The following is a 57,671-nucleotide window of genomic DNA, read 5'->3' on the forward strand; positions in this document are numbered from 1 at the left end:
ATGCCCGGCATCTTCTCGCGCCCGCTGCGCGGCGGCACGCTGAAGTACCTGTGCCTGAGCCTGCTCGATGCGCGCAACCTCGAAACGGCGCTGCATCGCTTCGGGCAATTCTTCCATATCCTGCTCGACGATTTCTTCGTCGAATCGAAGCGCGACGGTCTCGTCGCGCAGGTGCTGCTGCGCCCGAACGACGCCATCGGCCCGATCGGCGCGCTCGGCCAGGAACTGATGCTCAAGCTCGTGCATGGCGTGTGCTCCTGGCTGATCGGGCAGAAGATCCCGCTGCTGCGGATCGAGTTCGCGTGCCCGCGGCCGCGCCATGCGGTCGATCACCTGTACTTCTTCACCGGTTCCGTGCAATTCGATTGCGAGCGCACGCTGATGCGTTTCAGCGCGGACTACCTCGATGCGCCGATCCGGCAGAGCAAGCGCAACCTGCGCAAGTTCCTTGCGCGCGCACCGGGCGACTGGATCTTCGAATCGTTCAGCGAACAGCGGGTGTGCCATCGCGTGCGGCAGTACCTGTCGGAAGCGTTGCCCGACCTGCCGGCGATCGACCAGGCGGCCGAGCACCTGCATTGCTCGGTGCGCACGCTGAGCCGCCACCTGGCTGCCGAAGGGACGACGTTCCAGGTGCTCAAGGACGAACTGCGGCGCGACATCGCGATCCAGCGGCTGACCGACACGCCCGACACGATCGCGGCGATCGGCGCCGACATCGGCTTCGACGATCCGAGCGCGTTCCATCGCGCGTTCCGGCACTGGACCGGGAGCACGCCGGGCACTTACCGGCGGCGCGCGTAACGCGTCGGGCGTCGGGCGTCGCTTCAAGGTAGCCGCTTCCCATAATCGGCTACCTTCTCGCGTTCCCATGGATGGCTCCCATGCGCGACGTGACCGGACTCGCGTGTTCATCGACGGGTGCGCGGCGCGCGCAGCAGTTTGACCAGATCGACGACCGACGGGACCAGTCCGGCCAACAGCAACGCGGCAAGTACCAGGTAGTCCGGTGTCTCGCGAATCACGGCTGCGAGCGCGCCGTTCGTCGCGGGAAACCAGACCGCATGAATCAGGCAGTACGCGACGAACGCTGCATCGGCGATCGTCAGCCCGACAGCAACCGTCAGGAGGCCGAAGATCCGCGCCACACGCCGCCGCGATCCATGACGCGCGTTCACTGCGTGCTGCGCAGCCGGTAGCCGACGCCGCGCATCACCTCCGGCATCCCCGACGCGCCCGCGCATTCGAGCTTCTTGCGCAGCCGGCTGATATGGCTGTCGACGGTACGCTCCAGCGCATCGACGTCGGCGAGGCAGGCGTCGATCAGTTCGCTGCGCGTGAACACGCGGTTCGGCGAGCCGGCCAGGTGCGCGAGCAGCCGGAATTCGGTCAGCGTCAGCGACACGCCGGTTTCTCCGGCGTCCGTGCGGACCGTGGTCAGGTAGCTTTGCGTGTCGATTTCAAGGTTGCCGACCTTGATGAAGCGTCCCGACGCGGCTGTTTCGACGCGACGCAGGATCGCACGGATGCGCGCGACCACCTCGGCCGGATTGAACGGCTTCGTGATGTAGTCGTCGGCGCCGAAGCGCAGCCCCTGCAAGCGATCGATCTCGCGGTCGAGCGCCGTGATGATGACGATCGGCGTGTCGCCGCGGCGTCGCAGTTCGACCAGGACTTCCCAGCCGTCCTTCTGCGGCATCCTGACGTCGAGCAGGATCAGGTCGGGCTTCAACACGGGCTGCACGTCGAGCACGGCCTGGCCGTGGCCGACGCGGTAGGTGCGAAAGCCGTCGTGGGCGAGGTAGGCGTCGAGTATGTCGGCGATCTCCGGATCGTCTTCGGCAATGAGTATCAGAGGGTTCATCGGGTTCACTGGAAGTGAGCGTGACCGGTAGGCGGGCCGGCGGCGCGGCACGTGCGCCGCCGGACTTCACCGTGCTTTCAGTCGTCGCGAACGGATCGGCGACGGCTCATGGCTCAGTGGTTCGCCACGTTGTTGGCGGGCGGCACGTCGGTGTCGATCAGCCCGCCGCCGAGCGCCTTGTAGAGCGCGACCGCGTTGTTCAGTTCGGCGTTGCGCAGATCCAGCAACGCCTGGCGCGCGGCATACAGCTGCCGCTGCGAGTCGAGCAGCTCCAGCCGATCCTCGATGCCGGCGCGATAGCGCAGGTTCACGAGATCGGTGCGGCGCTCGGCGCTCTTGACGACCTTCGTCTGCGCGTCGATCTGGCGGCTGAAGGTCTCGCGCCCGGCGAGGCCGTCGGCCACTTCGCGGAACGCGGTCTGGATCGCGCGTTCGTACTCGACGACCGCGCTGGACTTGCGCACTTCCGCGAGATTCAGCTCGGAACGCAGCCGGCCGCCCTGGAAAATCGGCAGCGTGACCTGCGGCGCGAAGCTCCACACGCGCTGGCCGCCGTCGAACAGGCTGCCCAGCCCCGGGCTGAGGAAGCCGATCGACGAGGTCAGCGACAGGCGCGGGAAGAACGCCGCGCGCGCCGCGCCGATATCGGCGTTGGCGGCGACGAGGTTCTGCTCGGCCTGCTGGATGTCCGGCCGGCGGTACAGCAACTCCGACGGCAGCCCGGCCGGCAGTTGCGTCATCACCGGCTGGCGTTCCAGCGACAGCGGGTCGGGCAGGGTCTTCGGCAGGTCGGTGCCCACCAGCAGCCGCAGCGCGTTGTTCGCCTGCTCGACGGCGCGCGAACGCGCCTCGAGATCGGCGCTGGCGCTCGCGACCTGGCCTTCGGCCTGCGCGATGTCCACGCCGCTGGCCTGATCCGCGAGCTTGAGCCGGCGTGCGAGATCGAGCGACTGGCGCCAGTCGCCCAGCGTGCGTTCGGACAGCGCGCGCTGTTCCTGCGCGAGGCGCTCGGCGAAATACGCGTTGGCCACGGAGCCGACGAGCGCGATCTGCACGGCGCGACGGCCGTGATCGGTCGCGAGGTAGCGCGCGAACGCCGCATCGGACAGCGACTTCACGCGGCCGAACAGGTCGATCTCGAACGCGCTGACGCCGACGTTCACGCCGTACTGGTTCTGCGTGTTTTCGAGCAGCGGCGGGTTCGATTGCGAATCGGCCGCCGTGCGCTGGCGCGTGAAGCTCGCGCCGGCGCCGATCGACGGCAGGCGCGCGGAACGCTGGATGCCGTACTGCGCTTCCGCGGCCTGGACGTTCAGCGCGGCCAGGCGCAGGTCGCGGTTGTTCTCGAGCGCGAGCTCGATCAGGCGCTGCAGGCGACGGTCGCCGAACATCGTGCGCCAGCCGAGATCGGCCGCGTTCGCGTGCTGGTCGGCCGCGGCAGCCGTCGTATAGGCGGTCGGCACCGGCATCTCGGGCCTGACCAGCTTCGGCGCCATCGAGCACGCCGACAGCGCGAGAGCGGCGGATACCGCAGCGGAAAGAATGAGTAATCGCATGGCATCAACCTTCATGTTCGTGGGTCACGGCGGCGGGCTGCTTGCCGGATGCGCGCCATGCCGAGAGGCGTTCCTGGATGCTCATCACGAACACATGGAAAACCGGAACGAAGAAAATGGCCAGCACGGTGGCGGTCACCATGCCGCCGAACACGCCGGTGCCGATCGCGTGCTGCGTTTCGGCGCTCGCGCCGGTCGCGATCATCAGCGGTACGACGCCGAGGCCGAACGCGAGCGAGGTCATCAGGATCGGGCGCAGGCGCAGCTTCGATGCCTGCACGGCCGACTCGATCAGCCCCATGCCTTCCTCGCGCAACTGCTTCGCGACCTCCACGATCAGGATCGCGTTCTTCGCCGACAGGCCGATCACGGTGATCATCCCGACCTTGAAGAACACGTCGTTCGGCAGCCCGCGGAGCATCACGGCGCCGAGTGCGCCGATCAGGCCGAGCGGCACCACCAGCATCACCGACAACGGAATCGCCCAGCTCTCGTAGAGCGCCGCGAGCACCAGGAACACGACGACCATCGACAGTGCCATCAGCATCGGCGCCTGCGAAGCCGACTCGCGCTCCTGCAGCGACTGGCCGGTCCACGCCACCGTGAAGCCCGGCGGCAACTGCGCGGCCAGACGTTCCATCTCGGCCATTGCCGCGCCGCTGGAGTAGCCGGGGGCCGAGCCGCCGGAGATCCGTGCGGACGGATAACCCTGGTAGCGCACCATCTGCAGCGGGGTTTCCGACCAGACCGGACGCACCACTTCGGACAGCGGCACCATGCCGCCGGTCGCGTTGCGCACGTAGAGCTTCATCACGTTCTCGATCTGCATGCGCGCCGGCGCGTCGGCCTGGATGATCACCTGCTGCATGCGGCCCGCGTTCGGGAAGTCGTTCACGTAGGTCGAGCCCATCGCGGCCGACAGCGTGTCGCTGATGGTCGTGAACGACACGCCGAGCGCTTCGGCCTTGTCGCGGTCGATGTCCAGCTTCACGCTCGTGCCGGCCGGCAGGCTGTCCGGATAGACGCCGGTCACCACCTTGCTTTGCGCGGCCAGTTCGAGCAGCCTGGTTTCGGCCGCCTTGAGCGCCGCGTAGCCCTGGTTCGCGCGATCCTGCAGGCGCATCGTGAAGCCCGAGCTGGTGCCCAGCCCGTCGATCGCGGGCGGCAACAGGCTCATGACCGTGCCTTCCGTCACGCCGCCCATCGCGGCCTGCGCGCGCATCGCTTCGTCCATCGCGGTTGCGTCTCCGCGCTTGTCCCAGTCCTTGAGCACCGCGTAGTTCAGTGCCGCGTTGGAGCCGAGGCCGGAGAAGCCGTAGCCGATGATCGAGATGCTCGATTCGATGCCCGGACGCGATGCGAGATGCTTCTCGAGCGTCTTGACCACGTCGCCGGTGCGCTCGACGGTCGAATCCGCCGGGAGCAGGAAGCCGGTCATGAAGTAGCCCTGGTCTTCCTCGGGCAGGAACGACGACGGCAGCATGCGGAAGCCGAATACCAGCGCGGCGGAAATCGCGACGAACAGCAGCATCATGCGGCCCGTGCGGCCGACCAGCCGGCCGACGCGCGTCTCGTACCATTGCGTGAGGCGGTCGAAGCGGCGGTTGAACCAGCCGAAGAAGCCGCGCTTCTCGTGGTGGCCATGCTCGACCGGCTTGAGCATCGTCGCGCACAGGGCCGGCGTCAGCGTCAGCGCGAGCAGGGCCGAGAACATGATCGACACGGCCATCGACATCGTGAACTGCTGATAGATCACCCCAACCGAACCGCTCGACAACGCCATCGGCAGGAACACGGCCGTCAGCACCAGCGTGATCCCGATGATCGCGCCGGTGATTTCCTTCATGGCCTTGATCGTCGCGTCCTTCGGCGACAGGCCTTCTTCCACCATCAGGCGTTCGACGTTCTCCACGACGACGATCGCATCGTCGACGATGATGCCGATCGCGAGCACCATGCCGAACATCGTCAGCACGTTGATCGAGAAGCCTGTCATCAGCATGACCGTGAAGGTGCCGAGCATCGCCACCGGCGCGACGATCGCCGGGATCAGCGTGTAGCGCACGTTCTGCAGGAACAGGTACATCACCAGGAACACGAGCACCATCGCTTCGATCAGCGTGTGAATCACCTTCTCGATCGAGATCTTCACGAACGGCGCGGTATCGAACGGGATCGAGTAGGTCATGCCGGCCGGCATCGTCTTGGCGATCATGTCGAGCTGCTCGCGCACGGCCTCGGCGGTCTTCACCGCATTGGCGCCCGGCGCCAGCTGCACGCCGGCGAAGGTGGCGGGCTTGCCGTTCTCGCTGTTGACGAAGGTGAACGCCTGCGGGCCGAGTTCGACCCGCGCGACATCGCCGAGCACGACCTTCGAGCCGTTCGCATTCGCGCGCAGCACGATCTTCGCGAACTGCTCCGGCGTCGTGAGCTGGCCTTGCGCGGTGAGCGGCACCGTGACGCGCTGGCCCGGCAGCGCGGGCGCCGCACCGAGGCTGCCCGGGGCGATCTGCACGTTCTGCTGGCTGACGGCCGTCGTCAGGTCGTTCATCGACAGGCCGTAGGTGATCAGCTTCTGCGGATCGACCCAGATGCGCATCGCCTGTTCGGCGCCGAACAGCTGCACCTTGCCGACGCCTTCGACACGTCGCAGGTCCTCGACGATGTTGCGCGCCATATAGTCGGCCAGCGCGTTTTCGTCGTAGCGGCCGCTGTCCGACTTCAGGCCGACGAACAACAGGAAGCCCGTGGAGGCGGATTCCACGATCACGCCGTTTTGCCGCACGACGGGCGGCAGGCGCGGCTCGACCGACTTGAGCTTGTTCTGCACCTCGACCTGCGCCATCGCCGAATCGGTGCCGGGCTTGAAGGTCGCGGTGATCTTCGCCTGGCCGGAGGTATCCGACGCCGATTCGAAGTACAGCAGGTTCCGCACGCCGGACAGCTCGCGCTCGATGAGGCTCAGCACGCTGTCGTTCATCGTCTGCGGCGTGGCGCCCGGGTAGGTGGCGGTAATGGTGACGGTCGGCGGCGCGACCGACGGATAGCGCGCAACCGGCAGTTCGGGGATGGCGATCAGGCCCAGCAGGATGATGAAGAGGGCGATCACCCACGCGAAGACCGGGCGCCGGATGAAGAATTGGGACATGACTGGAGGCTCCCCGTGACTCAGTGCGACGAAGCGGTCTTGACCGCTTCAGGCGCCTTCCATGCGGTCGCCGTCACGGCCGCGCCGTCGCTCAGGCGCTCCATGCCTTCGACGACGACCTTCTGGCCCGCCTGCAGCCCCGATTTGATGCGGTAGCTGCGGTTCGTCAGCTCGCCCAATTCGACGGCCTTCAGGTGCGCCTGGCTCTTCGCGTCGAGCACCCACACCTGCGGCTTGCCGCCCGCGCGGACGATGGCCTGCTGCGGCACGGTCAGCGCGTTGTCGAAATGCCCGCGCGGGATGCGGGCACGCACGTACATGCCCGGCAGCAGCTCGCGCTTCGGGTTGTCGACCAGCACGCGCAGCAGCACGTCGCCGGTGCCCGGGTCGACGTTGACGCCGGAGAACAGCATGCGGCCGCGCGCGTCGTAGCGCGAATCGTCGTCGCGCAGCACGTCGACCGGCAGCCCGTTGCCGGCGGTGTCCGGCTGGGCCGCGAGCGCGCCGCGCAGCGATTCGAGCGATGCGGCCGGCTGGCGCACGTCCACGTAGACCTGGTCGATCTGCTGGATGCGCGCCATCGGCTGGCTGTCGCTGCTCGCGACCAGCGCACCCTCGGTCACGAGGGCCTGGTCGATGCGGCCCGTGATCGGCGCCTCGACGGTCGCGAACTTCAGGTCGAGCTGGCGGCGGGCGAGCGTCGCACGGGCCTGCGCGACGTCGGCGGCGGCCTGATCGCGTTGCGATACCGAATCGTCGTACACCTGGCGGCTGATCGCGTCGGCCTCGACCAGCGGTTTAAGACGGGTGGTCTGCACCTTGGCCCGCTCGAGCGCGGCTTCCGCGCGTTGCAGGGCCGCCGCGGCCGTGTCCATGTCGGCCTTGAACGGCGCCGGGTTGATCTGGAACAGCGGCTGGCCGGCGCGCACTTCCGTGCCCTGCTCGAACAGCCGCCGCTGCACGATGCCGCTGACCTGCGGCCGGATCTCGGCGATCCGGACGGCCGCGACGCGGCCCGGCAGGTCTTCGGTCAGGTCGAGGGGGGCGCCGGCCAGCGTCATCGCCGCAACCGGGGTGGCCGGCGCGGCGGCCTGCTGTTCGGCGGGCCCGCAGCCCGCCAGCATCGCCGCCACCAGCGCGCACACGGCGCCGTAGCAGGCTCGTTTCTGAATTTTCATGTGGACTCCATGAGACGCAGGCACCCAACGGCCCGCATTGTCGGATCGCAGTGTGCGTGCGCCCGATGGAGTTTTTTGTGCGGAAAGATGGAGGTTTGATGGAGGGGAAGGCCATGCGGGAGGAAGGCGGAAGCGGCGGGGCCGCTACCTTGCTTTGAAGCCGCCGGCTCCCATAACCGGCAACCTTCGTGCGCTCCCATGAACGACACCCGTCGGCGATGCCGACGGCGACCGTCGTGCAGACGTGCGACGCGAGGGCTTCGAAGCCGGCCGGTCAGGCCGCGACCGAGGCGGCCGCCGCGCGCACCTTTGCCGCGCGCAGATGCCGATCGCGATCGGCCAGCCAGTCCTTCCGCTCGCCGCGCCAGCCCACCGCATGGATGCGATCCATCTGGCGAGCGGCCAGGGTTGCCGCGCAGGCCAGGCCGGAGAGCGGGATATCGAGCAGGCGCCAGTGGCCGGCATGCGGCGTATCGACCTCGCGGAATGCCCCCGCGAGCGGCGCCAGCGCATCGAGCGTGGCGCCGTGTCCGGTCCCGCACGCATTCGAGATGCTGTCCAGCCGAAGCTGGTCGCGCGATGCCGGATCGGCGAGCGCGCCGGTCTGCGCCTTGCCCAGCCCGATCGGGCCACGGGCGATCGCGATGACGATCCAGATCCCGGCATGGCCGACCACGACGTCGAGCCCGTCCAGCCCGTCGCAGCCCGCGACCGCGATATGGTCGGCATCGCGGTCGACCAGCGTCAGCTCGTCGGCCGCGCGGCCGGCCAGCGTCCCCAGGATCGCGCGCAGCGCCGACCGCCCGATCGCGAAGCGTCGGCCGTGCGCGCGATTCGGATGCGACCGGGCACGCCGCAGTTCGGTCTTCGACAGGTAGAGATGGCCTCGCTCGCTGGTGACGAGCTGCCATTCGCCGCGCAGTCGCCACAACAGGATTTCGCCGGGATCGGGGAGCCGCGACGGACATGACGCAAGCGTGTGCGAGCCGGTGATCGTCAGGGTGGGATAGCGCATGCCGGCCCTCGTGTCGGTGGTGAATTCAACGTGGCGTGGCGCACCGGCCGCATCATGCCCGTTGTCCGGCCTGCCGTGCTTCGTTCTCCGAAGGCTGCTGCGTGAGTTGCGTGGCGAGCGAGACGGCTTGCTCGAACGACGCCACCGCATGATGCGGAATCCCGAATGCCTTGACGGCGACTTCGCCCTGAGCGGCGACTTCCGCGCGCCGGTCGGGATCGGGTTCGACGCTGATGAGCGCCTTGCAGACGGCGCCCAGCGCCGCCTTGTTCTGCTTGAGCCAGACCGCGCGATGCTTGCGGTCGTCGTGGCTCTCGTCGGTATCGAGCTCGTCGTAGACGATCACGAACGGCTCGCCGTGGCGCATCAGCGTGTCGATCTCGCCTTCCCAGCGGGGCGCGTAGCCCGGCGTCGCGTGTTCGGCGCGAAACACGCAGACCGGAAAGCGATGGATGTCGTGTAACGCGAAATCATTCGGATTGAGAGCGGGCATCGGGATTTCTCCGGTGGATGGGCGACGCCGAAGCGTCGGGGCGCCGGGTGGCGGCGTTCAATTCGCGTTCGCTGGCGGCGCGCCGGCCTGCGCGACCGGCGGCGCGTCGCGCCAGCCGACGCCGAGCGACTTGTAGAGTGCGATCGCGCCTTGCACCTGCGCGAGCCGGCTGAGTGCGAGCGCATCGCGTGCGCGGTACGTCGCGCGCTGCGCCGTCAGCACCGACAGGTATTCGCCGAGGCCGTTGCGGTATAGCCGCGTCGCGCGCGACTGCGCATCCTGGCTGCTGTCGACCGCCGCGGCGAGCATGGCCTGCCGGTCGCGCGCGGCGCCGATCGCCACCAGCGCGTCCTCGACATCGCGAAACGCGCCGCGGATGCGCTGCTCGTATGCCAGCCGGGCGGCCTCGGCCGCCGCGCGCGCGGCGTCGACGCCGGCTTTCGCGCGGCCGCCGTCGTACAGCGTCTGCGTGCCGTCGAGTGCGACCGACCAGGCGACGCTCGCGCCCGAAAACAGGTCCTGCACGAGGCTCGCCGTCGTGCCGAGGCTCAGCGGGATCGCGAAATGCGGAAACTGCTCGGCGCGTGCGACGCCGATCTGCGCGGTCGCGGCGGCAAGCCGCCGTTCGGCGGCGCGAATGTCGGGGCGTTCGCGGATCACGTCCGACGGCAACGTGACGGGCAGTGCGGGCGCGACCGGCAGGGTCGCGCCGGGCGCGCTCAGCGTGTCGCGCAGCGTTTCCGGAAAACCGCCGACGAGCACGCCGATCGCGTGGGCGAGCCGCGCGACGTCCTGATGCAGCGGCGGCAAGGTCGCCTGCGCGAGCTGCAGCTCGGCACGCGCCTGCGCGACCGCGAACGACGTACCGAGGCCGCGCCGGTTCGACTGCTCGGTCAGCCGCCGCGTGGCGTCGAGGCTCGCGACGTTGTCCGTCGCGATCCGCAGCCGCTCCTGGGTCGCGCGCAGCGCCGCGTAATCCGACGCGAGCTCGGCCAGCAGGCTCACGAGGATCGCGTGGCGATCGTCGTCGAGCGCATCGATCCGCGCGTCGGCCGATTCGACCGCGCGTCGCGTGCCGCCGAACAGGTCGAGTTCCCACGACGCATCGAAGCCGAGCCGGTAGGTGCGCGACTGGCCGATCCCGGGCGGCCAGTCGAGCGCCCGTGACGAGCGTAACGCGTCGGCATTGCCGCCCGCGGTGACGGTCGGGCCGAGGCGGCTCGCGATCTGGTCGCGTTCGGCGCGCGCCTGCAGCAGCCGCTGGCGCGCGATCGCGAGATCCTGGTTGTGCGCGGTCGCCTGGTCGACCAGCGCATCGAGCCGTGCGTCGCCGAACGTGCGCCACCAGTTCTGCAACTGCGCGGGATCGGTGGTGACCGTGTCACGCGGCGCGCTCCAGCCGGGCGGGTGCGCGGGCTGCGGCGCCACGTAATCGGGGCCGACGGTCGTGCAGGCGGCCAGCGCGCACGTGCAGGCCGCGATGAAGGTACGCGCGCAGCGTGTCGCACGCAGCGCAGGGAGCGGGAATCGCATCGTCGCCATCTTCACATCCACGCGTGCAGCCACGACGCGAGCCGGCCGCGCGGCGTGCGCTCGCGTCCGCGTTCGCCGACTTCGACGCTGCACGTCATGCCTGCCGCCAGCAGCACGCCGGCCGGCACCCGGTCAATCTCGATGCGCACCGGAATGCGCTGCGCGAGCCGCACCCAGCTGAAGGTCGGATTGACCGCCGGCAGGCCGAGTTCGTCGAGCGTGCCGTTCTCGTCCGCGATGCCGCGGCCGATGCTCGTCACGTGCCCGCTCAGCAGCGGATCGAAGCCCATCAGCCGGATCGTTGCGGGCGCACCCGTCGCGATGCGGCGCAGCTTGGTTTCCTCGAAATAGCCGGTGATCCAGAAGCTGTGCGCGTCGAGCACCGAGATGCCGGGTTTGCCCTCGACCGCGTAGTCGCCGTGACGCAGGCGCAGCTGCGTCACGTAACCGTCGACCGGCGAGCGCAGCGTCGTGCGTTCGAGGTCGAGCCGGGCGACGTCGAGCGCCGCCAGCGCCTTGCGGTGCTCGGCCTGCGCGATCGCCACCGCGCGGCTCGAGCGCTGGATGTCCTCGCGCGGCACGAGATCGTCGAGGCCGGTGCGCCGCTGCGCTTCGTCGCGCTTCTGGCGCATCGCCTCGGCGGTCGCGGCGACTTGCGCTTCGGCCTGCTCCACCGCCAGCGCGAAGCGCTGCGGATCGATCCGGTACAGCACGTCGCCTTTCGCGACACGCTGGTTGTCGACCACGGCGACTTCGACGACGGTGCCCGACACTTCGGGCGCGATCCGCACGACGTGCGCGCTGACGCGCGCGTCGCGCGTCCACGGCGCGAGCACGTACGCATGCCAGAGCGCGGCGACGAGCACGATCGCGACGGCCACCGTGGCGAGCGTCAGCAGGGAGCGGAGGAGGGGTTTGAGCGACATGACGCGAGACGTTCCGACGAGGGGCTAGAAGTAGAGGATCAGCGTGGCGACCAGCACGAGCGAAATCGCGAACTCGAACAGCGCCGGATGCCACACGCGGCGCAGCACGCCGAGCCGGGCGAGCAGCGCGCGCACGACCATGTAAAGCGGCACGGTCGCGCACGCATAGACGAAGAAGGGCGGCAGGTAGATGCCGGCCAGCGGGAATTCACTGAGCATCGCGGGCGCGCTCCGGAACGGCGGTGAAATAGGCGGCGTACGTGTGCAGCAGCACGTGGACGTCGGCGAAGGCGGCCATCAGCCACTTCAGTTCGGCGTTGCCGGGCTGTGCGGCGGCGAGGCCGGCGAGGGCGTGCGCGGCGCGCCGTGCATGCCGGGCCGCGCGCGTGGGGGCGGCGGCATGCCGCGCCAGGCCGGCGAGCCCGGCGCGCACGCGGCGTCGCGCGGCGTCGGGCAGCCCGTCACGCGCGGCGCCGCGGCGGATGCGCAGCAGTTCCTTGCCGACGTGCAGCGCCGCGAGCGCCTCGATGCTCGCCTGCGTCATCGCGGCCGGCTGGCTCGCGAGCAGCGCGCCGAGCTGCGCGATGCGGTGCTGCTGGCGCTGCTGCCAGCCCGCCGCCGTGACGCGCTTGCCGGCTATGAGCGCGAGCGTGTCGTCGCGGATCGTGCGGCGCAGCCGCGTGGCGTCGGTGGCCAGGTTGCGCGGCAGGATCAGCCGGAACGTGAGCAGCGTGAGGAAGGTGGCGAGCACCCACGCGACCGACTGGTTCAGGAACAGCGCGACGTCGGGGCGGAACGGATTGGTCGCGCCGGTCAGCGTGTTGAACGCGACCAGATACGCGAGCCCCGCCAGCGAGGTCTTCGGCACGCTCGTCGCGTAGATGCCGGGCATCCAGAACAGCGCGAGTGCCGCGACGAGCAGCGGAAAGCCTTCGATGCGCGGCAGGATGCCGAACGCGCACACGAACGCGGCCGGCACGGCCAGCACCGTGCCCTTGACGAACGCCTGCGCGCCGGCGGCCGGGTTGCCGGCGGTCGCGAGCAGCGCGCAGTACGGCGCGACGACGAGCAGCATCATGTCGCCCTGGTTCCAGCCGGTCGCGAGCCAGAACGCGCCGGAGAGCGCGATCGCGCAGGCCGAGCGCACGCCGTTGCGCAGCGCGGCGCCCGTATCGCGGTGAAAGTGCACCCGGGCGGGCCGGTCGCCCGGCCGCGGGCGCTGCAATTCGACGAGCCCGTCGAGCGCCGCGCGGTAGTCGTCGATCTGTTCGATCAGCCGCTCGCCGGCAATCAGCCACGCCGCCTCGTCGCGCGGATCGCCGAGCGCGATGCCGTCGAGCGCGTCGCGCAAGCGTTCGCGCGCGTCGCCCAGCAGCGCAAGCGCGTGCGCCGCGCCGCCGGGGCCGGCGCCCAATGCATCGGCGGCGGCCTGCCACGCGGCCGCGAGGCGCGGCTGCAGCGACGCGACCGCTTGCGCGCCGGGACTGTCGGCCGGCAGCGGCGGCGTGCCGCCCGCGAGCGCGCCGAACAGCGACGCCATCCCGTGCCGCACGGCAGCCGCGCGCTGCGCGAGATCTTCCGATTCGGCCTTGCCGAGCGCGAGCAGATCGTCGATGCCGTAGATGCCGGCGAACAGCGCGTGCCGCTTGTCGTCGGCGGGCGCCGCCGCGAGGCCGTTGCGCTGCGCGGCGATGGCCCGTGCGACGTCGGCCGTGACGCGCGTCACCAGCGCTTCGAGTTTGGCGTGCACGTCGCGCGTGCCGAGCAGCATCGACACGAGGCTCAGGCACAGCACGCCGATCGCGACCGTCGAGCCGCGCCCGATCACGTGCTCGAAGGTCAGCTCGGGATGCTGCATCGCGCCGTAGGTCGCGAGGCCGATCGTGTAGCCGGCCACCACGGTGCCCGACGCGCGGAAGTGCCGCAGCAGCGTCATGCCTGCAACGCAGAGGCCGAGCCAGAACGCGAAGCCGAGGATGAACAGCAGCGGCTGCTGCGCGAAGCAGCCCATCAGCACGAACGCGACGACCATCCCCGCGATGGTGCCGACCACGCGCCACACGCCCTTGCCGATCACGGCGCCCTGCACGGGGTTGATCACGAGCAGCACCGTCGACGCCGCCGAGTACGGGGTTTCCAGTTCGAGCAGGTACGCGACGCCGAGCGCGAGCGCGGCGGCAATGACCGAGCGCGCGACATACGCGCCGCGCGGCGTGAAGATGTCGATGCGCGCGATCAGCGCCGCGGCCGCGCGATTCAGGCGGCGGGGCGGCGCCGCGACGGCGCGCGTCTGATCGGCTGCATCATGCACTGCGCTTGCTCCATGAGAAAGGACGAAGCCAGTCTACGGTCGAGCCATGCATGCGGAACAGTGACGTCTTTGCACTCGACGAGTGCGTGCGACGCATGCGTCATGCGTGCGCCGGGTGCAGCGCCGGCTGGCCCGTGCACAGCCCGCGCACGACACGTCGCAACCACTGGTGCGCGGGGTCGCTCTGGAAGCGCGGATGCCACGCCTGCGTGATCAGCACGGTTTCGAGCGGCACCGGCAGTTCGAACGCGCGCACGCCGAGCCCGGCCTGCACCGCGCGGCGCGCGAGATGTTCGGGCAGCGGCAGGATCAGGTCCGACGCCTGCAGCGCGAAGATCGCCGCATATGGCGTCGGCACGACGAGCAGCACGTGCCGCGCGAGCCCGCGCGCGGCGAGCGCGTCGTCGATCGGCCCCGCCGACTTGCCGCGCCGCGAGACGCCGATATGCGGCCAGCGCGCGAAGCGCTCGGGCGTGATGTCGTCGTCGAAGATCGGGTGGTCGTCGCGCGCGAGGCCGACGAAGGTCGTCGTGAACAGCGGCTGCACGCGAATTTCCGGCCCCAGGCGGCGCGATGCGCTGATGAACAGGTCGATGCGGCCGCTGCGCAAGGCATCGTCGTCGATGTCGTCTTCCTCGGGCGTGAAGCGCAGCATCGCGCGCGGCATCCCGCGCGCCATCTCCTCGAGCAGGCGGCTGCTGTGCAGGCCGACGAAGATGTCGTTCGCGCGCACGTTGAACTGCTTGTCGAGCGTGCCGAGATCGATTTCCGCGGACGGGGCGAGCAACTGCGACGCGCGCTCCACGGTTTCGCGCACGACGCCGCGCAGCTCGAGCGCGCGCGGCGTCGGCACCATCTTGCGGCCGGCTTGCACGAAGATCGGGTCGCCGACCGTTTCGCGGATGCGCGCGAGCGTGCGGCTCATCGCGGGCGGGCTGAGGTTCATGCGGCGTGCGGCGCCGACGACGCTCCCCTCTTCGAGCAGCGCGTCGAGCGAAATCAGCAGGTTCAGGTCGGGTGCCATCGGCTTCTCCGTGTCGTCGCGTGCATGCGGCGCAATGGTAATGCGGGATAGGCGCGCGCAGCGTGACTGCAGCGCACGCAACGATTGCGCGTGGCATCACGCGTGACGCACGCATCGGGGTGTCACTGGCCGGCGCCGGCATCGGGCGACAGCGAGCGGACGGCGGCGAATGCGCCGTTCACGTACATCAGCGGGTTCACGTCGTCGGACATCGCGACGCGCGTGACCCGTCCGACCAGGATCGAATGCGAGCCGACCTCGACCTGTTCGAGCGTGTCGCAGAAGAACGACGTCTGCGCGTTCTCGAGGTAGGGCAGGCCGGTCGCCGCGTCGGTGCGCCACGCATCGTGCGCGAAACGCGCCTCGGAGCCCGTCGTGCTGCACGCGAGCGCGAGCGGCACGTGGCAGCTTCGCAGCGCGTTCACGCAGAAGCGCCGGTGGCCGGTGATCGACGCGTGAATGCTGGCGCGCCGGTTGATGCACACCAGCACGGTCGGCGGATCGAGCGCGACCGACGTGAACGAGCTGGCGGTCAGCGCGCACGGTGCGGCCGCGGCGCCGTCGCCGCCGGTCGTGACGATCGTGACGGTGGCGGCTACGCCGCGCATCGCCTGTTTCAGTTGCTGCGCAATGTCCACGGTGTTCATCATGATGCGGTCCTGTCACGAGGGCCCCGGCGCCGCGCGGCGCGCGCCACGCGGCGCCGGGGCGGGCGTCAAAGCTGGTACGCGTCGGCCCAGGTCCAGTGGTAGGACTTGAAGTCGGCGCGGCGCGACTTGAGCTCGGCGTCGCGCGCCTGTTGCTCGGGGCCGTCGGGCAGGTGGAACACGCCGCCGTTGCCGGCCGACGCAAGCTGGATCCGCGCGCTGCGGTCGATCCGCAAGCGCTGGTACTCGACCAGCGCGGCGCCGAGCGCGTCCTTCGACGCGAGCCCCGTCACGCACCGGCCGAGCACGACCGCGTCCTCGAGCGCCTGCGCGGCGCCCTGCGACTGGTACGGCAGCATCGGATGGCACGCATCGCCGAGCAGGCACACGCTGTCCCACACCCAGCGCTTGAGCGGCTGGCGGTCGTGCAGCGACCAGCGGCTCAGGTCCGACGCGCAGCGGATCAGCCCGACGAGGCGCGGATCCCAGCCGTCGAGCTCGGCCTCGAGCGTCGCGCGGTCGCCCTTGCTGCTCCACGATTCGCGCGTGCTGCCGTCGCCCGGCACGATCACGACGAGGTTCAGCAGCTGGCGGTCGCGCACCCAGTAATGGATCGCGTGCCGGCCGGGCCCGAGCCAGATCGTCACCTGCGGTTCCTTGACGATCTCGAACACGGGCGAGCGCGGATCGATCGCATCGACGTCGATCAGCGCGCGATACGCGTCGTCGCCGCTGTAGTGCGGCGCGTCGTCGCCGAGCAGCGCGTGGCGCAGCGTCGAATGAATGCCGTCGGCCGCGACGACGAGATCCGCGCGCCAGCGCGTGCCCGCCGCATCGACGAGCGTCGCGCCGTCCGGCCCGCACGCGACGAGCCCGCGCACCGCGACGCCGCCGAGCACGGCGACGGGCGGGCCGGCTGTATACGGGTCGCGCACGGCGTCGAGCAGCGCGGCATGCAGGTCGGCGCGATGCGTGTTCCAGTACGGCGCGTTGAAGGCGGCCTCGACGTCGTCGCCGAGCGGGAAGGCGCCGAGCAGGCTGCCGTCCTGCCAGCGGCGGCGGATCGTCGCGGTCGGGGCGACGGCGGCCAGCCGCTGCCGGTCGAGCACGCCGAGCGCGCGCAGCGCGCGCGTGGCGTTCGGCACGACCTGCAGCCCCGCGCCGACTTCCCGGAACGCCCGGCTCTGCTCGAGGACGGTGACCCGATGGCCGGCGCGGCGCAGCGCGAGCGCGGCGGCCAGGCCGCCGATGCCGGCGCCGACGACGATCGTGTCGAGTGACAGGGAGGGTGTCATGGGCGAGTTCGCTGTGGGTCCGGAAGGGATCGGCATGGCGTCACAGTCCCGGCAGCACGTCGCGGGCGAACACCTCCAGGTTGTTGCTCATCAGCTCGTACGGCTGCGCGCCATAGTCGATGTGCCACAGGATCGCGTCGAGCCCGAGATCGGCTTCCAGCGCGCGAATGCGCTGGCGCACGGTGTCGGGCGCGCCGAGCACGGCGGTCGCGTCGAGGTCGGCCGTGTCCATCCCGCCCATCTTGTTCTTCATCGCCTCGTTGTAGCCCTGGTAAGCCGACGACTGCACCTGGTCCCACGATTTCGCGGCTTCCGCGAAATAGCGCCAGTGATGGCGCAGGCGCGGCTCCGCGAGCGCCAGCGCGTGCGCGTCCGACGTGCCGATCATCAGCGGGATGCTGATCGCGACCTGCGGCCGGCGGCCGGTGTGGCCGTGATGGCGCTCGAACGTCTCGCGATAGAGCGCCACCATCTCCTGTGTCTTCGCGAGCGCGGCCTTGCGCGGCGGCGCGGCCATCAGCAGGTTGAAGCCGCGTTCGCCGATCCACTCGAAGCTGGACGGCGTGAGCAGCGCGGCGACCCAGACCGGCGGGCGCGGCTGCTGCGTCGGGCGCGGCAGCGATTGCGCGTCGCGATAGCGGAAAAACGGCGTGTCCTCGCTGACCGATTCCTCGGCGAGCAGGCGCACCGTCGCGTCGATCGTCTGCTGGAAACGCGCCTTGCTCGAATCGAGATCGATGCCGAACGCATCGAATTCGTACGGCAGGAACGCGCGCGCGAAGCCCAGCTCGAGCCGCCCGTTCGAGATCGCGTCGAGCTGCGCGGCCTCGGCCGCGAGCTGGATCGGATGATGGAACGACGCCTGGATGCCGCCCGTCATCAGGCGGATCGACTTCGTCTGTGCGGCCGCGGCCGCGAGGAACATCAGCGGCGACGGGCTGTAGCCGCCGTACGGCTTCAGGTAGTGCTCGGTCATCTTCACGTACGCGTAGCCGAGCCGGTCGGCCAGCGCGCTGAGCTTCAGCGCGTGCGCGTAGTAGTCGGCCGCCGGGCGGTCGGCCGGGCCGGTATCGGGCAAAAAGGACACGCCGAACTTCATAGACACCTCACAGGTTGATGTGCTGCCGTTGTCTGCAAAGGGGACCCGATGCCGCGTCGAATGCGTCCCCCGGTCGGGAAGCGGGATCGCTCGCAATGTACTTGCAAGGATGATCCAATCATAGGATGATTGGGTCTATGCAAGTCTTACACGATGCAAGATTTGCTGCAAGCGTTGCTCGGTTGTTGCTCCAGTTCCGCCCGCAAGCGGGCACTCCGGGGGCAGGCTGAAGTGCACGGGCCGGCCTCTCCATTTCCGGCGAGGAATCAAGGATGGACGCTCTTCTATCGGTTTCTGGCAAGGCGCTCAGGATGCGGCGGGTGGTGCGCGCCGCGTCGGGCAAGTGTCTGATGGTGCCGCTCGACCATTCGCTCGCGGACGGGCCCATCGCCCATCCGCAGCAGTTGCGGCAACTGGTTGGCGACATCGCCGCGCACGGCGGCGACGCGATCGTCGTGCATCGCGGCCGCGCGCGCTTCCTGTCGCCCGACGTGCTGAGCGATCTCGCGCTCGTCGTGCACCTGAACGGCTGCACGCGCTACGCGGAGGATGCGAACGCGAAGACGCTGTTCGCGAGCGTCGAGGATGCGCTGGCGAGCGGCGCGGACGCGGTCAGCGTGCACGTGAATCTCGGCTCGAAAACGGAAAGCCAGCAACTGCTCGACCTGAGCCGCATCGCGACCGAGTGCGCGCGCTGGTCGCTGCCGCTGCTCGCGATGATCTATCCGCGCGGCCCGGGCCTCGGCGATCGTCCGCAGACCGAACTGATTGCCCACGCGGCGAACGTCGCGGCGGATCTCGGCGCCGACATCGTCAAGCTGCCGTACAGCGGCGACGCCGCGAGCATGGCCGACATCATCGCCGGCTCGTCGCTGCCGGTGCTGGTCGCGGGCGGCGCGAAGCTGCCGGAAGACGAGTTCGTCGCGTTCACGTCGCGCGTGATGCACGCGGGGGCGCTCGGCATTGCGGCCGGTCGCAACGTGTTCGCCGCGCCGAAAGCCGCACCGCTGATCCGCCGCCTGTCCGATGCCGTGCACGGCGTCGACCGGCGCGCCGCGCACCTGGCCGCCTGAGCCGGTGCGCCGGGCCGTCGCGCCCGGTTTTTTCCGAATATCGAGGGTTTCCATGCATCGCTATCCGTGGATCGACCTGCGCGCATTCGGCGCGCAGGCAGGCGCCGTCGCGGCCGACGCAGCGAGGGCCGGCGCGTGCCGCTTCGTGGTGGCCGAGACCGGGCGCGACACGTGCGCGCCCGGCGCGGCCGCGCAACTGGCCGTCTCGACGGCGGGCGTCGCGACGCTGGTCGACGACGCGCATGCGCCGCTCGCGGGCGTTCGCGTGAGGATCGACGGCGCGGCCGATTTCGACGCCGCGCGCGCCGCGATCGCGCGGCACGCGCTCGTGCTGCTCGACTACGCGCTCGCGACGACGGTGCCGCTCGAGCGCCTGCTCGCGGGTGTCCGCGATGCCGCGTGCCGCATCGTCGTGTCGCTGGCCGATCCGCACGGCGCGGCCTACCTCGCGCGCAAGCATGCGCAGTCGCCGGTCGACATCGCGTTCGCACCGCGCGATGCGGCCGCATTGCGCGGCGTGCTGGCTGCCTGCGGCGAGCTGCGCCCGCGCGAGCCGCTGAAGCTGAAAACGTTCGAGGTGCAGCGCGTCGAGCCGCTCGGCGCCGGGCTGCATGCGGTGATCGACGGCTGTTCGCAGCTGGACGGCGAAGAGTGCGTGCTGGCCGGCGCGAGCGCGACCAGCATGCTGCTCGTCGTCGCGGCCGGCGCCGCGCACCCGCCTGGCCAGCCGCTCACGTTCGGCATCGACGCGGGCTCGGCCGAATCGTTCGTGTTCTGCGGCGGCGACCGCGCGCGCCAGCTTTCGCTGCTGTGTTCCGGCGAGCGGATCCTGACGGTCGGCGCGGCAGGCGACACGCGCGCGATCGTGGTCGGCCGCGTGCGGATCGAATCCGCGCCGCTCGTCGCGCTGCACACGCGCAGCGCATCCGGCGCGAATACGCGCGTCGTGATGCGCGGCGACCGTGCGGTGCAGTTCCGGACCGACGACGGCGCGCGCGTCGGTCTCGCCGATGTCGCGCCCGGTGTCCGGCTTGCCGGCTACGAACCGGGCGCCGGCTGGGTGGATTGCCGGATGAGGGCCGCCGCGTCGCGTTTGGCCGTTTCCGTCAGCCGCTAGTTTCATCCTGTCATTCAACCTGCGTTATCCCCTTTCGAAGGAGATTGGCCTTGAAGAAGCTTTCCTGGATTGACCTGCGCAACATCGGCGAGCTCGCGGACGAGATCACCGAGGAAGCGCTGCATGTCGGCGTGTCCGCATTCGTCGTGAAGGATGCGGAGCAGGCCGGCCGGCTGCCGCCGAGCGCGCGCAAGGTCGCGGTCGTCGATCGGCAGCCGGCCGATGCCGCGCTGCTCGAGCAGGTGCAGATCATCCTCGTGAAGGATGGCCTGCCGGTCGATTTCGCGGTGCCGGACGGCGTCGAACTCGGCGTGTTCATCGAGGTGACGGGCGAGGCGACGCTCACCCGTGCGTGCGAGCTGTCGACCTCCACGCCGTGGCTGCTCGTCGAGTTCCTGCAGGACCCGAGCAAGATCCCGCTCGAGATCCTGCTGGCGGCCGCCGATCGAGCGACGGGCGAGCTGATCACCGTCGTCGCCGACCTGGAGGATGCGGAGGTCACGCTGAACGTGCTGCAGCGCGGCCCCGAGGGCGTGCTGCTCACGCCGACGCAGGTCGGGCAGGCCACGCAACTCGTGTCGATCTGCAGCGACACGGTCGAGGATCTGCAGCTCGAGGAAATCGAGATCGTCGGGCTCACGCACCTGGGGCCGGGCGAACGCGTGTGCGTCGATACCTGCTCGCGCTTCGAGCAGGACGAGGGCATCCTCGTCGGCTCCTATTCGACCGGCATGATCCTCATCAGCAGCGAGACGCACCCGCTGCCGTACATGCCGACGCGCCCGTTCCGCGTGAACGCCGCCGCGCTCCATTCGTACGTCGTCGCGCCGGACAACCGCACGCGCTATCTCGCCGAGCTCGAATCGGGCGCGGAGATCCTCGCCGTCAACGTGCAGGGCAAGGCGCGCCGCGTCGTGGTCGGGCGCGCGAAGGTCGAGACGCGTCCGCTGCTGCTGATCGAGGCGAAGAATGCCGCCAATCGCGCGATCAACATCATCGCGCAGGACGACTGGCACGTGCGCGTGCTCGGGCCGAAGGGAAGCGTGCACAACATCACGGAGCTCAAGCGCGGCGACCGCATCCTCGGCTACACGCTCGATGCGCAGCGCCACGTCGGCTACCCGATCCGGGAGTTCCTGCACGAGCAGTGATCCGCATGCTTCATTGACGATGCGATCGCCCGGTGCGTCACGCGCCGGCGCGGTCGATTCATGTTCAGGAGTGCTTTATGGAAAATGCGGCAAAACAGGTGCTGGATACGCTGTTCGGACGCTGGCGCAGCCGGATCCTGTATGCGGGCACGCGGCTCGGCGTGTTCGATGCGGTCACGACGGACGCACCGGTGTCGTCGGCCGCGCTCGCAGCGAAGCTCGACGTCGACGAGCCGCTGCTGTATCGGTTGCTGCGCGCGCTTGCGTCGCTCGGCCTGCTCGACGAGGACACGCGCCGCGGCTTCCGGGCCACCGCGTCGGGGGCGCTGCTGCATGCGCACGCCCCGAGCACGCTGCGCGATTTCGTGCTGCTGCAGGAAGGCCCCGAGCACTACGCGATCTGGGCACACCTGCCCGACATGGTGCGCGAGGGACAGCAGAACGGCTTCATTCGCGAGTTCGGCGCGATGGCGTTCGACTATGCGAAGGACCACGAACGTTACCGCACCGATTTCAAGCGCGCGATGTCGAGCTTCTCGACCGTGCAGTCGGAACAGGTCGTCGATGCGCTGCGCGACGTCACGTTCGCGCCGGGCACGCATGCGTGCGACATCGGCGGCGGCCAGGGGCACATGCTGTGCAGCCTGCTGCGGCGATTTCCGTCACTGACCGGCGTCGTGTTCGACCTGCCCGAAGTGATCGACGGCGATGCGGATGACTGGGCGCAGCGGATGGGCGTGAGCGCGCGCTGCAGCAAGGCGGGCGGCAACATGTTCGACGCGGTGCCGGCGGCCGACGTCTATCTGCTGAAGCTGATCCTGCATGACTGGAACGACGACGAGTGCGTGGCGATCCTCCAGCGGGCGCGCGAAAGCGCCCGGGACGGCGCGCGGGTGTTCGTGATCGAACGGGTCGTGCCGGCGCCGGGCGTCGCGCATTTCTCGAAGCTCTACGACATCCACATGATGTGCTGGGGCAGTGGCCGCGAGCGCACGCGCGACGAATACGACGCGTTGCTCGGCGCCGCCGGCTGGCGGCCCGCCGGGGTGCGCGCCGCGCCGGACGGGCAGATCGACGTGATCGAGGCCGTCGCGGCGTAGCGCGGGCCGGGCGCGTCAGGCGGCGGGCGTCTCGCGGGTCTCGAGCCAGGTCATCTGAGGCTTGAGGATCGCGAGCGTCGCGCGAACCGCCTTGTTCTCGTCGCGCTGTTCGATCGCGTCGAGCACCGCCTGGTGCGCCCGCATGTCCGGCTCGGGAATCTCGGCCTCGTCGAGTTCGACGAGGATGTCTTCGACGTTCGCGAGGATCGAGCCCGAGAAATAGCGATACAGCGCTTCCAGCGCGTGATTGTGCGATGCGGCGGCCACGGCGATGTGAAACGCGCGGTCGCGCTCGACGAACTTCTTCACGTCGCGCGTCGCTTCGCGCTCGCCGCGAGCCTTCAGCAGCTTGCGCAGCGTCGCGAGATCCTCGTCGGTGCGCCGGCGCGCCGCGTAGCGCGCGCATTCCGTTTCGAGCATGCACTGCAGTTCGAGATGGTCGCTGCGCGCGGCGCGATCGACGTCGCGCATCGTCTCCGCCGGATCGACGTTGCGGCGCACATAGGTGCCGTCGCCCTGGCGTACTTCGAGCACGCCGGAATACGCGAGCGTACGGACGGCCTCGCGCACCGTGTTGCGCCCGACCTCGAGCTGTTTCGCGAGATCGAGCTCGGTCGGAATGCGCTGACCGACGCGCCAGATGCCGGAAGTGATGTTGGATTTGAGGATCTCGATCGCCGAATCGACGAGCGAGTGTCGTGTGGCCGGGGGCAGGCTTGACATTGCGTGTTTCGCTTGAAACTTGAGGGTGTCGCTATCCTATCATCCGATCATTCGTTTGGTCGTTCAGGATAACGATATTCAAACGTGACATTTTGTTAACGTCGGATGAATAAATCCGAGCTCGATCGATGCGCGCCACACATTCGTCGATTGCGTCCACCGGCATTTACCCGCGCCGCGTCGGCGTAAATGATTCCCATTCGCTGTTCAGTCGAGGTCGCTGTTGCATGAGCGGCCCGACTCTCTACTCAAGGGCGCGGCGTATCCGCCGATGTCCGTCTCCGCTTTCCGGATAACCCGAGATGAATCGATCACACACCGGCCGCCGTGCGCGGCCAGGATTTCCGTTGCCGCGCGCGGCGTTGCGGCGCGTGCCGGGCTGGGCGGCCGCACTGGCCTGCACGGCCGCGATGCCGGTTGCCGCCGCGGCGAAGGATGCGCCGGACGCGGGCGAGCCCGCGAATGCGCCGATGCTCGCGCCGATCGTCGTCGACGGGCGGCGCGAGACGGGCGTCGGCCCCGTGCAGGGCGTCGCGGCCGACGTATCGCGCGCGGGCACCAAGACCGACACGGCGATCGTCGAGGTGCCGCAGGGCCTGTCGGTCGTCACGCGTGAACAGATGGATAGTCAGGACGTGCACAGCGTCGGCGAGAGCCTGCGCTACACGCCCGGCGCCTATGCGGACTCGCGCCCCGGCGGCGTGCTCGAAAGCGTGTTCCTGCGCGGCTTCGGCGGGTTCGCGGCGGCGGCGATCAATCCACAGATGCTCGACGGCCTGCCGCTGCCGAAAGGCGTGAACTGGGCCGCGAGCGTCGTCGATCCGTGGACGCTCGAACGCATCGACGTGTTGCGCGGCCCGGCGTCGGTGCTGTACGGACAGGCGAGCCCCGGCGGCATCGTCGACATGGTCAGCAAGCGGCCGACGCGCGATGCGCAGCGCCTGCTTGCCGTGCAGACCGGCAACCGCGATCGCGGGCAGCTTGCATTCGATTTCAGCGGGCCCGTGACGCAGGACGGCACGTGGCGCTACCGGCTCGACGGCCTCGCACGCCGTGCCGACGAGCAGATCGATTATTCGCGGCAGCAGCGGATCGTCGTCGCGCCGTCGCTGTCGTGGCAGCCGAATGCCGATACGCGTTTCACGCTGCTGGGGTCGTTCCAGCGCGATCCGCACAACAACTTCGCGGGCTGGCTGCCGGCCCTCGGCACGCTTTGGCCGGATGCGGGAAGGCGGATTCCGACGCATTTCTTTCCGGGGCTGCCGGGCTTCGATACCTACGACCGCACGCAGGCGATGATCGGTTATGCGTTCGAGCATCGTTTCGATTCGACGTGGAAGGTCCGGCAGAACGTGCGCTATACGCATCTCGATGTCGACTTCGCGGGTGCGGCCGTCAATTTCATCGCGCCGTATCTGGCGCCGGGCGTGCTGAATCGTTCGCTGTCGTGGTCGCGCGAGCACGTGAATCATCTCGCGCTCGACAACCAGGCCGAGATGCGCGTGATGACGGGGCCGGTCGAGCATACGGTGCTGGCCGGGCTGTCGTATGAGCATGCGGTGGCGAATCTCGTCGGGTCGGGCTTTGGCGCGGCGCCGCCGCTCGATACGCGGGCGCCCGATTACGGGCAGCCGTATGCGGTGCCGCCGGTCGCGCAGCAGACGCGTCAGACGCCTGACCGGATCGGCGTCTATCTGCAGGATCAGGTGCGCTGGGATCGGTGGGTCTTTACGCTCGGCGGGCGGGAGGAGTGGTCGCGCACGACGACCGATGACCTGCTGCGCTCCGCGAGCGTGCGGCAGAGCACGCGGGCGTTCACCGGGCGTGCGGGAGCGGTCTATCTGTTCGATAGCGGCTTCGCGCCGTACCTGAGCTATTCGACGTCGTTCGAACCGGCGCTCGGCACGCGCTTCGATGGACAGCCGTTCACGCCGACGAAGGCGAAGCAGTTTGAGGCCGGGTTGCGTTATCAGTCGCCGGATCGGCTGCGGAACGCGTCGATCGCGGCGTTCGATATTCGCCAGCGCAATGTCCTGACCGCGGATCCGGCGCATCCGTTCTTCAATGTGCAGACGGGGGAGGTGCGATCGCGCGGGATCGAGCTGGAAGGGCGTGCGCGCGTGTGGAAGCAACTGGATGTGATTGCCGCGTACACGTATCTCGACACGACGGTGCAGGCCGATACGGATCCGGCCGTCGTCGGCAAGCGCGTGGCGGCGGTGCCGCGCCATCTCGCGTCGCTGTGGCTGGATTATGCGGTTGAGCGGCCTGGGTTGCGCGGGTTGAGGGTGGGCGGAGGTATGCGTTATGTCGGGCGTAGCGCGGGCGACAACGTCAATACGTTCGATGTGCCGGCTGTCGTGCTGTTCGATCTTGGGCTGTCGTATGACCTTGGCGTTGAACGGCCTGCGTGGAAGGGGTGGCGTGTTGCAGCACACGTGAACAACCTGTTCGACCGGACTTATGTGTCGTCGTGTTTTTCGGCGGGCGGGTGTTTCTATGGCTCGCGGTTGATGGTGACGGGGGATGTGAGTTACCGGTGGTGATGGCGGGTGACGATCGCGATGCCGGTGCGGCGGGCTGTGCGCGTGCGGTTGTCCCGACCGCGCCGCCGCCCGGATACACTGATGCCTTCGCCGTATGTGTCGCGGCAGCGTGGGCCGTCGCGTCGGCTGCGGATTCGTGGAGGGATCACCCATGAGCATCGTCGTTCGTCGAAACCGGATCGCCATCCGCCTGTGCCGGGCGCTGATCTCGGGCGCGTTGGTCGCTTCCGTCGTCGGCTGCGCGGCGACGGCGGTCGAAGACACGTCCATCGCGCCGGATCTGCATGAAACCGTCGTCAAGATCCCGGTCGACGAAGGGGCGGGCACGCGGGACATCGTCGCCACCACCTACATGCCGGACGGCCCCGGGCCTTTTCCGCTGATCGTGCTGAGCCACGGCAGCCCGCCCGATCCGCGCGACCGGCCGAAGGTGGGCCGCTACCGCGCGTTGCCGCAGATCCGGACTTTCGTGCAACTCGGTTTCGCGGTCATCGTGCCGATCCGCCGCGGGTACGGGGCGACGGGCGGGGTCGATGAAGAGGATGCGGGGTCGTGCCGGCATCCCGATTATCTTGGTGCCGGCCAGCAGGCCGCGCGCGATGTGTTGGCGGCGGTGCGGTATGGGCAGACGTTGCCGCAGGTGGATCGGAACCGCGTCGTGCTGGTCGGGCAGTCGGCGGGCGGTTTTGCTTCGCTGGCGGCGGCCAGCTACGCGCCGCAAGGGGTGGTCGCGGTGGTGAACTTCTCGGGCGGGCGTGGGGGGAACCCGACGACTCATCCCGGCATGCCGTGCGATCCGAAGCAGATGGCCGACACGATCGGGCATTTCGCGAGCACGACGAGGGTGCCGGTGCTCTGGCATTACGTGCAGAACGACAAGTATTTTGCGCCGGAGGTTGTGGCGACCTGGTTTGCCGCGTTTCAAGGGGCAGGTGGGCGCGGGCAGATGATTGTCGAGCCGCCGTTCGGCAAGAACGGGCACGGGATGTTTTCGGTCAAGGAGGCGATACCGATCTGGTTGCCGCACTTTGAGCAGTTTGTCGGGCCGTTGGTGGCGATGAAGTAGGGGGCGAATCGGGTCGAGGGGGGCACCACCAGCCTTTTGCAACGCTCGTTGCCGATCCACGCGAGCCCCCCCCCGACTTTCCCGAAAACGGGCCACGCGTGTGCAGGGCGGATTCAACCGGCTAGATTGTTGAATAGACCTGAGATACTCGTCCAGAGCTTCGGCAGGTGTTTTCCAGCCGAGTGTTTTCCGGGGCCTGGTGTTCAGCGTATTAGGTCCTGTTCACATTCTCACCAGCGGCCCAAAGGCGCAGGCAAGCACCGCGAAGGCGAAATAGTTGCCGGCGAGCTTGTCGTAACGAGTGGAGACGCGACGAAAATGTTTGATGCGATTGAAGAAGCGTTCGACGATGTTCCGAGTTCGATACAGCGCGCGGCTGTACCGACGCTTGGTCTTTCGGTTCGAGCGCGGCGGGATAACGGCCTTCGCACGCGTAGCGCGGATGGTGTTCACGAAGGCATCCGAGTCGTAGCCTTTGTCAGCAATCACAGCACCCGTGCGCAGATGCTCGACCAATTCGTGCGCACACGAAATGTCCGAGACCTGTCCTTCGGTGACGATCATTCGCAGAGGCCGCCCGGCTTCGTCGACGGCCAGATGCAGCTTGGTCGTCAGTCCTCCGCGCGAGCGGCCGAGCGCTTGCGGGCCGCTTTTTTTCGAGCGCCGGCCGAATGCTGGTGCGCACGCACGATGGTCGAGTCGATCAGCACACGTTTGATCTCCGTCTCGTCGGACACGGCGTGCGCCACGCGTTCCCAAACGCCTTTGCGACGCCACCGAGAGAAGCGCATGTACACCGTATGCCATCGGCCGAACTCTTTCGGCAGATCGCGCCAGGGGCAGCCGGTTCGGCCGATCCAGAGGACAGCTTCGACAAACCAACGATTGTCGGTCGCCGTGCGCCCTGGATCGCCTTCCTTGCCCGGCATGACGGATTCGATTCGTGCCCATACTTCATCGCTCAATAACGTTCGAATCATCTTGACCCGCTCGCGCAAAAGACAAGATGTAAACACATTTCATCGAATGTAAACAGACCCTAGCAACGGCTCGAATTTATCGAGCGCTCCACCGGGACAGATCCGTGCCCTTCGGGAAGTATTGTCGTAGAAGACCGTTCGTGTTTTCGTTCGTGCCACGTTGCCATGGGCTGTTCGGGTCGGCGAAGAAGACCTTCACACCAGACTCAATTGTGAAGCGAGCATGATCGGGCAGTTCCTTTCCCCCATCCCAGGTCAATGATCGCCACAACTGGGCAGGCATGCTCGTCACGGCTTTCTTGAGCGCGTTGGCCATCGTGACAGCTCCATACGCGAATGACAGGCACGGGGCTCAATCGAGCAATGGGGCGTGAGGCCGTGACCGCTGTGTTTCAGTGGCTCGCCCGTGACTGTTCGATAGCCCATGCTGCGCGGCAAGTTGGCATGACGCCAGCTGCACTGACAGCTTGGATTCGGAGATTCCGTCAATGGCTGTTACTGCTCGATTCGTCCGGGAAGATGGAGCAGAAAGTGAGGTTGGGCAGATCCAAAGATCACTTGGCCGATCGGAATAGGGCCGCATGTGTGGAGCAGATCGTCGACTAGACAAGGTCGAATGTAGAGCGTCGCTTACTCGTCGTAGATGGACGAGCGGGCGATAACGCGATTCGTCCCCGGAGGACACTGACACATCACGACATCGTTGTTGCGTACGCCGCGTGTACTCGTTAGCCCCCAGCTCAACGCTGTACCGAACATCTGTCCGTTATGACCGCAGCGGGCGCATGAGGCGAGGCCCAAATGCCTTGCGAGCGGCACGCCGTCGTCGAGCATGCCCCCATCGCCGTCCAGAACGACACCGCCCGTTGTGGTCATATTGCCCTTCAGGGCCATCATGATCTTGCTCATATAATCCTCACCGTCGTTCAGTATCGATCGAGTGCTGCCTGTAGCATGCGCAGCCGGGTTTTGCCGTCCGGCATGAAGTTCGTGCCGAAGCATACGAGCCCTTCCCGATGCAAATGACAGGCCATTGTGAAGCTGATCAACATACCGGGTTCGGGGGCATGAATTTCGATTTCCACCCGCTTCAAACGCGGTTCGTAGGTGAGCAGGGTGGCCTCGATCGCGCGCTGAAGTTTGTGTGCCGAGGACGGCAGGTGCCGATAGATCTCCGACAGGTCGTCGAGCCCGTAATCAGGAAGATGCGCGAGCGATCCGCGTCGGCTGTTCAGGATGCGCTCGATGTTGTCGCGCACGGAGAGGAAAACCTGTACCTCTGGGGCGTAGTCGTCCGCCGCCGAACCGTCCGCGAAATGCCCCGTGATCCTCTCGAATAAGCCAGGCCCTACCCACATCGTCTGTCTCCCTTATCGCGCGAGCTGGGCAATCGAGGCAATGAACCATCGATCGACCGCAAACCAGACGACGCCGACCGCAACGCATGCGATCGCCACCCAGGCCAGTGGAGAAATGCGCAGCGTCCGAGTACTGCCACGATTCACCACGATCGAAGCAGGTACTACGCGGTTGTCTTCCGCGGCACTTGTGCGCCCCAGTCGTGCGTTGAGTTTGCGAATAAGCGATGCACGCGCGGTACTCCCGTCGACCGCAAACCGCCCGACGAATCCAAGCGATAGCACCGCGGCGAATATCGCGAGCAGCACCCCTGTCGGTTGAGGCTCGCGCAAACGGCCTTCGATACGCCGGATCAACTCGTCACCAGCATCGTTTCTCGAAAAATGCTCCTCCTGGAGCGGCCGCTTCTCCCAATTTTCGCGTGCAACTCCCGTGAGGTGCGTCAATGCCGCCTCGTCGAGCAGCGCGCACTGCGCATAGACGGCATCGCTGATTGCGTGATCCGCGATGCCGCGCGAACTCAGTTCCGAGCGCATGTGGGTGATCTGTGCGTTGCATTGATCGCGCAGCGCCTCAAACGATAGTTGCCCGCTGGCCAACGCGGTGACCGTGCGCGCCGTGTCGCGTAGCGCGACGGGAAGCAGCAGGGAATCGGCGAGGATCATCGTATTCATGACGGCAGCACCGCGTACAGTTCGAGCGACGCCTCGGGAATCGATGCTGGAACGTAGATCTGGCACGCGTGCGCGTCGATCATCCGCTTGAACGCGGCGTCATTGCTGTCCAGCGCGAAGTACTGGTTTTCGATCCGCACGGGAATCGCCGCCGGCAGTCGCGACATCGGCCGCAACACGATGCCCGGCAACGCGGAATTGACGATCTGTTCGACCTCGTCCGGGGCGCCTACCTTGCAGAGGCGTGGCAGATGCTCGATGAGGGCGTGAGCCGGCATCGCCGCCTGAACCGACAGATAGTATTCCGCGCCTTCGGTCAGCCGCTCGTCGTTGATTCGACCCAACCACGTTGTGGCGCGCATGCGCTCCAGCGTGATCGGCACGACTCGAGAAGGAATAACGGCATCGACCAGCGTGCGAATCAACGATTCGAGCTCGGCAAACATCGGCTCCGGTGCGTGGTGATCGTACAGCGGGATCGCCTGGAGTGACTCGGTTGTCGAGAACGTCAGCAACGAGCCGGCCAGACGGGCGAGTACTGCATAGAGCCGTTCCGGATGCTGGTCCGGCGCCTGAACGAGGCGCGCGAGTTCGGGCCAGGTGCTGTTGACGCTGTGGAGCAGCCAGAACAGCGCCACGTCGGACACGGCGAAGTCGGCGATCTGGTCCGAACGCTCTTTGCGACGCACCGCAAGACTGGCGCTCTTGGCAGACAGAATTTCAGAGATGCGCTGCGCACGATGCACGAGGCGATCGCTCGCCGACAGGAACAGGCATGGCGGGACGAATGTCGTGTCGGGTTCGAAGCGACCCTGCGGCGTGCGTACGAGTCGCGCGATCGGGCACGTCACGTAGTCTCCGGCCTGCTCGAAGTCGAACAGCAGCGCGACCATATTGCGCTCGACGCTGATTTCTTCCTGCCCGTCGCCGTTCAGATCGGCAACGTGCTTGTATTCGCGGGTCACGCGACGCGGGCGGGCAGGCTTCTCGCCGGGTTCGACACAGTTTCCGCCCTGGGCATCCATCAGCGCCACGCCGGCGAGCACGGTCACGGTGTCGACCGTGGTGGGTACGTCGTCGAGACTGCGGGCCGCCGGCAGCCAGTCGGCCGTTTCGCTGTCGATCAGTGTCCCGTCCGGCAGGCGCAGCGCGAGTACCGTGCACTGCAGGCGGTTGACGCTCAGCGCCTGATCGTCGAGTGCCACATCGACCGTGCCCCAGGCGTCGGGGCTCGCAATCCGCGCGACCCGGTCGTGAACATACTGTTCCCATAGCGCCTGCTGCTGGAAGTGCTGCGGCGTCATGAAAATCCCCTTGGCCCACAGCGGTCTGGTTATCTTCATCTTTTTCTAGGTTGGTCTGGTATGAAAGTAGCGGTGTGGTTGTGCGCATCGAAATGCATGTCACTGCTTCGCTTTGGGCATCTGCGAAACCAGCGAGAGGTTGATATCGACACCTTCGATCTGAAAATGCGGGACGATGAACAGCTTGATGCGAAAGAAACCGGGGTTGTCTTCGATGTCCTCGACCGTCACCTTGGCCTCGCGCAGTGGGTGCGCGGCCTGAAGATCATCGCCAGGGTCGGTCATTTCCGTGACAAGCGATTTAATCCAGGTGTTCAGCTCAAGCTCGAGCAATCGACTGTCCCGTGTCGTGCCGATGTTTTCGCGCTGGATCAGCTTCAGGTAATGCGCGATGCGCGACAGCAGGAAAACATACGGCAGACGCGCGTTGATCCGGCTATTCGCCGATGCGTCGCGCGCATCGTACGTTCGTGGTCGCTGGGTTGAATGTGCCGAGAAAAAACAAGTCTGGTCGTGATTGCTGGTGTAGGAGAGTGGGACTAATCCAATATCGGCAAATTCATTCTCGCGTGTTTCTGAAATTAACGCTTCGGTCGAAATTTTGCCGAGTTGTCCGGTGCCAAGATCGTATTGATGCACGGGGATATCGTCGATCAGGCCACCCGCTTGCGGGCCGCGAATCTGCACGCACCAGCCATTGCGCACGAAGCTGCGTACGATATTGACCGCGAAGGCGAATGCCGCGCTCGTCCATAGATAAGCGTTTCGGCCAGATTCCCGCACGTTCTCGGTGTAATTGAAAGTGCGTACCGGTATCGTGTCGAACCCATAGGGCAATCGTGCGAGGACCCGCGGCATGGTCAGTGCGACGTAGCGCGCATCCTCGGTCTCGCGAAAACCTTTCCATTTCAGGTATTCGGCCCGTTCGAACCAAATTGGGAGATCGCGGATGCCTGCAACAGCTTCCATCGAAGGTTTATCGAAGAAGGCTGGCGAGGCCGCGCCGATGAAGGGCATATGGGCGGCGGCGGCGACTTTTGAGATATTGCGCAACAGCGCGATATCCGGAGCGCGGTGGTCGAATTCGAATGTGGAGATAATTGCGGCGATCGGCTGACCGCCTGGCATATCGTACTCGCCGACGTATGTCAGCCGGAACAGTCCGCTCTGGATGATATCGGGCGTGTCTTCGAAGTCGTGATGGAGTGCTTCCTTTGACACGTCCAGCACTTCAATTTTGACGTTTTGACGAAAATCGGTGCGGTCGACCAGGAATTGCAGACCCCGCCAGACCGATTCGAGCGCCTGAAAAGCCGAGTGGTGCAGGATGGCGTCGAGCTGGCGGCCAAGTTGTTCGTCCAGGTCTGCCAGACACCAATCAAGCAAATCCGGATCCACGCAAATAATCGCGTTCGACGGAGCGGTTGCAAGCGTATCGGAAGCTACGGTGGTGTTGGTGGATTGATTGTTTTGAAATCCTGCACTCATTGCGCATCGCATTTAGTCTGGCCGGACATCAGCGGATGTGCGACATATAGCACGGAAAACATCTCAAAAACAGCGGTATACGTCAACAATCGCCTGGCTTCAACCAAATACAACAATTCACCTGAATAATGGAAGTGAGCTCTTCCGGAGTCAGGGTGTGTGTGGTTATTGTTTTTGCTTCGGCTCTGCGTGCGATGGTGGTACATAGCAGTGCTATCTTGATATGGGGCTACAAGAAATGGCAGACCTGTTTGACGGTGCGAAACGATTCGTATCGAATCTGACTGCAATTCCGGGGCGTCAAGCGTATTACTTTGAGGTGCCGGGCATCAATTCTGCGGCTGCGCTGTCTATCGTCTCAGTGCACGCCACCGAACGGATGGGGGAGCCCACCGAGGTGCACGTGGTGGTTACGCATCCGCTGCAGCTCGCGCGCACCGACTACCTGAATCGCGACGCCGCCTGCACGATCATTCCCGACGATGGCATGCCCCGGAAGTTCTCAGGCTTCATCGCGCGTTTCTCGACGCTGCAGACGACTGCGGACTTTACCAAGTACGAGATTGTGCTCAAGTCGCACTTTGCTCGTCTTGAGGCGGTGACTACCAATCGCATCTACCAGCACCAGACCACCCCGCAGATCATCGAGGCAGTGCTGCGCAGCCACAGGCTCGAAGGCCATCAGTTCGCGTTCCGCCTGCGCCGCGAGTATCCGAAGCACCTGTTTCGCTTCCAGTACAAACTTGACGACCTGGCCTACGTGCAGATGCTGATGCAGAAGGCTGGGATCTACAGCTATATCGCCGAGACTGAACACGGTGATCAGGTGGTGTTTGCCGACGACGTTGATCATTACCAGTGGGACCCGCACCTGACGGTCCCGTATCGCGAAGTGGCCGGCCTTGAGGCGAGTGGCGCCGAATCCGTGACAGCACTCAGGACGCATGCCACAACGGTGCCGCAGTCGTTCCTGGTGGCGGACTATAACCCCGAGCAGGCGTGGGAGCGATTCAAGGACGAGGCGAACGTCGCGCCGCAGGATCCGACCACCTACGGTCAGCCGTATGTCTACGGTACGCACCATCTCGACCAGGACGGCGCGAAGTGGGAGGCGCAACTGCGCCACGAAGCGGCGATTGCCTGGCAGGTTGTCTATGAAGGTGAAAGCAATGTGCGGGCGCTTCAGCCGGGGCGTGTGCTGAACCTGGATACCGTACTGCCCGACGCACCGGATGGGCAGGTGGTCATCGAAGTGATCCATACGGGCGCACGGGACCGGGCCTATACGAATTCCTATCAAGCCATCCCGGCGAACCGGCGTTTCCGCCTGAAGCTCGAAGAGGCAAAGTGGCCGAAGATTGCCGGGACGTTGAGCGCACGGGTGACGTCACCAGACCAGTACAAATATGCGTATTTGAACGCGGCTGGCTATTACACCGTGCGATTTGACGTGGATTTCGCGGAATGGCCGGCGGGCGGAGAGAGCGTGCCATTGCGACTCGCTAAACCTTTCGCGGGCAAGCTGCAGACCGGTTTTCACTTTCCGGCGCTGGACAACGACGAAGCCGTGATCGCGTTTCGCGATGCAGATCCGGACAAGCCGGAGATCATCGGCTTCCACCACCACAGCCAGGCTCGGGACTTAGTGACGAGCGATCGCCGTTGGCAGTCCCGCAACATGATCCGGACGCAAGCGAACAACAAACTGCGGATGGAGGATTGGGCGGGGCAGGAGGGAGTCAAGCTTAGCACCGAGCATTCAGGGACGAGTCATCTCGATCTCGGCTATCTGGTTAATCAGAAGCTCAAGTATAGAGGCGAAGGCTTCGAACTCCGTACTTCTGGTTACGGCGCAATCCGCGGAGGCAAAGGTTTGCTGATTTCCGCAGATGATCAGCCCAATGCGGAAGGCAAGCAACTCGATATGCAGGCGGCGTCGACGCAGTTGAAAGAGGCCTTGCAATTGATGCGAAGCCTCGAGAAAGCCGCGCAAGCTGCCCAGGCGCAGGTCAACGCAGTCGAGCAACAGCGTCAGTTACTTTCTGAAAGACTGGACCGCCTCCAGCGTGCCGTCCTGTTGGCGACAGCGCCGGCTGGCGTGGCTGTTACCAGTGGCGATCACCTGCAGTTGTCGGCGAAGACGAGTCTCACGGCAACTGCCATCGAAAATGTCGATATTGGTGCAGGAAAAAACGTCTCGTTGTCTGCCGCCAATGCAGCATCGATTTTCGCACAGAACGAAGGAGTCAAAGTTGTTGCTGCAAAAAATGATATTCAGGCCATCGCCCATGCGGGCCAGGTGCTGATGACGTCTGCGAAAGACATGAAGCTTGTCAGCGTCGAAGGCGAGCTTCACGCGTTCTCCCGTAATGCAGTCGTAATCTCATCCGGCGGTGCCTATATCAAGCTATCCGGCGGCAATATCGAACTGGGGTGTCCGGGTTCGATCATTTTCAAGCGCGCGGGAACGTCTGCACAGGGACCCGCAAGCTTGCAGGAATCGTATCCGCCGCTTGCCAACGCAGGGCCTAATTCGCGCAAATTCATACTTCACTACGACGGCCATCCGGATGACGTCATAAAGGGGCAGCGCTATCGCATCCATAAGGAAAACGGTGCGGTGATTGAAGGGCTGAGCAATGACAAGGGGGAAACGAGCGTCGCGCATAGCGAGATCGCAGAAGTGGTCCGAATTGAACTGCTCGATAAGGATAAGTCGTGATCCAAATCTTTAAAAACTGTGTGCGTGAGGTGGACAAAACCACGGGAAAGAAGCGATTTTTCCTGATTGCGTTGATGATGCCGATCTTTTTGGTCGCATGCGTCAATAGTGCTCAACCAGTCGTGAACGCGTCCTCCAAGGCTGATTGGCACGAGTATGTAGTCTATCGTATCGACGGGGATCGCTACATTAGTATTCGAAGCCCGCAAAGATGTGATGGTTATCTAGATGGGGATATTTACTACAATGACACGGAGCAAGGCGTCCGTACTTTTGTCTCTTTCACCGGGCCGATGAAGAATGGCCTCTATCGAGGCTATTACGCTATTCGCTCCAGTCAAAAATACATCGCCATTCCGTCGCTTTCGTTTTCTGAAACTCGAGGGATGATGTTGCATATAAACTATTCCCATGATGGAGGGCGAACGTTTCAGTGGTTTTTGGTGGGCAATGACGACCGTGATTATGTGGTAATTCAAAATGAGAGCGATCTTTATGTTGCAAAAGTTAATCGCGATGATCCGGCCAGCTATTCCAATCGATCTGACTTTGTTTTGAATATTAATCAGGGCATGGATCCGGATCTTTCGCATTATAGTGATACGGTTCCGGCCATGTACCGTTACGGAAAGCCTGTTGCGCGTCGCCAAATTCCGTTAAGCATGAAGTCGCCGTCCGGGGCTACTCATTGGACGTGTCCGACAACGCCTAAAGATTAAATTTCGCCAAAAATGAGGTGCCCGCCGCTTGCCAACACAGAACCTAATTCGTGCAAATTTGTACTTCACTGCGATGGCCACCCGGATGATGTTACAAAGGGTCAGCGCTACCGCATCCATGAGGAGGGCGGCACAGTGATTGAAGGCGTGAGTAATGAAAAAGGGTGAAACGGGCATTGCACAAAGCGAGATCGCCGAGGTGGTCAGAATTGAAGTGCTTGGAAAGGATAAGTCGTGATAAAACTCTTTGGAAATTGTGTGCGTGTTGCTGGCGTAATCGCGGGAACGAAGCGATTTTTCCTGGCTGCGTTGATGATGCCGCTTCTTTTGGTGGCATGTGCCAATTCGACGCAGCCGACTACGGATGCATCTTCCAAGGCCGATTTCCACGAATACTTGGTCTACCGTATTGATGATAGTCGCTACATTACGATCCGTAGCAAGCATCCTTGCATCGGCGGGCAAATGGATGGGCAAATTTTTTACTATGATGCCCGTCAAAATGTTCGAACAATGGTTTCGTTCACGGGTGGGATGAATAATGGGCTCTACCGTGGATATTACGCAATTCAATCCACCCCCAAATTTATTGCCATACCATCGTTTGCTTTCTCTGAAAGACGAGGCATGTTGTTGCGCATAAATTACTCTCATGATGGGGGGCGTACGTTTAAGTGGTTTTTGGCGGGATATGATGATCGGCCAGATTACTCGATTATTCAGAAAGGGAATTATCTATATTTAACGTTGTTTGATCAAAAATCCTCGAGTAATTACTCTGATCGACCTGGTACCGTTTTGGATATTGACCAGGACATGGATCCAGAGACTTCGCACTATGACAACACGTCATCACCGATCGAAATATATGGCAAAACCGTCGTTCGTCATCAAATACCGCTAAGTATGAAGTCCCCATCTGGGGCGACCAACTGGACCTGTTCGGCAATACCAAAGGATTAGATTTTTCTCGGTGGAGAGTGGATTATTATGGGGAATAGAAAGCCAAAATTTGTTGCCGAATCGGTGTGTGTCCCGGGTGATGGAAACGCGGCTCTTGTGCCAATTCAGCGTCCGGTGCCATGCATTGTCATTTTTGTGCACGGTGTCAACTCCGAGGGTGAATGGTATAGAGATGCCGAAACCGCTATAATTAAAGGCCTTAATGAGCGACTTGGAAGGAGCGATCTCGAGGAAAATGGTCGAAAATCTAGCAAGGATCTTCGGTCGTTCAAGGGCATAGATTTTAAAAACAGTCCGATTGTCAATTTTTACTGGGGCTATCGTGCGCCCAAAGATCAAACTGACGCGGGGACGTTCCCGTGGCGGATTCCGCTTGAAACTCGGGTTCAATTGCCGTCGGCTCCCAACAGTGCACCTTACGCCTACCCGGCTTATTCATACCGGCCTGATTCGTATCATCCACCCAAGCCCAATGTCAGGGGCAACACGTACTATTGGGGCGGTGGCCCTTTCCAGAACGGCACAACAGCGTTGAGCATGTCGTGGTATGACGGCTTTGATCCAAAGCTCTGGGGTATCAATATCGGCAGTCCGGTCATTAATCCCGAACGCAATCGTCCGCTCAATGCCTGTCCTCCGCGAACCTACTACGTGAACGCGTCGAAGCGGCTTGCGAAGCTGATTGATACCATTTATGACAAGCATCCCAACGATACGATCGCTGTCGTTAGTCATAGTCAAGGCACGATGATTGCCTCGCTTGCGATGTTTTACGTTAAAAAGGTCCCGGACACGCTGTTCCTGTGCAACTCGCCATATCGTCTCAATGAGACTGCTATGGATGATGTCCAGATGGGTAGCAAGGCTCCTACCACGAAGGCGCGCGTCAAGACGTTCTTCAATATGCTCGATCGCTTTCAGCAATCCCAGGCTGATGCGAATGCCAAGGTAACCGCCGAGCAACTCGAAGGTGTTGGCGGTTGGCTCAATACGGCCGAGGTTATGAAGCACTCCGATGCTGGCACGATGTCAACGAACCCGCAACAGAACGGTCCAGCTAGCGATGCCCCGTTGGTGCTCGAAGATCCGGCTGATAGCAAGATCAAATGGAATCCATCCATTTCGACCGAGGAACCTGTCCAGGGAGACAAGATTTCGAGCCATCACAACCATGGGCGCGTGTTCATTTACTTCTCGCCACATGATCGGGTGATGGGCTCGACACCGCTTCAAAGCATCGGCTGGAAAGGCATGGACAAGAACCTGCCTGATCCGGATCAGCCTCACTCGTTCGCAAAGGTTGACCCTTTCGCCAAGTACAAGGGCGTGCTCTATCAGCGCCAATTCATGCGCTCGTCTGAAGTGGGCGGTACACCCAACGCGGATACCCCTCGATACCCATCCAAGGGGGGAGGACCGTGGAATCCCAAACCTCCAAAAATCATGGGCATTAGTGACGAGCTGACTTCCATCGATCCGAAAGAGACGGTTAACGTCAACGCTCCTAAGGTCCCATGCCCGGTATCGGCAGACGAGATGGATAATTTCGACGAGAACCACGAACTGGAAAAAAATAAAAAACTCGCCGATGACGACGATTACAAATACTACAGGGAACTTTACCAGGACAAACCGAAGTCTGTACCCGAAGCGACCTCACCTTACGACGCCTCCAGCCAGACGCGTTCCCGGCCGCAGACGCCGGCAGAAGTGGATGAGGAATTCAAGGAGACGATCGCTACGCCGACCAATCACAGTACGATTCTGATGTACAACAATGGGATGCTTGTCGAACGGGTGCTTGCCTATGACCTGCCGATCGGGCGCGCCGACAGCTTCGCTGATCACACCTTCTGGAAGCAACTGCTCAAGATGGCTGATTGGCTCGAGGAAGACCCCGATTACGAACAGGGCGGTGATTTCCAGCATGCCGGTGAACCGCCAGAAGGAGTTGACTGCGAAACCAACGGCGAAGTCCACGCGAAATCGATCTACGCCAAATCTTGACCCCGACCATTGCGACGTTTATGGATATTTCCGCGCATCGAATCGTATCGTATCCGCAGCTCCCTTCGCTGCTGCCATGGTCGATTATTTTCAAACGCTCTGGCACCTCTGCTCAAGGACCTGTGAGCCTACATGAGTTGTATCCGCCGCTTTCCAACGCGGGACTTAATTCGCGTAAATTCCTGCTCCACTATGACGGCCATCCGGAAGACGTTATCAAGGGGCAACGCTACCGCATCCATAAGGAAAACGGCGCGGTGATCGAAGGGGTGAGCAACGAGAAGGGGGAAACGAGCCTTGCGCAAAGCGAGATTGCCGAAGTCGTCCGAATTGAACTACTTGGCAAGGATAAGCCGTGATAAAACTCTTTAATGATCGTGTGCGTTTCGGAGGCTTAGTCATTGAGAAAATACAGGCCATCCTGGCTGCGTTGGCGATGCCGTTTCTTTTGGTGGCATGTGCCAACTCCGCGCAGTCGACCGCGAGCGCACCGTCCAAGGCTGATTTCCGTGAATACGTAGTATATCGGATTGATGATAGTCGCTACATTACGATCCGTAGCAAGCATCCTTGCATCGTCGGGCAAATGGATGGGCAAATTTTTTACTATGATACCCGCCATAATGTTCGAACAATGGTTTCATTTACGGGTGGCGAAAATACCGGATTGTATCGGGGTTATTACGCTGTTCGTTCCTCGTCAAATTACATTGCAATTCCTTCGAGGTCGGAATCGGAGACGAGGGGAGGGTTGTTGCGCATTAACTATTCCAGTGATGGGGGGCGAACCTTTCAGTGGTTTTTGGTGGGCAATGACGACCGTGATTATGTGGTAATTCAAGATGAGAGCGATCTTTATGTTACAAAAGTTAATCGCGATGATCCGGCCAGCTATTCCAATCGATCTGACTTTGTTTTGAATATTAATCAGGATATGAATCCGGTTATTTCGCATTATAGTGATACAGTTCCGGCCATGTACCATTACGGAAAGCCTGTTTCGCGCCGCCAAATTCCGTTAAACATGAAGTCACCGTCTGGGGCTACTCATTGGACGTGTCCGGCAACATCTAAAGATTAAATGTCGCCCAAAAATGAGGTATCCGCCGCTTGCCAACGCAGAACCTAATTCGCGCAAATTTGTACTTCACTGCGATGGCCATCCGGATGATGTTACAAAGGGCTAGCGCTACCGCATCCATGAGGAGAGCGGCACAGTGATTGAAGGTGGGAGCAATGACAAGGGTGAAACGGGCATTGCACAAAGTGAGATCGCCGAGGTGGTCGGAATTGAACTGCTTGGAAAGGATAAGCCGTGATAAAACTCTTGAATGATCGTGTGCGTTTCGGAGGCTTAGTCATTGAGAAAATACGGGCCATCCTGGCTGTGTTGGTGATGTCATTTCTTTTGGTGGCATGTGCCAACTCCGCGCAGTCGACTGCGAGCGCACCTTCCAAGGCTGATTTCCGTGAATACGTAGTATATCGGATTGATGATAGTCGCTATATTACGATCCGTAGCAAGCATCCTTGCATCGTTGGGCAAATGGATGGGCAAATTTTTTACTATGACGATAGCAAAAATGTTCGAACGCTCGTTTCATTCACGGGTGGTGAAAATACCGGGCTATATCGAGGTTATTACGCTGTCCGTTCCTCAGCAAACTATATCGCCATTCCTTCAAGATCGGAGTCGGAGAGGAGGGGAGGGTTGTTGCATATCAATTATTCCCGTGATGGAGGGCAAACGTTTCAGTGGCTTTTGCTGGGAGGCGATAGTAAAGATTATGCGTTGATTCAGGATGAAAATTATTTGTATTTTACGCAATTTGATCGAAATAATCCGAATGATTATTCGGATAGATCTGGTTTCGTTCTTGATATTAATCGAGCAATGGATCCTGAAATTTCGCACTATGATAATGCGGCCATGCCTTTTGCGAGATACGGTAAGCCTATTGCCCGTCGCCAAATTCCGTTAACCATGAAGTCGCCGTCCGGAGCCACTCATTGGACGTGTCCGACAACGTCTAAAGATTAAATTTCGCCAAAAAATGAGGTATCCGCCGCTTGCCAACGCAGAACCTAATTCGCGCAAATTTGTACTTCACTGCGATGGCCATCCGGATGATGTTACAAAGGGCCAGAGCTACCGCATTCATGAGGAGAGCGGCACAGTGATTGAAGGCGGGAGCAATGACAAGGGTGAAACGGGCATTGCACAAAGTGAGATCGCAGAGGTGGTCAGAATTGAACTGCTTGGAAAGGAGAAGTCGTGATAAAACTCATTAAAGATCGTGTGCGTTTCGGAGACTTAGTCATTGGGAAAATACGGACCATCCTGGCTGCGTTGGCGATGCCGTTTCTTTTGGTGGCATGTGCCAACTCCGCGCAGTCGACCGCGAGCGCACCGTCCAAGGCTGATTGGCACGAATATGTGGTTTATCGAATTGATGGAGATCGCTACATTAGTATTCGCAGCCCACAAAAATGTGATGGCTACCTAGATGGTGATGTCTACTATAACGACGTGCGGCGTGGCGTCCATACTTTCGTCTCATCCACCGGATCTATGGGGAATGGTCTATATGGTGGGTATTATGCTGTTCGCTCAAGCTCAAAATATATTGCCATTCCTTCAAGATCGGAGTCGGAGAGGATGGGAGGGTTGTTGCATATCAACTATTCCCATGATGGAGGGCAAACGTTTCAGTGGTTTTTGCTGGGAGGTGATAGCAAAGATTATGCGTTGATTCAGTCTGAAAATTATTTATATTTTACGCAATTCGATCGGAAAAATCCGAGTGACTATTCCGATCGACCTGGAACTGTTTTGGACATTAGTCTGGATATGGATCCGGATCTCTCCCATTATAGCGATACGGTGCCGGCCATTTACCATTATGGAAACCCTGTTGCGCGCCGCCAAATTCCGTTAAACATGAAGTCGCCGTCCGGAGCGACTCATTGGACGTGCCCGACAACGTCTAAAGAATAAATTTCGCCCAAAAATGAGGTAACCGCCGCGTGCCAACGCAGAACCTAATTCGCGAAAATTTGTACTTCACTGCGATGGCTATCCGGATGATGTTACAAAGGGCCAGAGCTACCGCATCCATGAGGAGGGCGACACAGTGATTGAAGGCGGGAGCAATGAAAGGGGTGAAACGGGCATTGCACAAAGCGAGATGGCCGAGGTGGTCGGAATTGAACTGCTTGGAAAGGAGAAGCCGTGATAAAACTCATAAAAGATCGTGTGCGTTTCGGAGGCTTAGTCATTGGGAAAATACGGGCCATCCTGGCTGCGTTGGCGATGCCGTTTCTTTTGGTGGCATGTGCCAACTCCGCGCAGTCGACCGCGAGCGCACCGTCCAAGGCTGATTGGCACGAATATGTGGTTTATCGAATTGATGGAGATCGCTACATTAGTATTCGCAGCCCACAAAAATGTGATGGCTACCTAGATGGTGATGTCTACTATAACGACGTGGGGCGGGGTGTCCATACTTTCGTCTCATCCACCGGATCTATGGGGAATGGTCTGTATGGTGGGTATTATGCCGTTCGCTCAAGCTCAAAATATATTGCCATTCCTTCAAGATCGGAGTCGGAGAGGAGGGGAGGGTTGTTGCATATCAACTATTCCCATGATGGAGGGCGAACGTTTCAGTGGTTTTTGCTGGGAAGTGATAGCAAAGATTATGCGTTAATTCAGGTTGAAAATTATTTGTATTTTACTCAATTTGATCGGGATAATCCGAGTGATTATTCGGACCGATCTGGTTTTGTTCTTGATATTAATCAAGAAATGGATCCTGAAATTTCGCACTATGATAATACGGCCATGCCTTTTGCGAGATACGGCAAGCCTATTGCCCGTCGCCAAATTCCGTTAAACATGAAGTCGCCGTCTGGGGCGACCCATTGGACGTGTCCGGCAACGCCTAAAGATCTAACTTCGCCTAATGAATGACTCTATTGTGAAAGAAATGAAACCCAGATTTGTGGCTGAGTCGGTATGTGTCCCGGGTGATGCTAATGAAACATTGGTTCCGGTTTCGCGTCCAATGCCATGTATTGTCATCTTTGTTCATGGTGTCAACTCAGAGGGTGAGTGGTTTGATGTGGCTGAGGCTGGTATTGTGGCCGGTCTTAATGAGCGTCTTGGGCGAGTGGATCTCAAGGGGAATGGATCATTAAATAATGATCCGCGCTCGCTGAAGTCGTTGGACTTAAAAAATAGTCCGGTTATTAGATTTTTTTGGGGTTATCGTGCGCCGAAGGATCAAACGGATGCGGGAACGTTCCCGTGGCGCATTCCACTCATGACTCGGGTTGCGGTGCCTTCCGTTGACAGTAGTCCTCCATATGCGTATTCGGCTTATTCATTCAAGCCAGAGTCGTATGATCCGCCGAAGCCGAATGTGAGGGGGGGCACGTACTATTGGGGCGGTGGCCCTTTCCAGAACGGCACAACAGCGTTGAGCATGTCGTGGTATGACGGCTTTGATCCGAAGCTCTGGGGTGTCAACATCGGCAGTCCGGTCATTAATCCCGAACGCGATCGTCCGCTCAATGCCTGTCCTCCGCGCACCTACTACGTGAACGCGTCGAAACGGCTTGCGAAGCTGATCGATACCATTTACGCAAAACATCCTCACGATACGATCGCTGTTGTCAGCCACAGCCAAGGCACTATGATTGCCTCGCTTGCGATGTTTTACGTTAAAAAGGTCCCGGACACACTGTTCCTGTGCAACTCGCCATATCGTCTCAATGAGACTGCTATGGATGATGTCCAGATGGGTAGCAAGGCTCCTACGACGAAGGCGCGCGTCAAGACGTTCTTCAACATGCTCGATCGCTTTCAGCAATCCCAGGCTGATGCGAATGCCAAGGTAACCGCCGAGCAGCTCGAAGGTGTTGGCGGTTGGCTCAATACGGCCGAGGTTATGAAGTACTCCGATACTGGCACGACGTCAACGAACCCGCAACAGAACGGTCCAGCTAGCGATGCCCCGTTGGTGCTCGAAGATCCGGCTGATAGCAAGATCAAATGGAATCCGTCCATCCCGACCGAGGAACCTGTCCAGGGAGACAAGATTTCGAGCCATCACAACCATGGGCGTGTGTTCATTTACTTCTCGCCACATGATCGGGTGATGGGCTCGACACCGCTTCAAAGCATCGGCTGGAAAGGCATGGACAAGAACCTGCCTGATCCGGATCAGCCTCACTCGTTCGCAAAGGTTGACCCTTTCGCCAAGTACAAGGGCGTGCTCTATCAGCGCCAATTCATGCGCTCGTCTGAAGTGGGCGGTACACCCAACGCGGATACCCCTCGATACCCATCCAAGGGGGGAGGACCGTGGAATCCCAAACCTCCAAAAATCATGGGCATTAGTGACGAGCTGACTTCCATCGATCCGAAAGCGACGGTAAACGTCAACGCTCCTAAGGTCCCATGTCCGGTATCGGCAGACGATATGGATAAATTCGACGAGAACCACGAACTGGAAAACAATGTGAAGCTCGCGGACTCTGAAGATTACGAGTACTACAGGGAACTTTACCAGGACAAGCCGAAGTCTGTTCCCGAAGCGACCTCACCTTACGACGCCTCCAGCCAGACGCGTTCCCGGCCGCAGACGCCGGCAGAAGTGGATGAGGAATTCAAGGCGACGATCGCCACGCCGACCAATCACAGTACGATTCTGATGTACAAAAAAGGCATTCTTGTCGAACGCGTTCTTGCCTATGACCTGCCGATCGGGCGTGCCGACAGCTTTGCCGATCGTGCCTTCTGGAAGCAACTGCTCAAGATGGCCGATTGGCTTGAGGATGATCCGGAATACGAACAAGGCGGCGATTACCAAAACGCCGGTACTCCTCCGGACGGAGTCGACTGTGAAACAAATGGGGAAGCCCGTGAGCGGTCGATCTATGCCAAGTCTTGAACCCAACCATTTCGACGTATATGGCTATTGATGTCGACGCTCTTCCCCCGCGCATCGAAACGTATCCGCAGCCCCCTTCGCTGCCGCTATGGTCGATTATCTTCGTCGCCTGCGCCGTGGGGGGCAGCACTGTTGCGCTGCTGTTTTGGCCCAAACGGCTTCCCACCGGGACGCCCGTCTTCTGGATCGCTGCAGCGATTGTTCCGCTGATAGTGGCTGGCATCGTGACCCTTGTCCCGTTCCTTCGTTACGCGGGGAAAGTGCGCTCCATCAAGTCGTGGAATAGTCAGCGCGATCAAGTTGTCGTGGACGTATTTGACGAGGAAAGCCGGCCGGTTGCGGTGCTGGGCAGCATCTGCCGCTTTCCCGTGGAAGACGTACGCGGTCCGGTCTCAAAAGTTGCCGCGGGTGAAGTCGTTCTGATGCCTCAACAAACGCCGGACAAATCCGCCGCTGTCGCAGCGCGTTGGTTTCTCGCACCCGAATTTTCCATTGGGACCGAACCACGCGAATATGATGCCGATCGACAGCGTACCTTGTTGTTTGACCTCCTGCCCGCGATACTCGATGCGCTCAAGGCGCAGATCAACGCACTACCTGTTGGACTGCCACTGAAAGTTGCGCTTTTTGTCGATGCCCCGTCGTTCGATGAGGACATTCGTGAGCATTTTCAATGCTTCTGGCGCGACCGCGCATTACGTGCGTTCACGTTCGATGCCGAGCCGACCATGCCCGGTCTGATGTCGCTCGACCGATGGTTGGATAGGCCTGCCGGCGGTGATCGCGATTATGCGACGCTGCTGGTTAGCGCCCAACTGCACAATCTCGTGACTCAATCTCCGCCGACTGGCAGTAGCGAGGCCGCAATTGCTCTGCTAATGGTTCCGCACGACATTGAACAGCGTCATCGACTGACGGCCTCTGCACATATCCACCGCCCTAGACAGGGGACGATCGCCTCGCTCCAGCAATCGTTGTCGCTCGCATTGAAATGGGGCAAAACGAAACCGGGGGACATTCAACATCTGTGGTATGCCGGCTTCGACAAGATCGGACAACAGGCTTTGCTTTCCGCGATACGTACGGAAAAGATCGCCCTTGTGGAAGGTCAACAAGTGTCGGGTGAACACAATGTCGATCGCCTCGTCGGCGACGCGGGTATCGCGGCTGACTGGTTCGCACTGGCATGCGCAATCGACTTTGCGCAGTCGTTCGGTGGTCCGCAACTTGTGGCCAGACACAACGAAGCTCACAGTATCCTGGCGGTTGCTCGTCCGGTCCTACGTCCCTCTCTTCAAACCCGCCTCTAATGGACCGTAAATTCTGGCTTGATTTCCTATTCGTGGCGCTGATCGCTGCGCTTGCTACCTTGGTCCTGTGGATTCTCCGGGAGGTTGGGGTGGTCAGCCCCGCTGCCGTTCGGCAACTGTCGTGGCCGATACTGCCCATCTGTACGCTTCTGGCGCTCCTTGGCGCTTTCCTGATGTGGCATACCCGCCACAGCCCAGCAGATCGCCGTCTTGCGGCTTGGCCCGGCATTCGGCAAGGCGACGCAACTGTCGAAGCGACGGACAGGAAGGCCAGTTTTTCAGCTGGCCTATCCGAAGCGCTTCGTTCACGATTCGGCTTGCGTTGGCGTTATCGCTTGCCGTGGTTGCTCGTCACCGGCGACGACATGACCATTTGCGGGCTGTTGCCCGAGCTCAGGGAGCGCGGCTGGCTCCTCACGGACGACGCAGTACTGCTCTGGGGGCGTGCTGGGCCGGATGGTCGCCCGGATGAAGTGTGGCTGAAGCAGATTCGTCGCCTTCGTCGCGCTCGCCCGCTCGATGCGATCGTGCTGACGCTCGACGACTCGATGTTGCTGCCCGACACAGTCCGTGGCACGAGCCTTTGGGGTATCTACCTTGCGCGTGTCACGCACCTGCTGCGCTGGTCCGCACCAGTGTTCGTTCTCGATCTTGCCGGCTCGGACTCCGTTCACCGTGCAGACACGCCCGTTACCGGCTGCGAGTTCTCGCGAGCCACCGATGCGCCGGCTATTGAGGCCGCGTTGCTCGAACTTCGCAACCGCTTGGCCGACCGCAGCGTCGACCAACTGGCGCGTAGTAGTACCGACCGTTACGCTTCGGATCTGTCGACCCGGCTCGACACCCGGAGCGCGCCGCTGGCGCGATGGATCGCGAATCTCTCCGACTGGCAACGTCGCCCGCTGCCGGTGGCCGGAGCGTTCTTCGCACCGTGGCCGGCGGCCGGGACAGCGACCACGGGCACGGACAGTCTCCATATCCCGTTATGGCAGTATCTGACCGACGCGGCCAAACGTACGCCGGGGCGCCGCGCGGCGACGCATCCGATCACCGTGCTTTCGATGATCGCGCTGGCGGCCGTCGGACTGTGGGGCGCCGGCATGCTTGTCTCCGGGCTGACGAACGCACGCGGCCTGGCGCTCACGAGCGACGCGCTCCGGACATTCAGCGGCGCCAACAGTTCGGCGACCCGTCTGAGAGCCTTGCTCGCACTCCAGCAACGCATCGAGTTCTACGAAGCGCGCATCCAGCATCCGACGCTGTTTTCTCGCTTCGGCTTGAATCACGATCAGGAGGTGCTCACCGCGTTGTGGGCGCCGTATGCGCGCGAAGCGCGTCCTCAACTGGTCGCGCCTGTTCAGCAGGACATCGAAGGCCAGTTGATCGACCTGACCCAGATGCCGACCACCCACGTCGATGATCAGGTGAACCGCCTCGCGCGCGACGGTCACGCCGCGCTCAAGACGTACCTCATGATGGCGGATCCGCAGCGGGCCGATGCGGCCTTCATGACGCCGCAGCTCGTCCGTCACTGGAACGGCGGTATCGGACTGTCTCCGGGCGAAAAGCTCGACCTGTCTCAGCGGTTGCTGGCGTTCTATGCCCAGCACCTGGGAGCACACCCCGACTGGCGCATTACCCCGCGTGATGAACTCGTCGCGGGCGCTCGCCAGACGCTGCTCGCCGTGATCGGCGTCAAGAACTCGGAAGACACGATTTATCAGGGCATCCTCGACTCCGTCGCGCATAAATATCCAGATCAGACACTGGCGACCCTCACTGACGGGACCGATACGCGCGGGTTGCTGAAGACCACGGCCAGCGTGCCCGGTGCGTACACGCGTCAGGCTTGGGACGGTACGGTCGAGGCGGCGATCGACGACATGGCGAAACGTAACGGCGTAACCGCGGATTGGGTACTCGGCTCCACCGCCGCCAGCCGTAACGCGTCGACCTCGACACCCGAGGCGCTTCGAGCCTCCTTGCGCACGCGGTATTTCGCGGACTATGCAGACCGCTGGCAAACCTTCATGAACAGCATCACGTGCGAGCCGGCACGGACGCTGCCGGCTGCTGTCGCGCAATTGAAGCTGATTGCCGATTCCCGGCAGTCGCCGGTGATCGCGCTGATGAAGTCGCTCGAGTATCAGGGCGGCGCCGGTGTCACAAAGACATCGCTGTCCGACACGCTGGTGAACAAAGCACAGAACATCTTTGCGAGCAGCAAAGACAGCGCCCCACAGCAAGCCGCTCCCGATCCGGCCGGACCGTTGGGCGTGTCGTTCGGCCCAGTATTGCGCCTGGTCACCCCGGGTAACGCGGCAACAGCAGGTGCCTCCAGCGATCTGAGCCTGCAGCGATTCACCGAACGCATCACGATGCTGCGATTGAAGCTGCAGCAGATTGCTGACAGTTCGGACGCCGATAGCGAATCCCGGCAGGTCGCGCAATCACTCTTCCAAGGCAAGAGCTCGGAGCTGGCCGACACGCTGGCCTACGCGCAACTCGTCGCCGCGAGCCTCGGCGAGCAGTGGGCCGGGATGGGGCAGTCGCTGTTCGTGCAGCCGGTTGCGCAAGCCACGCAGGCGGTTCTTGAGCCTGCTCAGGCGAGCCTGAACGACGCGTGGCGGCAAACGGTTGTCGCCGCGTGGAACCGGTCGTTCGCCGGCCGCTATCCGTTCGCGAATACCAACAACGACGCGTCGTTGCCGGAGTTGTCACGTTTTCTGCGTCCGCAGGGCGGCTTGGTTGGCACGTTCCTCGCCGCACAACTGGCGGGCGTGCTGACATTGCAGGGCGACCAGTGGGTGCCGGCGTCGAGCGGCTCTGGCGCGAGTAGTGCGGCACGGACCATCGATCCGGCTTTCCTCAACGCCATCAACATGCTGCAACGGATCGCCAATCACCTGCTGGCACAGGGTGAACCACAGTATGCGTTCGACCTCAAGCCCGTACCCACCCTGGGTGTGACCGACACGCGTCTGACGGTCGACGGTCAAAAACTGCATTACTACAACCAGCAGGAAACCTGGCAGACGTTCACGTGGCCGTCGAACGAGCCGCAGAAGGCCGGCACGCGTCTCGAATGGCAGACCGAGCGGGCTGGCACGAACCTGAATATGGAGTTCGGCGGACGCTGGGCGCTGGTGCGCATGCTGGAGCGAGCACACGTGAGCCCGGTGGATACGGCCACCTACTTGATTACCTGGCAAGCCGAGCCGCAGGCACCTCAATCGAAAGCAGTTGCCGCAAAGGTTGACGATAACGATTCGTTAACAGCGCAGGCTCCACTGACACCTGCTCCGGCGTCGCTCACGTATCCGCTGACCTACCTGATGCGTACCGACGTGGGCAAGGGGCCGCTCGAGCTGCTGTCGCTGCGCGGGTTCGCGTTGCCGTCCAGGATTTTTGTGCCGAGAGCGGCTACTCCGCGAGCGGGCGGGTCCGCCTCGCAGCCGCCGCCGCTGCCGCCGGGCGCACTCGCCGCGGCTCGACATGCATCCGTGCCTATCCCGGGTGGGCCGCTGCCGGAATGACACAACAGGACACACAATGACAAATCCGATCAAGGATAACGAGATCCTGCGCTATTACGAGGCGGAAATGCGCTATTTGCGCGAGGCCGGCCGCGAGTTCGCGCACGCCTTCCCCGATCGGGCGCGCGAGCTTGGGCTGGATCGCGGGGGCGAACGCGACCCCCACGTGGAACGACTGCTGGAAGGTTTCGCGTTCCTGATGGGGCGCCTGCGCCATAAGCTTGATGACGAACTGCCCGAGCTGACCGAAGGGCTCGTCAGCATGCTCTGGCCGCACTACCTGCGCATGATTCCGTCGCTGTCGATCCTCGAACTCACGCCGGACATGGGTGTCTTGCAAAAGCACGAGACGCTCGGAGCCGGGCTCGAGGTGACGTCCGGGCCGATTGCGACAGGCCATGAGGAGGGTGCTGCCACGCATGTTGAATGCGTCTACCGCACCACGCAGCCGATCGACCTGTATCCGATCACGCTCACAGAGGCGGGAGCATGGGCGCGTGAAGACGGTCGTTCCGTGATCCGGTTTCGCCTGGCGATCCAGCCGCAAGCTCAGCGCGAGCGACTGCGCGTGCCGCGCCTGCGTCTGTATCTCGACGCGGATCGACCTGTTGCCCTCGCACTGCATGCAGCGCTGACAGCGAAGCCGCTCGCGATGCAGGTGCGCGTCCCGGGTTTCCCGGAGGATCGTCCCGGCGCGCCCCAGGATATGCCGGGGCTGCGGATGGAGGCGGCCGGCTTCGCGGGCAACGAGCGCCTGTGGCCGAAAGCCGATAACGCGTTCGGCGGTTATCAGTTGCTGCTGGAGTATTTCACGTTCCCCGAGAAGTTCATGTTCGTCGACCTGCTCGGGCTCGACATCCAGGCGCTTCCCGTATCCGCTCCGTACGTCGACGTTGAAATCGTGCTGGCAAGGCAGTGGCATGACGACATGCGCTTCAACGCGGAAAACGTGCGGCTGTACTGCACGCCGATCATCAACCTGTTTCCGGTCCAGGCCGATCCGGTCAAGGTCACGCAATTTGAAACCGAATACCGGGTGCGGGCGCGTGAGCAGCATGGCCCGCTGGTCGACATCTACTCGGTTGACGCCGTACACGGTATCGAGCGCGGCCGACGCTTCGAATACGTGCCATTCGCGGCGTTTCGCCACCGCGGCGGCATGCTGCGCCATGCGATGCCTGAGCGCTATTTCCATACGCGCGTGCGGCGCGCGCCGTCTGGACGGTTTGACACCTGGGTGGTACTCGGTGGCCATGCATGGGAAACCGAACACACGCTGCCGCAGGAAACGCTGTCGCTGGCGGTCACGGGCACCAACGGCATGCTGCCGCGCAAGGCGCTGCGGGATGCCAGCATCACGCGCATGCGGGCAGGGTTCACCAACATCGCTTCGGTGCGCAACCTGACTGCGCCGACACTGCCGGTATACCCGCCGACCGGAGACCGCTTCCAGTGGCGCGTTCTGTCGCATCTGGCGCCCAACTATCTGTCACTGCTCGATGCGGAAATCCTGCGCGGCTCGCTTGCCCTGTACGACTGGACCGACGGCGAATTGAATCGTCGCCGCATCGAAGCGATTACCGACGTGCGTCACCGTCAGTTGCAGAAACTCGTGAAGGGCGGGTTGATGCGCGGCGTCGAGATCGCAGTGACGGTCGACAGCACGCACTTCGCTGGCAACGGCGATCTTGAACTGTTCGGTGCGATGCTCAACCGGTTTCTTGGCCTGTACGCGACAGTCAACCTGTACACGAAGCTCGTTATCGTGTCGCAGCCGACTGGTCAGCGGCTCGAATGGCCGGATACCAAGGGTGAAGGAGCGCCGTTTTGAACGCACTCCCGAAACCGTCCGAACGCAGTCTGACGAGTTTGCCGCCGACCCAGGCGGACCGGGCTTTGCTGCCGGCGCTGCTGGAGCAGGCGCACCGGATGAATTTCTATCGCTTCTGCGCGCTGATCGAGATGGCCGCGCCCGACGCTGCTCCGCTGGGGAGTACCGATTCACCCGTGACGGATCCGATTCGGTTCCGATCGCGGGCCCAACTGGGGTTTCCTGCGCGCGAAATCGACACGGTCGAATTCGATGCCGATAATCCGACTACGCCGGCCGCCGTGCGTACCACATTCCTCGGTTTGTACGGCGTCGATGCGCGCATGCCGGCGTACTTCGTGGACGAGGTCGCGCAAAACCGGGATGGCGCCGAGCCGCTGTCCGCGTTCCTGGACCTGTTTCATCATCGTATTACGGCGCAGCTCTACCGGATCTGGCGCAAGTATCGGTATCCAGCCGGTTTTCGGCCTGATGGCTTCGATACCGTGTCGCGTGGCGTGCTCAGCTTTGTCGGCCTTGGGTTCCGGTCGCCGGAGACCCGAGCGCCGGACTGGGGGCTGCCCCCGGGTGTCGGTGCGCGCACGCTCCTGTCGATGCTCGGGCTGGCCGCACAGAAGACGCGCACGGCCGAAGGGCTCGCCGGCGTACTGAAACATGCGATACCGGACGCCGCCGTCGACGTAGAGGAGTTTTATCCGGTCTGGCGTACCGTCAACGACTTCGAACCTGCCGCGCTTGGCGAGCAATGCTTGCTCGGACGCGGGTTCTACGATCGGGCGAACACCGTGCGTATCCTAATTACACCGCACACGCGCGAAGCAGTCGCGGCACTCGTGCCGGGACGACCGGCGTATCGACAGATCACCGCGTTGCTGCGCTTTTACCTCGGCTACGAGAGCGAAGCGTTGTTGGAGATGCAGGTGCATCCCGACCTGATGCCGGAACCACTGTTGATGCCCGGTCAGGCGAATCTGGGACTGACTACGCAACTGGGCTCACCACCCAGGGCGCAGCACGGACGCCCGCGCGTGACATGGGTGCAATTGGGGCGCTGGAGCGGGGCGACAGACGCTGCATGAGCCCGAAACACCATTTGGCAGGACAACGCGATGCAGGACACTGAACATGGACAAGCAGCAGATGAACCTTCTCAGGACACCGACGGGGAAAAGCCTGGTCGGGGTAGCGGCCGTCTTGGCCATCCTTACAACCGCCGGTTGCGGCGTTGGGCAAGCCGTGAAGGACAGCACGGTGGACGCGGCGAAATGGGTCTTCACGACACAGGTGAAGACGATGAATCTGGACCTCGTGGCCCGGTCGTCCCTCAACGCTAATGCCGGGGGGCAACCGCTGTCGACGGTGGTGAGGCTCTATCAGTTGAAGGACGCGAAGACCTTCGAGCAGCTCGACTACACCCAGCTGCAAACCAACGACCTCGATGCGCTCAAGGCGGACCTGCTCGCGACCAAGGATGTGGTGCTGCGGCCAGGCGCGAGCGCCAGCGTGGTCGAGCCGATGAATCCAGACGCGCAGGTGGTCGGCGTCGTGGCGTTCTTCCGTGAGCCGGGGGATGGCGCGGTCTGGAAGCTGGCCGTGCCGAAAAAACAATGGAAAAAGACCGATCCGGTGAAGATCGAAGTGCGCGACAACGCGTTGATTCTCGTCGATGCGAAAGACAAGCCCGTTACACGGTCCGCACCGCAGCAGAGCGCACCGGCCGGACCAGCGCCGAAGCCGAAAACTTCGACGCAGCCGGGCACGCAGGATGAAGGCTGATCAATTGCGTTATTCGATCCCGAATACGACCAGTGACACCTGATTTTGCGATGCCGATTTTTTGATTGACGAGAGCAACCATGGCGACATCGCCGAAACAGCAAGGTCGTTCGACGCTGACGATTGAGCATATGCATGCCATTGCGACCGCCCGCGGCGGACGCTGCCTGTCGTCGGATGATGTGAATGCTGCCACTCCGCTGTTGTTCGAGTGCGCAGCGGATCATCGCTGGTCAACCGCACCGGCGAACATCCGTGGCGGAAGGTGGTACAGGCAGTGTTTTTGCGAACGCGTACGCGACACGATAGGCGATATGCGTGCGCTGGCGGCAAGCCGCGGCGGCGAGCGTCTTTCAACCTCCTACGACAATCAGTTTCAACGGTTGCGCTGGCGCTGTGCGAGCGGACACGAATGGGAGTCCCCCGCGATCTCCGCGAAGAAGCACTGGTGTCAGCGCTGCTTTCGGGAACGTCGACGGCTGGGTATCCACAAGATGCGTGAAATTGCAGCGGAACGTGGGGGCACTGCCTTTCCGCTCAGTACGTCTCGGCACAGCATTTTCTGGAGCGGCAATGTGGGCTGGGACACGTCTGGTCAACAAAACCCCTGGTCGTATTGCGGGGCCACTGGTGTCCTCAATGTGCCAATCTGGCGCGTGGCACCTGTCTTCAAACCCGCCGAAAATATCTACTGGACAGGACATTTTCCACACCGCCGGATGCGATGCGGGACAAGTAGGTGGTCTGCGCGAAAGGTCTGCGGAAATTTCCCGCAGTGAAGCACTGGACCACAAATGCTCGTCAGTCGGGCCACTCTGCTTCTTGTGTTGGCTATAGCGCTTGGCTCGAGATGGATTGCATCTGCTACAGGCGTTTCTGAACCGCTGTTAAGTGCTTTATCGAAGAATGGGAGGAAGCTGGGAATGCTAAAAATGATGGCGCTGAAAGGCAATCTAACGACGACCGGCGGTCAAGTTCTGGATGGTGACGATTTGGATTTGGACAACGGACAGCCGTATACCTATCACATGGCGCGGGCGTCCTGCGGTCGCTGTGGTCAGATCGGTTCAATTTTCGGTACAGCGAACACATGGGGAGTGGGCGACACCCACGGTGTACTCGACGGCGACATCGTGATGTGCGCGTGCCCGCCCGGGGGAAATCGGGTCATTGCCCGCTCAACGCTCTACTACGCCGATTAGACGTGCCTGAATGTGCAGCGGGGAATTTGAGGGCGCCTTCTCCAAGCCGGATGTGATCGTTTCGACGCCGGGTGTTTCCCCGCTTCGCGCCTGAATTGCGCGCCGGTGCAGCGCACATGCCGCGGAACAAGGGAACCTGACGGTCCGAAAGGCTCTGCCCAATCTGGCCCCCTCGACCACCCCGTGCGGCATGCCGATTGCTCGCTCGTTCCGCGAAACCGCCCAATCCATCCCTGCCCAAACCCGCATCCATCCGGCTTTTCCAGCCCGCACCCCCCCATCCCGTGGCCGATTTTGTCACCACATGGGCCGGATATGACAATAAGAATCGCCCGCCCTGGCATTACGATGCCTCACGTCGTCGCCCGGGCCTGAGCCGGTTTTCCCGCATCAAGCCCCATCGCGCCCCTCATACACCGTCTGATTGGAACATCGACCATGAGCTATCACGCCCCCGTCAAGGACATGCTGTTCGTGCTGAAGGAACTGGCCGGCATCGACGCCGTTGCGCAGTTGCCGGGCTTCGAGGATGCCGGCTACGACACGGCGCAGGCCGTGCTCGACGAATCCGCGAAATTCTGCGGCGAGGTGCTGGCGCCGCTGAACGTCGAAGGCGACCGCAACCCGAGCAGCTGGAAGGACGGCGTCGTGACTGCGACGCCGGGCTTCGGCGAAGCGTTCCGCCAGTTCGTCGAAGGCGGCTGGCAGGGGCTGCAGCATCCGGCCGAGTACGACGGCCAGGGGCTGCCGAAGCTGATCGCGACGCCGTGCATCGAGATGCTGAACGCGTCGAACCTGTCGTTCGCGCTGTGTCCGCTGCTCACCGACGGCGCGATCGAGGCGCTGCTGACGGCCGGCACCGACGAGCAGAAGCAGCGCTACGTGCCGAAGCTGATCTCGGGCGAATGGACCGGCACGATGAACCTGACCGAGCCGCAGGCGGGCTCCGATCTCGCGCTGGTGCGCTCGCGCGCGGAGCCGCAGGGCGACGGCACGTACAAGGTGTTCGGCACGAAGATCTTCATCACGTGGGGCGAGCACGACATGGCGGAGAACATCGTCCACCTGGTGCTGGCGCGCACGCCGAACGCGCCGGAAGGCGTGAAGGGCATCTCGCTGTTCATCGTGCCGAAGTTCATGGTCAACGACGACGGCTCGCTGGGCGCGCGCAACGACGTGCACTGCGTGTCGATCGAGCACAAGCTCGGGATCAAGGCGAGCCCGACGGCGGTGCTGCAATATGGCGACCATGGCGGCGCGATCGGCTACCTGGTCGGCGAGGAAAACCGCGGCCTCGAATACATGTTCATCATGATGAACGCGGCGCGTTTCGGGGTCGGGATGCAGGGGATCGGCGTGGCCGACCGCGCCTACCAGAAGGCGGCGGAATTCGCGAAGGAGCGCGTGCAGAGCCGCCCGGTGGACGGTTCGGCCAGGCAGTCGGTGACGATCATCCATCACCCGGACGTGCGCCGCATGCTCGGCACGATGCGCGCGCTGACCGAAGGCGCGCGGGCGCTGGCGTACGTGGCCGCCGCGCACAGCGACATTGCCCACCGCCATTCGGACGAGGCGACGCGTGCGCGACATCAGGCAATCTACGAGTATCTGGTGCCGGTCGTGAAGGGCTGGAGCACGGAGATGGTGAACGACGTGGCGAGCCTGGGCGTGCAGGTGCACGGCGGGATGGGCTTCATCGAGGAGACGGGCGCGGCGCAGTATTACCGCGATGCACGTATCCTGGCGATCTACGAGGGCACGACGGCGATCCAGGCGAACGACCTGGTGGGCCGCAAGACGATGCGCGACGGCGGCGCGGTGGCGAAGGCGCTGATCGCGGAGATCGGCGAGACGGTGGCGGCGCTGGGCAAGCTGGACGGCGCGGCGGCCGCGTCGGTGAAGGCGCAACTGGAGAAGGGGGCGAAGGCGCTGTCGTCGGTGGTGGATTACGTGGTGGCGAACGTGAAGCAGGACCCGAACGCGGTGTTCGCGGGCAGCGTGCCGTACCTGAAGCTGGCTGGCGTGGTGCTGTGCGGGTGGCAGATGGGCCGTGCGCTGGTGGCGGCGCAGGCGAGGCGCGCGAGCGACCCGGCGTTCTTCGATGCGAAGATCGCGATCGCGCAGTGCTACGCGGAGCACGTGCTGGTGCAGGCCGGCGCGCTCGAAGCGTCGATCGTCGGCACGAAGGGCAACGAGGGCGTGCTCGCGTTGACGGAAGACCAGTTCTGATCGGCTGACGGTCGGGACGCAGGAGGAGACAGGATTTTGACCACACAAAGCTTGCTCGCGCAATACGGCCCGCGCGAATCGATGGAATACGACGTCGTGATCGTCGGCGGCGGTCCCGCCGGGCTGTCGGCGGCGATCCGGCTCAAGCAGCTGGCCGCCGAGAAAGGCGCCGAGATCGGCGTGTGCGTGCTCGAGAAAGGTTCCGAGATCGGCGCGCACATCCTGTCGGGCGCGGTGATGGATCCGCGCGCGATCACCGAGCTGTTCCCCGACTGGAAGGAACGCGGCGCGCCGCTCGACGTCGAGGTGACGGAAGACCGCTTCCTGTTCCTGTCCGAGAAAAGCGCGGTCGCCACGCCGAACTGGGCGCTGCCCGCCAACTTCCAGAACCACGGCAACTACGTGATCTCGCTGGGCAACGTCACGCGCTGGCTGGGGGCACAGGCCGAGGCGCTGGGCGTCGAGATCTTCCCCGGCTTCCCGGCCGCGGAGATTCTCTACAACGACGACGGCTCCGTGAAGGGCGTCGCGACCGGCAACATGGGCGTGGGCAAGGACGGCGAGCCGACCGAGAACTTCCAGCTCGGCATGGAGCTGCACGCGAAGTACACGCTGTTCGCCGAAGGCTGCCGCGGCCACCTCGGCCGCCAGCTGATCGCGAAGTTCAAGCTCGACGCGAACGCGGATCCGCAGGCCTACGGGATCGGCATCAAGGAGCTGTGGGAGATCGACCCGGCCAAGCACAAGCC

Annotated in this window: 49 protein-coding genes and 2 pseudogenes (2 of these 51 only partly in view); 27 read left to right on the forward strand and 24 right to left on the reverse strand. The window is 63.3% G+C overall.

Going from position 1 to position 57,671, the window contains the following annotated elements:
• Positions 1-804: the 3' portion of an AraC family transcriptional regulator gene (locus tag HWX36_RS09910; protein WP_175952168.1), read on the forward strand. 258 nt of this gene lie to the left of the window's left edge; 804 of the gene's 1,062 nt are visible here — the last part of the coding sequence; its start codon lies beyond the left edge, outside the window; its stop codon occupies positions 802-804.
• A 107-nt stretch (positions 805-911) separates the two neighbouring features.
• On the opposite strand, the gene HWX36_RS09915 is transcribed toward HWX36_RS09910, so the two are convergent.
• The 15 genes from HWX36_RS09915 to HWX36_RS09985 form a co-directional block, all read right to left on the reverse strand.
• On the reverse strand, positions 912-1,148 hold the full coding sequence (locus tag HWX36_RS09915; RefSeq protein ID WP_175951930.1) for a hypothetical protein: 237 nt from the start codon (positions 1,146-1,148) through the stop codon (positions 912-914).
• Positions 1,149-1,174: 26 nt separating this feature from the next.
• Positions 1,175-1,864: a response regulator gene (locus HWX36_RS09920; protein WP_175951931.1), complete on the reverse strand. Its 690-nt coding sequence runs from the start codon at positions 1,862-1,864 to the stop codon at positions 1,175-1,177.
• 113 nt (positions 1,865-1,977) lie between these two features.
• A complete protein-coding gene (locus HWX36_RS09925; RefSeq protein WP_175951932.1) occupies positions 1,978-3,420 on the reverse strand; it encodes an efflux transporter outer membrane subunit in 1,443 nt (480 codons plus the stop codon).
• Positions 3,421-3,424: 4 nt separating this feature from the next.
• Positions 3,425-6,568 carry an efflux RND transporter permease subunit gene (locus HWX36_RS09930; RefSeq protein ID WP_175951933.1) on the reverse strand — a complete coding sequence of 1,048 codons (3,144 nt, stop codon included), beginning with the start codon at positions 6,566-6,568 and terminating at the stop codon, positions 3,425-3,427.
• Between the two features lie 20 nt (positions 6,569-6,588).
• Positions 6,589-7,746, reverse strand: a complete 1,158-nt coding sequence (locus HWX36_RS09935) for an efflux RND transporter periplasmic adaptor subunit (RefSeq protein ID WP_175951934.1) — start codon at positions 7,744-7,746, stop codon at positions 6,589-6,591.
• Positions 7,747-8,020: 274 nt separating this feature from the next.
• A complete protein-coding gene (locus tag HWX36_RS09940; protein ID WP_175951935.1) occupies positions 8,021-8,761 on the reverse strand; it encodes a hypothetical protein in 741 nt (246 codons plus the stop codon).
• A gap of 52 nt (positions 8,762-8,813) precedes the next feature.
• A complete protein-coding gene (locus HWX36_RS09945; RefSeq protein ID WP_175951936.1) occupies positions 8,814-9,254 on the reverse strand; it encodes a hypothetical protein in 441 nt (146 codons plus the stop codon).
• Positions 9,255-9,311: 57 nt separating this feature from the next.
• Positions 9,312-10,787, reverse strand: a complete 1,476-nt coding sequence (locus HWX36_RS09950; protein ID WP_175951937.1) for an efflux transporter outer membrane subunit — start codon at positions 10,785-10,787, stop codon at positions 9,312-9,314.
• An 11-nt stretch (positions 10,788-10,798) separates the two neighbouring features.
• Complete coding sequence (locus HWX36_RS09955; protein ID WP_175951938.1) at positions 10,799-11,713, reverse strand: HlyD family secretion protein; 915 nt, start codon at positions 11,711-11,713, stop codon at positions 10,799-10,801.
• A gap of 24 nt (positions 11,714-11,737) precedes the next feature.
• Positions 11,738-11,932, reverse strand: a complete 195-nt coding sequence (locus HWX36_RS09960; protein WP_175951939.1) for a DUF1656 domain-containing protein — start codon at positions 11,930-11,932, stop codon at positions 11,738-11,740.
• Positions 11,922-14,024 (reverse strand): FUSC family protein, encoded by a 2,103-nt coding sequence (locus tag HWX36_RS09965; RefSeq protein ID WP_175951940.1) that lies wholly within the window; start codon positions 14,022-14,024, stop codon positions 11,922-11,924. The genes HWX36_RS09960 and HWX36_RS09965 overlap by 11 nt, the downstream gene beginning before the upstream one ends.
• A 100-nt stretch (positions 14,025-14,124) precedes the next feature.
• Positions 14,125-15,048, reverse strand: coding sequence for a LysR family transcriptional regulator (locus HWX36_RS09970; protein WP_175951941.1), 924 nt, complete (start codon positions 15,046-15,048; stop codon positions 14,125-14,127).
• Between the two features lie 122 nt (positions 15,049-15,170).
• Positions 15,171-15,698 carry a flavin reductase family protein gene (locus tag HWX36_RS09975; RefSeq protein ID WP_175951942.1) on the reverse strand — a complete coding sequence of 176 codons (528 nt, stop codon included), beginning with the start codon at positions 15,696-15,698 and terminating at the stop codon, positions 15,171-15,173.
• 65 nt (positions 15,699-15,763) lie between these two features.
• Positions 15,764-16,990: an FAD-dependent monooxygenase gene (locus HWX36_RS09980; protein ID WP_175951943.1), complete on the reverse strand. Its 1,227-nt coding sequence runs from the start codon at positions 16,988-16,990 to the stop codon at positions 15,764-15,766.
• A 40-nt stretch (positions 16,991-17,030) separates the two neighbouring features.
• Positions 17,031-18,077 carry an LLM class flavin-dependent oxidoreductase gene (locus HWX36_RS09985; RefSeq protein ID WP_244136352.1) on the reverse strand — a complete coding sequence of 349 codons (1,047 nt, stop codon included), beginning with the start codon at positions 18,075-18,077 and terminating at the stop codon, positions 17,031-17,033.
• Positions 18,078-18,361: 284 nt separating this feature from the next.
• Here HWX36_RS09985 and HWX36_RS09990 point away from each other — a divergent pair, with 284 nt between their 5' ends.
• From HWX36_RS09990 to HWX36_RS10005, 4 genes are all read left to right on the forward strand, one after another.
• Positions 18,362-19,162: a 2-amino-3,7-dideoxy-D-threo-hept-6-ulosonate synthase gene (locus tag HWX36_RS09990; RefSeq protein ID WP_175951945.1), complete on the forward strand. Its 801-nt coding sequence runs from the start codon at positions 18,362-18,364 to the stop codon at positions 19,160-19,162.
• Positions 19,163-19,214: 52 nt separating this feature from the next.
• Entirely contained in the window at positions 19,215-20,279 is a 1,065-nt protein-coding gene (locus tag HWX36_RS09995; protein WP_175951946.1) for a 3-dehydroquinate synthase II family protein, read from the forward strand.
• Between the two features lie 50 nt (positions 20,280-20,329).
• A complete protein-coding gene (locus HWX36_RS10000; RefSeq protein WP_175951947.1) occupies positions 20,330-21,430 on the forward strand; it encodes a 3-dehydroquinate synthase II family protein in 1,101 nt (366 codons plus the stop codon).
• Between the two features lie 77 nt (positions 21,431-21,507).
• The gene (locus tag HWX36_RS10005; RefSeq protein ID WP_175951948.1) at positions 21,508-22,530 is read left to right on the forward strand and encodes a methyltransferase; all 1,023 of its coding nucleotides are present in this window, start codon (positions 21,508-21,510) and stop codon (positions 22,528-22,530) included.
• 15 nt (positions 22,531-22,545) lie between these two features.
• On the opposite strand, the gene HWX36_RS10010 is transcribed toward HWX36_RS10005, so the two are convergent.
• Positions 22,546-23,253: a FadR/GntR family transcriptional regulator gene (locus HWX36_RS10010; RefSeq protein WP_175951949.1), complete on the reverse strand. Its 708-nt coding sequence runs from the start codon at positions 23,251-23,253 to the stop codon at positions 22,546-22,548.
• Positions 23,254-23,555: 302 nt separating this feature from the next.
• Here HWX36_RS10010 and HWX36_RS10015 point away from each other — a divergent pair, with 302 nt between their 5' ends.
• Complete coding sequence (locus HWX36_RS10015; protein ID WP_244136353.1) at positions 23,556-25,799, forward strand: TonB-dependent siderophore receptor; 2,244 nt, start codon at positions 23,556-23,558, stop codon at positions 25,797-25,799.
• Between the two features lie 151 nt (positions 25,800-25,950).
• Positions 25,951-26,865 carry an alpha/beta fold hydrolase gene (locus HWX36_RS10020; protein WP_175951950.1) on the forward strand — a complete coding sequence of 305 codons (915 nt, stop codon included), beginning with the start codon at positions 25,951-25,953 and terminating at the stop codon, positions 26,863-26,865.
• Positions 26,866-27,087: 222 nt separating this feature from the next.
• Here the strand turns inward: HWX36_RS10020 and HWX36_RS10025 are convergent, their stop codons facing one another.
• The 8 genes and pseudogenes from HWX36_RS10025 to tssC all read right to left on the reverse strand — a co-directional run bounded on the left by HWX36_RS10025 (position 27,088) and on the right by tssC (position 32,670).
• Positions 27,088-27,672: an IS5 family transposase gene (locus tag HWX36_RS10025; protein ID WP_244136354.1), complete on the reverse strand. Its 585-nt coding sequence runs from the start codon at positions 27,670-27,672 to the stop codon at positions 27,088-27,090.
• Positions 27,561-27,845 (reverse strand): annotated as a pseudogene (locus tag HWX36_RS37080) (IS5 family transposase); the annotation flags it as partial. The gene HWX36_RS10025 and the pseudogene HWX36_RS37080, both read right to left, overlap by 112 nt.
• A gap of 79 nt (positions 27,846-27,924) precedes the next feature.
• A pseudogene (locus tag HWX36_RS10030) lies at positions 27,925-28,176 on the reverse strand (IS30 family transposase); the annotation flags it as partial.
• A 299-nt stretch (positions 28,177-28,475) separates the two neighbouring features.
• Positions 28,476-28,754: a PAAR domain-containing protein gene (locus HWX36_RS10040; protein WP_175951953.1), complete on the reverse strand. Its 279-nt coding sequence runs from the start codon at positions 28,752-28,754 to the stop codon at positions 28,476-28,478.
• A gap of 17 nt (positions 28,755-28,771) precedes the next feature.
• Positions 28,772-29,203: a type VI secretion system baseplate subunit TssE gene (tssE, locus tag HWX36_RS10045; protein ID WP_175951954.1), complete on the reverse strand. Its 432-nt coding sequence runs from the start codon at positions 29,201-29,203 to the stop codon at positions 28,772-28,774.
• Positions 29,204-29,215: 12 nt separating this feature from the next.
• The gene (locus tag HWX36_RS10050) at positions 29,216-29,878 is read right to left on the reverse strand and encodes a DotU/TssL family secretion system protein (RefSeq protein ID WP_175951955.1); all 663 of its coding nucleotides are present in this window, start codon (positions 29,876-29,878) and stop codon (positions 29,216-29,218) included.
• Positions 29,875-31,221: a type VI secretion system baseplate subunit TssK gene (tssK, locus tag HWX36_RS10055; protein WP_175951956.1), complete on the reverse strand. Its 1,347-nt coding sequence runs from the start codon at positions 31,219-31,221 to the stop codon at positions 29,875-29,877. Before tssK ends, HWX36_RS10050 begins: the two co-directional genes overlap by 4 nt.
• Before the next feature lie 60 nt (positions 31,222-31,281).
• Positions 31,282-32,670 carry a type VI secretion system contractile sheath large subunit gene (gene tssC, locus HWX36_RS10060; protein WP_244136355.1) on the reverse strand — a complete coding sequence of 463 codons (1,389 nt, stop codon included), beginning with the start codon at positions 32,668-32,670 and terminating at the stop codon, positions 31,282-31,284.
• A gap of 238 nt (positions 32,671-32,908) precedes the next feature.
• Between tssC and HWX36_RS10065 the strand changes: the two genes are divergently transcribed.
• From HWX36_RS10065 to HWX36_RS10160, 20 genes are all read left to right on the forward strand, one after another.
• On the forward strand, positions 32,909-35,392 hold the full coding sequence (locus tag HWX36_RS10065) for a type VI secretion system Vgr family protein (RefSeq protein ID WP_175951957.1): 2,484 nt from the start codon (positions 32,909-32,911) through the stop codon (positions 35,390-35,392).
• On the forward strand, positions 35,389-36,111 hold the full coding sequence (locus HWX36_RS10070) for a hypothetical protein (RefSeq protein ID WP_244136356.1): 723 nt from the start codon (positions 35,389-35,391) through the stop codon (positions 36,109-36,111). Before HWX36_RS10065 ends, HWX36_RS10070 begins: the two co-directional genes overlap by 4 nt.
• Before the next feature lie 234 nt (positions 36,112-36,345).
• Positions 36,346-37,074 (forward strand): hypothetical protein, encoded by a 729-nt coding sequence (locus tag HWX36_RS10075; protein WP_244136357.1) that lies wholly within the window; start codon positions 36,346-36,348, stop codon positions 37,072-37,074.
• Positions 37,075-37,101: 27 nt separating this feature from the next.
• Entirely contained in the window at positions 37,102-39,081 is a 1,980-nt protein-coding gene (locus HWX36_RS10080) for a DUF3274 domain-containing protein (RefSeq protein WP_175951958.1), read from the forward strand.
• Positions 39,078-39,440: a hypothetical protein gene (locus tag HWX36_RS10085; protein WP_244136358.1), complete on the forward strand. Its 363-nt coding sequence runs from the start codon at positions 39,078-39,080 to the stop codon at positions 39,438-39,440. Before HWX36_RS10080 ends, HWX36_RS10085 begins: the two co-directional genes overlap by 4 nt.
• Positions 39,437-40,162 (forward strand): hypothetical protein, encoded by a 726-nt coding sequence (locus HWX36_RS10090; protein ID WP_244136359.1) that lies wholly within the window; start codon positions 39,437-39,439, stop codon positions 40,160-40,162. The genes HWX36_RS10085 and HWX36_RS10090 overlap by 4 nt, the downstream gene beginning before the upstream one ends.
• A 234-nt stretch (positions 40,163-40,396) precedes the next feature.
• Positions 40,397-41,122: a hypothetical protein gene (locus HWX36_RS10095; RefSeq protein ID WP_244136360.1), complete on the forward strand. Its 726-nt coding sequence runs from the start codon at positions 40,397-40,399 to the stop codon at positions 41,120-41,122.
• 13 nt (positions 41,123-41,135) lie between these two features.
• Entirely contained in the window at positions 41,136-41,360 is a 225-nt protein-coding gene (locus HWX36_RS10100; protein WP_175951959.1) for a hypothetical protein, read from the forward strand.
• The gene (locus HWX36_RS10105) at positions 41,357-42,079 is read left to right on the forward strand and encodes a hypothetical protein (RefSeq protein ID WP_244136361.1); all 723 of its coding nucleotides are present in this window, start codon (positions 41,357-41,359) and stop codon (positions 42,077-42,079) included. Before HWX36_RS10100 ends, HWX36_RS10105 begins: the two co-directional genes overlap by 4 nt.
• Positions 42,080-42,313: 234 nt before the next feature.
• On the forward strand, positions 42,314-43,054 hold the full coding sequence (locus tag HWX36_RS10110; RefSeq protein ID WP_244136362.1) for a hypothetical protein: 741 nt from the start codon (positions 42,314-42,316) through the stop codon (positions 43,052-43,054).
• 16 nt (positions 43,055-43,070) lie between these two features.
• The gene (locus tag HWX36_RS10115; RefSeq protein ID WP_244136363.1) at positions 43,071-45,038 is read left to right on the forward strand and encodes a DUF3274 domain-containing protein; all 1,968 of its coding nucleotides are present in this window, start codon (positions 43,071-43,073) and stop codon (positions 45,036-45,038) included.
• 20 nt (positions 45,039-45,058) lie between these two features.
• A complete protein-coding gene (locus tag HWX36_RS10120; RefSeq protein WP_175951961.1) occupies positions 45,059-46,348 on the forward strand; it encodes a hypothetical protein in 1,290 nt (429 codons plus the stop codon).
• Entirely contained in the window at positions 46,348-49,884 is a 3,537-nt protein-coding gene (locus tag HWX36_RS10125; protein ID WP_175951962.1) for an ImcF-related family protein, read from the forward strand. Before HWX36_RS10120 ends, HWX36_RS10125 begins: the two co-directional genes overlap by 1 nt.
• A 16-nt stretch (positions 49,885-49,900) precedes the next feature.
• Positions 49,901-51,715 carry a type VI secretion system baseplate subunit TssF gene (gene tssF, locus HWX36_RS10130; RefSeq protein ID WP_175951963.1) on the forward strand — a complete coding sequence of 605 codons (1,815 nt, stop codon included), beginning with the start codon at positions 49,901-49,903 and terminating at the stop codon, positions 51,713-51,715.
• A gap of 98 nt (positions 51,716-51,813) precedes the next feature.
• Positions 51,814-52,794 carry a type VI secretion system baseplate subunit TssG gene (tssG, locus tag HWX36_RS10135; RefSeq protein ID WP_175952177.1) on the forward strand — a complete coding sequence of 327 codons (981 nt, stop codon included), beginning with the start codon at positions 51,814-51,816 and terminating at the stop codon, positions 52,792-52,794.
• Between the two features lie 46 nt (positions 52,795-52,840).
• Positions 52,841-53,491 (forward strand): type VI secretion system lipoprotein TssJ, encoded by a 651-nt coding sequence (gene tssJ, locus HWX36_RS10140; protein WP_175951964.1) that lies wholly within the window; start codon positions 52,841-52,843, stop codon positions 53,489-53,491.
• An 80-nt stretch (positions 53,492-53,571) separates the two neighbouring features.
• On the forward strand, positions 53,572-54,270 hold the full coding sequence (locus HWX36_RS10145) for a hypothetical protein (RefSeq protein WP_175951965.1): 699 nt from the start codon (positions 53,572-53,574) through the stop codon (positions 54,268-54,270).
• A 144-nt stretch (positions 54,271-54,414) separates the two neighbouring features.
• Positions 54,415-54,693, forward strand: a complete 279-nt coding sequence (locus HWX36_RS10150) for a PAAR domain-containing protein (protein WP_175951966.1) — start codon at positions 54,415-54,417, stop codon at positions 54,691-54,693.
• 438 nt (positions 54,694-55,131) lie between these two features.
• Positions 55,132-56,922 carry an acyl-CoA dehydrogenase gene (locus tag HWX36_RS10155; protein ID WP_175951967.1) on the forward strand — a complete coding sequence of 597 codons (1,791 nt, stop codon included), beginning with the start codon at positions 55,132-55,134 and terminating at the stop codon, positions 56,920-56,922.
• Positions 56,923-56,958: 36 nt separating this feature from the next.
• Positions 56,959-57,671 carry the 5' portion of an electron transfer flavoprotein-ubiquinone oxidoreductase gene (locus HWX36_RS10160; RefSeq protein ID WP_175951968.1) on the forward strand. It continues 961 nt past the right edge of the window, so 713 of the gene's 1,674 nt are visible here — the first part of the coding sequence; the start codon lies at positions 56,959-56,961; its stop codon lies off the right edge, out of view.

It is taken from the genome of Burkholderia sp. BCC0405 (assembly GCF_902833075.1).
GTDB lineage: Bacteria > Pseudomonadota > Gammaproteobacteria > Burkholderiales > Burkholderiaceae > Burkholderia.

Excerpts from the sequence above, each read along its gene's own strand:
- HWX36_RS09970 (WP_175951941.1), bottom strand. The coding sequence starts at position 15,048 with ATGGCACCCGACCTGAACCTGCTGATTTCGCTCGACGCGCTGCTCGAA.
- HWX36_RS10080 (WP_175951958.1), top strand. The coding sequence starts at position 37,102 with ATGGGGAATAGAAAGCCAAAATTTGTTGCCGAATCGGTGTGTGTCCCG.
- HWX36_RS10125 (WP_175951962.1), top strand. The coding sequence starts at position 46,348 with ATGGACCGTAAATTCTGGCTTGATTTCCTATTCGTGGCGCTGATCGCT.
- HWX36_RS09945 (WP_175951936.1), bottom strand. The coding sequence starts at position 9,254 with ATGCCCGCTCTCAATCCGAATGATTTCGCGTTACACGACATCCATCGC.
- HWX36_RS10040 (WP_175951953.1), bottom strand. The coding sequence starts at position 28,754 with ATGAGCAAGATCATGATGGCCCTGAAGGGCAATATGACCACAACGGGC.
- HWX36_RS09925 (WP_175951932.1), bottom strand. The coding sequence starts at position 3,420 with ATGCGATTACTCATTCTTTCCGCTGCGGTATCCGCCGCTCTCGCGCTG.
- tssG (WP_175952177.1), top strand. The coding sequence starts at position 51,814 with ATGAATTTCTATCGCTTCTGCGCGCTGATCGAGATGGCCGCGCCCGAC.
- HWX36_RS09935 (WP_175951934.1), bottom strand. The coding sequence starts at position 7,746 with ATGAAAATTCAGAAACGAGCCTGCTACGGCGCCGTGTGCGCGCTGGTG.
- HWX36_RS09975 (WP_175951942.1), bottom strand. The coding sequence starts at position 15,698 with ATGATGAACACCGTGGACATTGCGCAGCAACTGAAACAGGCGATGCGC.
- HWX36_RS10020 (WP_175951950.1), top strand. The coding sequence starts at position 25,951 with ATGAGCATCGTCGTTCGTCGAAACCGGATCGCCATCCGCCTGTGCCGG.
- HWX36_RS10015 (WP_244136353.1), top strand. The coding sequence starts at position 23,556 with ATGAATCGATCACACACCGGCCGCCGTGCGCGGCCAGGATTTCCGTTG.
- HWX36_RS10115 (WP_244136363.1), top strand. The coding sequence starts at position 43,071 with ATGAAACCCAGATTTGTGGCTGAGTCGGTATGTGTCCCGGGTGATGCT.
- HWX36_RS09955 (WP_175951938.1), bottom strand. The coding sequence starts at position 11,713 with ATGTCGCTCAAACCCCTCCTCCGCTCCCTGCTGACGCTCGCCACGGTG.
- HWX36_RS10050 (WP_175951955.1), bottom strand. The coding sequence starts at position 29,878 with ATGAATACGATGATCCTCGCCGATTCCCTGCTGCTTCCCGTCGCGCTA.
- HWX36_RS09960 (WP_175951939.1), bottom strand. The coding sequence starts at position 11,932 with ATGCTCAGTGAATTCCCGCTGGCCGGCATCTACCTGCCGCCCTTCTTC.
- HWX36_RS10155 (WP_175951967.1), top strand. The coding sequence starts at position 55,132 with ATGAGCTATCACGCCCCCGTCAAGGACATGCTGTTCGTGCTGAAGGAA.
- HWX36_RS09940 (WP_175951935.1), bottom strand. The coding sequence starts at position 8,761 with ATGCGCTATCCCACCCTGACGATCACCGGCTCGCACACGCTTGCGTCA.
- HWX36_RS09990 (WP_175951945.1), top strand. The coding sequence starts at position 18,362 with ATGGACGCTCTTCTATCGGTTTCTGGCAAGGCGCTCAGGATGCGGCGG.
- HWX36_RS10005 (WP_175951948.1), top strand. The coding sequence starts at position 21,508 with ATGGAAAATGCGGCAAAACAGGTGCTGGATACGCTGTTCGGACGCTGG.
- HWX36_RS10025 (WP_244136354.1), bottom strand. The coding sequence starts at position 27,672 with ATGGCATACGGTGTACATGCGCTTCTCTCGGTGGCGTCGCAAAGGCGT.
- tssJ (WP_175951964.1), top strand. The coding sequence starts at position 52,841 with ATGGACAAGCAGCAGATGAACCTTCTCAGGACACCGACGGGGAAAAGC.
- HWX36_RS09950 (WP_175951937.1), bottom strand. The coding sequence starts at position 10,787 with ATGCGATTCCCGCTCCCTGCGCTGCGTGCGACACGCTGCGCGCGTACC.
- HWX36_RS09930 (WP_175951933.1), bottom strand. The coding sequence starts at position 6,568 with ATGTCCCAATTCTTCATCCGGCGCCCGGTCTTCGCGTGGGTGATCGCC.
- HWX36_RS09995 (WP_175951946.1), top strand. The coding sequence starts at position 19,215 with ATGCATCGCTATCCGTGGATCGACCTGCGCGCATTCGGCGCGCAGGCA.
- HWX36_RS10100 (WP_175951959.1), top strand. The coding sequence starts at position 41,136 with ATGAGGTATCCGCCGCTTGCCAACGCAGAACCTAATTCGCGCAAATTT.
- tssC (WP_244136355.1), bottom strand. The coding sequence starts at position 32,670 with ATGAGTGCAGGATTTCAAAACAATCAATCCACCAACACCACCGTAGCT.
- tssK (WP_175951956.1), bottom strand. The coding sequence starts at position 31,221 with ATGAAGATAACCAGACCGCTGTGGGCCAAGGGGATTTTCATGACGCCG.
- HWX36_RS10065 (WP_175951957.1), top strand. The coding sequence starts at position 32,909 with ATGGCAGACCTGTTTGACGGTGCGAAACGATTCGTATCGAATCTGACT.
- HWX36_RS10120 (WP_175951961.1), top strand. The coding sequence starts at position 45,059 with ATGGCTATTGATGTCGACGCTCTTCCCCCGCGCATCGAAACGTATCCG.
- HWX36_RS10010 (WP_175951949.1), bottom strand. The coding sequence starts at position 23,253 with ATGTCAAGCCTGCCCCCGGCCACACGACACTCGCTCGTCGATTCGGCG.
- HWX36_RS10145 (WP_175951965.1), top strand. The coding sequence starts at position 53,572 with ATGGCGACATCGCCGAAACAGCAAGGTCGTTCGACGCTGACGATTGAG.
- HWX36_RS10150 (WP_175951966.1), top strand. The coding sequence starts at position 54,415 with ATGCTAAAAATGATGGCGCTGAAAGGCAATCTAACGACGACCGGCGGT.
- tssF (WP_175951963.1), top strand. The coding sequence starts at position 49,901 with ATGACAAATCCGATCAAGGATAACGAGATCCTGCGCTATTACGAGGCG.
- HWX36_RS09980 (WP_175951943.1), bottom strand. The coding sequence starts at position 16,990 with ATGACACCCTCCCTGTCACTCGACACGATCGTCGTCGGCGCCGGCATC.
- HWX36_RS09920 (WP_175951931.1), bottom strand. The coding sequence starts at position 1,864 with ATGAACCCTCTGATACTCATTGCCGAAGACGATCCGGAGATCGCCGAC.
- tssE (WP_175951954.1), bottom strand. The coding sequence starts at position 29,203 with ATGTGGGTAGGGCCTGGCTTATTCGAGAGGATCACGGGGCATTTCGCG.